This is a genomic window from Stenotrophomonas sp. YJH_SMC_105-26 (genome assembly GCF_059368915.1).
This window is the reverse complement of the sequence record NZ_JCAFSD010000007.1, coordinates 111753-165736: the sequence shown is the minus strand read 5'-3', so window position 1 is coordinate 165736 and position 53984 is coordinate 111753. Positions and strand designations below refer to the sequence as shown.

General features: G+C 67.3%; 56 protein-coding genes (2 of these 56 cut by a window edge). 15 read left to right on the top strand and 41 right to left on the bottom strand.

Translation table 11 applies throughout. The features are described 5' to 3' along the window. The 3 genes from mgtA to AC5P7F_RS16475 form a co-directional block, all read right to left on the bottom strand. Positions 1 to 2463: the 5' portion of a magnesium-translocating P-type ATPase gene (mgtA, locus tag AC5P7F_RS16485; RefSeq protein WP_049439576.1), read on the bottom strand. It extends 297 nt beyond the left edge of the window; only the first 2463 of its 2760 coding nucleotides appear in the window; it begins with the start codon at positions 2461 to 2463; its stop codon lies beyond the left edge, outside the window. Positions 2464 to 2526: 63 nt separating this feature from the next. After that, positions 2527 to 2826 carry a hypothetical protein gene (locus tag AC5P7F_RS16480; protein ID WP_005413574.1) on the bottom strand — a complete coding sequence of 100 codons (300 nt, stop codon included), beginning with the start codon at positions 2824 to 2826 and terminating at the stop codon, positions 2527 to 2529. 293 nt (positions 2827 to 3119) lie between these two features. Further along, positions 3120 to 3419: an EF-hand domain-containing protein gene (locus AC5P7F_RS16475; protein WP_049408749.1), complete on the bottom strand. Its 300-nt coding sequence runs from the start codon at positions 3417 to 3419 to the stop codon at positions 3120 to 3122. 355 nt (positions 3420 to 3774) lie between these two features. Between AC5P7F_RS16475 and AC5P7F_RS16470 the strand changes: the two genes are divergently transcribed. From AC5P7F_RS16470 to AC5P7F_RS16455, 4 genes are all read left to right on the top strand, one after another. Further along, a complete protein-coding gene (locus AC5P7F_RS16470; protein ID WP_164077676.1) occupies positions 3775 to 4509 on the top strand; it encodes a CS1 fimbrial subunit B flags: Precursor in 735 nt (244 codons plus the stop codon). 125 nt (positions 4510 to 4634) lie between these two features. Further along, positions 4635 to 5135, top strand: a complete 501-nt coding sequence (locus AC5P7F_RS16465) for a CS1 type fimbrial major subunit (RefSeq protein WP_049408751.1) — start codon at positions 4635 to 4637, stop codon at positions 5133 to 5135. A 58-nt stretch (positions 5136 to 5193) separates the two neighbouring features. Further along, positions 5194 to 7713, top strand: a complete 2520-nt coding sequence (locus tag AC5P7F_RS16460; protein ID WP_164077677.1) for a TcfC E-set like domain-containing protein — start codon at positions 5194 to 5196, stop codon at positions 7711 to 7713. Further along, positions 7710 to 8912, top strand: coding sequence for a hypothetical protein (locus AC5P7F_RS16455; protein ID WP_164077678.1), 1203 nt, complete (start codon positions 7710 to 7712; stop codon positions 8910 to 8912). The genes AC5P7F_RS16460 and AC5P7F_RS16455 overlap by 4 nt, the downstream gene beginning before the upstream one ends. A 58-nt stretch (positions 8913 to 8970) precedes the next feature. Here the strand turns inward: AC5P7F_RS16455 and pip are convergent, their stop codons facing one another. Next, positions 8971 to 9918 (bottom strand): prolyl aminopeptidase, encoded by a 948-nt coding sequence (gene pip / locus AC5P7F_RS16450; protein WP_164077679.1) that lies wholly within the window; start codon positions 9916 to 9918, stop codon positions 8971 to 8973. Positions 9919 to 10032: 114 nt separating this feature from the next. On the opposite strand from pip, the gene AC5P7F_RS16445 reads away from it, so the two are divergent. Then, positions 10033 to 10698, top strand: a complete 666-nt coding sequence (locus AC5P7F_RS16445; RefSeq protein ID WP_053494999.1) for a TraX family protein — start codon at positions 10033 to 10035, stop codon at positions 10696 to 10698. Between the two features lie 463 nt (positions 10699 to 11161). Then, positions 11162 to 11518 carry a hypothetical protein gene (locus AC5P7F_RS16440; protein WP_164077680.1) on the top strand — a complete coding sequence of 119 codons (357 nt, stop codon included), beginning with the start codon at positions 11162 to 11164 and terminating at the stop codon, positions 11516 to 11518. Between the two features lie 131 nt (positions 11519 to 11649). On the opposite strand, the gene AC5P7F_RS16435 is transcribed toward AC5P7F_RS16440, so the two are convergent. Beyond that, on the bottom strand, positions 11650 to 13845 hold the full coding sequence (locus AC5P7F_RS16435) for a TonB-dependent siderophore receptor (RefSeq protein ID WP_164077681.1): 2196 nt from the start codon (positions 13843 to 13845) through the stop codon (positions 11650 to 11652). A 258-nt stretch (positions 13846 to 14103) separates the two neighbouring features. On the opposite strand from AC5P7F_RS16435, the gene AC5P7F_RS16430 reads away from it, so the two are divergent. Next, positions 14104 to 14688, top strand: coding sequence for a TetR/AcrR family transcriptional regulator (locus AC5P7F_RS16430; protein WP_014647283.1), 585 nt, complete (start codon positions 14104 to 14106; stop codon positions 14686 to 14688). A 104-nt stretch (positions 14689 to 14792) separates the two neighbouring features. After that, a complete protein-coding gene (locus tag AC5P7F_RS16425) occupies positions 14793 to 15881 on the top strand; it encodes a DNA glycosylase AlkZ-like family protein (protein WP_049406620.1) in 1089 nt (362 codons plus the stop codon). 591 nt (positions 15882 to 16472) lie between these two features. Here AC5P7F_RS16425 and AC5P7F_RS16420 read toward each other — a convergent pair. From AC5P7F_RS16420 to AC5P7F_RS16405, 4 genes are all read right to left on the bottom strand, one after another. After that, the gene (locus AC5P7F_RS16420; protein ID WP_164077682.1) at positions 16473 to 17399 is read right to left on the bottom strand and encodes an ABC transporter six-transmembrane domain-containing protein; all 927 of its coding nucleotides are present in this window, start codon (positions 17397 to 17399) and stop codon (positions 16473 to 16475) included. Positions 17400 to 17589: 190 nt separating this feature from the next. Further along, positions 17590 to 18666 (bottom strand): ATP-binding protein, encoded by a 1077-nt coding sequence (locus AC5P7F_RS16415; protein ID WP_049406889.1) that lies wholly within the window; start codon positions 18664 to 18666, stop codon positions 17590 to 17592. A gap of 3 nt (positions 18667 to 18669) precedes the next feature. Further along, positions 18670 to 19386 carry a response regulator gene (locus AC5P7F_RS16410; RefSeq protein ID WP_164077690.1) on the bottom strand — a complete coding sequence of 239 codons (717 nt, stop codon included), beginning with the start codon at positions 19384 to 19386 and terminating at the stop codon, positions 18670 to 18672. Between the two features lie 53 nt (positions 19387 to 19439). Continuing rightward, entirely contained in the window at positions 19440 to 20006 is a 567-nt protein-coding gene (locus tag AC5P7F_RS16405; protein ID WP_197602784.1) for a hypothetical protein, read from the bottom strand. Between the two features lie 237 nt (positions 20007 to 20243). Here AC5P7F_RS16405 and AC5P7F_RS16400 point away from each other — a divergent pair, with 237 nt between their 5' ends. Beyond that, entirely contained in the window at positions 20244 to 21425 is a 1182-nt protein-coding gene (locus AC5P7F_RS16400; protein ID WP_164077683.1) for an efflux RND transporter periplasmic adaptor subunit, read from the top strand. A 2-nt stretch (positions 21426 to 21427) separates the two neighbouring features. After that, a complete protein-coding gene (locus tag AC5P7F_RS16395; protein WP_481462569.1) occupies positions 21428 to 23371 on the top strand; it encodes a MacB family efflux pump subunit in 1944 nt (647 codons plus the stop codon). 116 nt (positions 23372 to 23487) lie between these two features. On the opposite strand, the gene AC5P7F_RS16390 is transcribed toward AC5P7F_RS16395, so the two are convergent. The 3 genes from AC5P7F_RS16390 to AC5P7F_RS16380 form a co-directional block, all read right to left on the bottom strand. Further along, positions 23488 to 24081, bottom strand: coding sequence for a mechanosensitive ion channel domain-containing protein (locus AC5P7F_RS16390; RefSeq protein WP_142234787.1), 594 nt, complete (start codon positions 24079 to 24081; stop codon positions 23488 to 23490). 6 nt (positions 24082 to 24087) lie between these two features. Continuing rightward, positions 24088 to 24954 carry a glucose 1-dehydrogenase gene (locus AC5P7F_RS16385; RefSeq protein WP_012480369.1) on the bottom strand — a complete coding sequence of 289 codons (867 nt, stop codon included), beginning with the start codon at positions 24952 to 24954 and terminating at the stop codon, positions 24088 to 24090. 101 nt (positions 24955 to 25055) lie between these two features. Further along, positions 25056 to 25439, bottom strand: a complete 384-nt coding sequence (locus tag AC5P7F_RS16380) for a sensory rhodopsin transducer (RefSeq protein WP_014647273.1) — start codon at positions 25437 to 25439, stop codon at positions 25056 to 25058. Positions 25440 to 25498: 59 nt separating this feature from the next. Between AC5P7F_RS16380 and AC5P7F_RS16375 the strand changes: the two genes are divergently transcribed. Next, complete coding sequence (locus AC5P7F_RS16375) at positions 25499 to 26485, top strand: TIGR03885 family FMN-dependent LLM class oxidoreductase (RefSeq protein ID WP_164077685.1); 987 nt, start codon at positions 25499 to 25501, stop codon at positions 26483 to 26485. Here the strand turns inward: AC5P7F_RS16375 and AC5P7F_RS16370 are convergent. Next, positions 26455 to 28041, bottom strand: coding sequence for an alpha-amylase family glycosyl hydrolase (locus tag AC5P7F_RS16370; RefSeq protein ID WP_164077686.1), 1587 nt, complete (start codon positions 28039 to 28041; stop codon positions 26455 to 26457). The two genes, AC5P7F_RS16375 and AC5P7F_RS16370, sit on opposite strands and share 31 nt — an antisense overlap. Before the next feature lie 159 nt (positions 28042 to 28200). Here AC5P7F_RS16370 and xth point away from each other — a divergent pair, with 159 nt between their 5' ends. Then, complete coding sequence (gene xth, locus AC5P7F_RS16365; RefSeq protein WP_014647270.1) at positions 28201 to 28995, top strand: exodeoxyribonuclease III; 795 nt, start codon at positions 28201 to 28203, stop codon at positions 28993 to 28995. Here xth and AC5P7F_RS16360 read toward each other — a convergent pair whose 3' ends face one another. The 9 genes from AC5P7F_RS16360 to AC5P7F_RS16320 all read right to left on the bottom strand — a co-directional run bounded on the left by AC5P7F_RS16360 (position 28996) and on the right by AC5P7F_RS16320 (position 36702). Continuing rightward, positions 28996 to 30714, bottom strand: coding sequence for a sensor domain-containing diguanylate cyclase (locus AC5P7F_RS16360; protein ID WP_014647269.1), 1719 nt, complete (start codon positions 30712 to 30714; stop codon positions 28996 to 28998). It abuts the gene before it with no gap. 120 nt (positions 30715 to 30834) lie between these two features. After that, a complete protein-coding gene (locus tag AC5P7F_RS16355; protein WP_164077687.1) occupies positions 30835 to 31029 on the bottom strand; it encodes a hypothetical protein in 195 nt (64 codons plus the stop codon). Then, on the bottom strand, positions 31029 to 31664 hold the full coding sequence (locus AC5P7F_RS16350; RefSeq protein ID WP_495204177.1) for a DNA-3-methyladenine glycosylase: 636 nt from the start codon (positions 31662 to 31664) through the stop codon (positions 31029 to 31031). Before AC5P7F_RS16350 ends, AC5P7F_RS16355 begins: the two co-directional genes overlap by 1 nt. Before the next feature lie 72 nt (positions 31665 to 31736). Continuing rightward, the gene (locus AC5P7F_RS16345; RefSeq protein ID WP_100450112.1) at positions 31737 to 32696 is read right to left on the bottom strand and encodes a cation diffusion facilitator family transporter; all 960 of its coding nucleotides are present in this window, start codon (positions 32694 to 32696) and stop codon (positions 31737 to 31739) included. Positions 32697 to 32765: 69 nt separating this feature from the next. Next, positions 32766 to 33350: an AprI/Inh family metalloprotease inhibitor gene (locus AC5P7F_RS16340; protein ID WP_134808907.1), complete on the bottom strand. Its 585-nt coding sequence runs from the start codon at positions 33348 to 33350 to the stop codon at positions 32766 to 32768. Between the two features lie 189 nt (positions 33351 to 33539). Beyond that, positions 33540 to 33797: a hypothetical protein gene (locus AC5P7F_RS16335; RefSeq protein ID WP_014647264.1), complete on the bottom strand. Its 258-nt coding sequence runs from the start codon at positions 33795 to 33797 to the stop codon at positions 33540 to 33542. Further along, the gene (locus tag AC5P7F_RS16330; RefSeq protein ID WP_032956535.1) at positions 33794 to 35146 is read right to left on the bottom strand and encodes a membrane protein; all 1353 of its coding nucleotides are present in this window, start codon (positions 35144 to 35146) and stop codon (positions 33794 to 33796) included. Before AC5P7F_RS16330 ends, AC5P7F_RS16335 begins: the two co-directional genes overlap by 4 nt. A gap of 20 nt (positions 35147 to 35166) precedes the next feature. Beyond that, a complete protein-coding gene (locus AC5P7F_RS16325) occupies positions 35167 to 36306 on the bottom strand; it encodes an SPFH domain-containing protein (RefSeq protein WP_014647262.1) in 1140 nt (379 codons plus the stop codon). Positions 36307 to 36438: 132 nt separating this feature from the next. Beyond that, positions 36439 to 36702: a CD225/dispanin family protein gene (locus AC5P7F_RS16320; RefSeq protein WP_032956532.1), complete on the bottom strand. Its 264-nt coding sequence runs from the start codon at positions 36700 to 36702 to the stop codon at positions 36439 to 36441. Between the two features lie 660 nt (positions 36703 to 37362). On the opposite strand from AC5P7F_RS16320, the gene AC5P7F_RS16315 reads away from it, so the two are divergent. Continuing rightward, positions 37363 to 38850 carry a helix-turn-helix domain-containing protein gene (locus AC5P7F_RS16315; RefSeq protein WP_197641377.1) on the top strand — a complete coding sequence of 496 codons (1488 nt, stop codon included), beginning with the start codon at positions 37363 to 37365 and terminating at the stop codon, positions 38848 to 38850. Between the two features lie 59 nt (positions 38851 to 38909). Here the strand turns inward: AC5P7F_RS16315 and AC5P7F_RS16310 are convergent, their stop codons facing one another. The 15 genes from AC5P7F_RS16310 to AC5P7F_RS16240 form a co-directional block, all read right to left on the bottom strand. After that, positions 38910 to 39356 (bottom strand): hypothetical protein, encoded by a 447-nt coding sequence (locus AC5P7F_RS16310; RefSeq protein WP_239510523.1) that lies wholly within the window; start codon positions 39354 to 39356, stop codon positions 38910 to 38912. Continuing rightward, on the bottom strand, positions 39353 to 40432 hold the full coding sequence (locus AC5P7F_RS16305; protein WP_164077689.1) for a hypothetical protein: 1080 nt from the start codon (positions 40430 to 40432) through the stop codon (positions 39353 to 39355). Before AC5P7F_RS16305 ends, AC5P7F_RS16310 begins: the two co-directional genes overlap by 4 nt. Before the next feature lie 20 nt (positions 40433 to 40452). Further along, positions 40453 to 40800 (bottom strand): hypothetical protein, encoded by a 348-nt coding sequence (locus AC5P7F_RS16300; RefSeq protein WP_046430815.1) that lies wholly within the window; start codon positions 40798 to 40800, stop codon positions 40453 to 40455. Positions 40801 to 40847: 47 nt separating this feature from the next. Beyond that, positions 40848 to 41438: a RebB family R body protein gene (locus AC5P7F_RS16295; protein ID WP_049420461.1), complete on the bottom strand. Its 591-nt coding sequence runs from the start codon at positions 41436 to 41438 to the stop codon at positions 40848 to 40850. Next, complete coding sequence (locus tag AC5P7F_RS16290) at positions 41435 to 41671, bottom strand: RebB family R body protein (RefSeq protein WP_495204176.1); 237 nt, start codon at positions 41669 to 41671, stop codon at positions 41435 to 41437. Before AC5P7F_RS16290 ends, AC5P7F_RS16295 begins: the two co-directional genes overlap by 4 nt. 70 nt (positions 41672 to 41741) lie before the next feature. Next, positions 41742 to 42014 (bottom strand): RebB family R body protein, encoded by a 273-nt coding sequence (locus tag AC5P7F_RS16285; RefSeq protein ID WP_005416651.1) that lies wholly within the window; start codon positions 42012 to 42014, stop codon positions 41742 to 41744. A gap of 60 nt (positions 42015 to 42074) precedes the next feature. After that, on the bottom strand, positions 42075 to 42341 hold the full coding sequence (locus tag AC5P7F_RS16280) for a RebB family R body protein (RefSeq protein WP_006446865.1): 267 nt from the start codon (positions 42339 to 42341) through the stop codon (positions 42075 to 42077). Between the two features lie 26 nt (positions 42342 to 42367). Further along, complete coding sequence (locus tag AC5P7F_RS16275; protein ID WP_005416649.1) at positions 42368 to 42637, bottom strand: RebB family R body protein; 270 nt, start codon at positions 42635 to 42637, stop codon at positions 42368 to 42370. A gap of 43 nt (positions 42638 to 42680) precedes the next feature. Continuing rightward, the gene (locus AC5P7F_RS16270) at positions 42681 to 42971 is read right to left on the bottom strand and encodes a RebB family R body protein (protein ID WP_005416648.1); all 291 of its coding nucleotides are present in this window, start codon (positions 42969 to 42971) and stop codon (positions 42681 to 42683) included. A gap of 301 nt (positions 42972 to 43272) precedes the next feature. After that, a complete protein-coding gene (locus AC5P7F_RS16265; RefSeq protein WP_164076923.1) occupies positions 43273 to 44565 on the bottom strand; it encodes a transporter in 1293 nt (430 codons plus the stop codon). Positions 44566 to 44614: 49 nt separating this feature from the next. Continuing rightward, on the bottom strand, positions 44615 to 45364 hold the full coding sequence (locus AC5P7F_RS16260) for a hypothetical protein (protein WP_164076922.1): 750 nt from the start codon (positions 45362 to 45364) through the stop codon (positions 44615 to 44617). Between the two features lie 13 nt (positions 45365 to 45377). Beyond that, positions 45378 to 46082 (bottom strand): C39 family peptidase, encoded by a 705-nt coding sequence (locus tag AC5P7F_RS16255; protein WP_046430798.1) that lies wholly within the window; start codon positions 46080 to 46082, stop codon positions 45378 to 45380. A 99-nt stretch (positions 46083 to 46181) separates the two neighbouring features. Beyond that, positions 46182 to 47498: a FapB/FapC family functional amyloid domain-containing protein gene (locus AC5P7F_RS16250; protein WP_046430796.1), complete on the bottom strand. Its 1317-nt coding sequence runs from the start codon at positions 47496 to 47498 to the stop codon at positions 46182 to 46184. A 43-nt stretch (positions 47499 to 47541) separates the two neighbouring features. After that, entirely contained in the window at positions 47542 to 48111 is a 570-nt protein-coding gene (locus tag AC5P7F_RS16245; protein ID WP_049439918.1) for a FapB/FapC family functional amyloid domain-containing protein, read from the bottom strand. Positions 48112 to 48155: 44 nt separating this feature from the next. Continuing rightward, a complete protein-coding gene (locus AC5P7F_RS16240; RefSeq protein ID WP_164076921.1) occupies positions 48156 to 48686 on the bottom strand; it encodes a FapA family amyloid fibril periplasmic chaperone in 531 nt (176 codons plus the stop codon). 397 nt (positions 48687 to 49083) lie between these two features. On the opposite strand from AC5P7F_RS16240, the gene AC5P7F_RS16235 reads away from it, so the two are divergent. After that, the gene (locus AC5P7F_RS16235) at positions 49084 to 50439 is read left to right on the top strand and encodes a sigma-54 interaction domain-containing protein (RefSeq protein ID WP_075076949.1); all 1356 of its coding nucleotides are present in this window, start codon (positions 49084 to 49086) and stop codon (positions 50437 to 50439) included. Here the strand turns inward: AC5P7F_RS16235 and AC5P7F_RS16230 are convergent, their stop codons facing one another. From AC5P7F_RS16230 to AC5P7F_RS16215, 4 genes are all read right to left on the bottom strand, one after another. Continuing rightward, positions 50440 to 50748, bottom strand: a complete 309-nt coding sequence (locus AC5P7F_RS16230; RefSeq protein ID WP_014647247.1) for a DUF6958 family protein — start codon at positions 50746 to 50748, stop codon at positions 50440 to 50442. Next, positions 50741 to 51277 (bottom strand): GFA family protein, encoded by a 537-nt coding sequence (locus tag AC5P7F_RS16225; RefSeq protein WP_440572891.1) that lies wholly within the window; start codon positions 51275 to 51277, stop codon positions 50741 to 50743. Before AC5P7F_RS16225 ends, AC5P7F_RS16230 begins: the two co-directional genes overlap by 8 nt. A gap of 68 nt (positions 51278 to 51345) precedes the next feature. Further along, positions 51346 to 52227 (bottom strand): TolB-like translocation protein, encoded by an 882-nt coding sequence (locus AC5P7F_RS16220; RefSeq protein WP_164076919.1) that lies wholly within the window; start codon positions 52225 to 52227, stop codon positions 51346 to 51348. After that, on the bottom strand, positions 52224 to 53264 hold the full coding sequence (locus AC5P7F_RS16215) for a hypothetical protein (protein ID WP_481462549.1): 1041 nt from the start codon (positions 53262 to 53264) through the stop codon (positions 52224 to 52226). Before AC5P7F_RS16215 ends, AC5P7F_RS16220 begins: the two co-directional genes overlap by 4 nt. Before the next feature lie 91 nt (positions 53265 to 53355). Here AC5P7F_RS16215 and AC5P7F_RS16210 point away from each other — a divergent pair, with 91 nt between their 5' ends. Beyond that, positions 53356 to 53984: the 5' portion of a LysR substrate-binding domain-containing protein gene (locus AC5P7F_RS16210; protein ID WP_014647243.1), read on the top strand. Its footprint extends 298 nt past the window's final position; 629 of the gene's 927 nt are visible here — the first part of the coding sequence; it begins with the start codon at positions 53356 to 53358; the stop codon falls past the right edge of the window.

The window sequence follows — 53984 nt, the reverse complement described above, 5'->3', positions numbered from 1 at the left end:
GCCCTGGTCGGCCGGCGTGCGTGCATCGAACACGTACCACATCAGCGCGAAACAGCTCAGGTCGAAGAGCGAGCTGATCGGCCCGAAGAACACCATGAAGCGGCCGATGTCCGCCGGGTTCCACTTCAGCGGCTTACGTACCAGTTCCTCATCCACGTTGTCGAACGGAATGGCGATCTGCGAGATGTCATACAGCAGGTTCTGCACCAGCAGCTGCAGCGGCAGCATCGGCAGGAACGGCAGGAAGGCCGAGGCCACCAGCACCGAGAACACATTGCCGAAGTTGGAGCTGGCGGTCATGCGGATGTACTTCAGCATGTTGTTGAACGTGCGCCGGCCCTGGATGACGCCTTCCTCCAGCACCATCAGGTTCTTTTCCAGCAGGATGATGTCGGCCGCCTCCTTGGCGATGTCCACCGCGCTGTCCACGCTGATGCCGATATCGGCTGCGCGCAGCGCTGGCGCATCGTTGATGCCGTCACCGAGGAAGCCGACCACCTTGCCCTGCGCCCGCAGCTCGCGTACCAGCCGCTCCTTGTGCAGCGGCGTCAGCCGGGCAAACACGCGATGGTGGTGCAGCGCCCGCGACAGCGCGCCGTCGTCCATGCGCTCGATCTGCGGGCCGGTCAGGATGGTGTCCGCGTCCAGCCCCACCTGTGCGCAGACACGGGCGGTCACCAGTTCGTTGTCGCCAGTGAAGACCTTGACCTCGACACCGTGTGCGGCCAGCGCCTGCAGCGCCTGCGCAGCCGACTCCTTCGGCGGGTCCAGGAAGGCCACGTAGCCGACCAGCGTCAAACCGCACTCGTCCGCTTGCGAGTAGGCGCTCTGACTGGCCGCGGTCTCCTTCATCGCCACCGCCACCACGCGCAGGCCCTGTTCGTTCAGTTCCTCGGTGGTCTGCCGCACCCGCGCCAGGCGGCGCTCGTCCAGTGGCATGTCCTGGCCGTTCTCGCGCACGGTGCTGCACACCGCCAGCATCTCTTCCACCGCGCCCTTGCAGATCAGCTCATGGTGGTCCTCGCGCTCGGATACCACCACCGACATGCGGCGGCGCTCGAAGTCGAACGGGATCTCATCCACCTTGTGGTAGTCCTGCGACAGCCGCAGCGAACTCTGCAGCTCCACGTGCTCCAGCACCGCGCGGTCCAGCAGGTTGATCAGCCCGGTCTGGAAGTGGCTGTTGAGGTAAGCGAACTTCAGCACGTCTTCCGAATCGTGACCGAACACATCGGTGTGGCGCTCCAGCGCGATCCTGTCCTGGGTGAGCGTGCCGGTCTTGTCGGTGCACAGCACTTCCATCGCGCCGAAGTTCTGGATCGCATCCAGGCGCTTGACGATCACCTTGCGCCGCGACAGCAGCACCGCACCCTTGGCCAGGGTGGAGGTGACGATCATCGGCAGCATCTCCGGCGTCAAGCCCACCGCCACCGACAGCGCGAACAGGAACGCCTCGGTCCAGTCACCCTTGGTCCAGCCGTTGATCAGCAGCACGAACGGCACCATCACCAGCGCGAAGCGGATCAGCAGCCAGCTGACACTGTTGACGCCGGCCTGGAACGCGGTGGGCGCACGGTCGGTGGCGGTGCTGCGCTGGGCCAGCGTGCCGAAGTAGGTGCGGTTGCCGGTGGCCAGCACCACGGCGGTGGCGGTGCCTGACACCACGTTGGTGCCCATGAACAGCAGGTTGTGCTGCTCCAGCAGGCCAGCCAGGCCGTCGCCGGGGTGCGCGAACTTTTCCACCGGCAGCGACTCGCCGGTCATTGCGGCCTGCGCCACGAACAGGTCCTTGGCGGTCAGTACGCGGCAATCGGCCGGAATCATGTCGCCGGCCGACAGCACGATGTGGTCACCGGGCACCAGCTCACGGATCGGCAGGTCCAGCAGGCGAGCCGGACGACGGCTGTGCAGGTGCGCGCCGAAGTACTGGTCGGCCACATCGGCGGCCTCGGTGCCCGGATTGCGGCGCAGCACGCGCGCGGTGTTGCCGACCAGCGCCTTCAGCCGCTCGGCGGCACGGTTGGAGCGGCCTTCCTGCACGAAGCGGATCAGCGTGGACAGCAGCACCATCGCACCAATCACGATCGTGGCCTTGATGTCCTCGGTCAGCCAGGACACCGCCGCCAGTACGGTCAGCAGCAGGTTGAACGGATTGCGGTAGCACTGCCACAGGTGCCGCCACCACGGCAGCGGCTTTTCGTGATCCACCTCGTTGGGGCCGAGCGTGGCCAGCCGCTCCTCGGCTTCATGCGGGCTCAGGCCATCGGCATGCGACTCCAGCGTTGCAAGCAGCTCGGCTTCTTCCTGCTGGGCAAGGGTGACCAGACCGGTGGTAAGCGCGAACGGCGCCGCTTCGGCGCTGCCCGGGCCAAAGCCGGCTTCGGGCATCGCACGACGGCGGAACAGGTTGCCTGCGCGACGGCTGCGCAGGAAGGCGTTGAACCAGGCGTTGAGCAGGCTCATGGGACGCTCCTCGAATGTCAGAGCCGGCCGCAGCCGGAACACGAACGGAATGGGTGAGACAGATCAGGCGTGGCGCATCGCCAGCACCGCCGGCGACCACGGCTGCATGTGCAGGCGCTGGCTGCCGCCGATGCATAGCGGCTTCATCGCATCGCGCAGCGGGTAGGGCAGATGGCGCAGCACGGTGATCCGCTCGCTGATCGGCAGCAGCGACAGCGCGTCGGCCACCACGCGCGGCGAACCGAGCGACAGCGAACGGGCGAACATGACCGGGCCGTGCTGCAGCAGCTGGCTGCGCAGGGCGGCAACATCGCGCTCGCCAATCAGGCGGCGCAGGGTGATGTAGAGGATCTTGTAGGACATGGGGGTGATCTCCAGGCAGGCGGCACCTGGCGGTCCCCCGTCACTCAGGCAGGCAGGGACCGGCGGGCAGGCGCCAGGAACAGGCAACAAGCGGGCATCCGGGGCGCGGTGCGCCCGGCAGGGTCGGGGTCCATCTGCGTCTCCATGAGGGGAGGGGGCCGGCCAGGGTTGCCCTGGCCAGTGGCGCTATTGTCCGCCCCTGAATGGGGTAGTCCTAGAGGCCCGTGGGTTAGCCCGGCTATACCTTGGTATAGCCGGGCGTATGCGGTGCCGATCGAGGGTTCAGTGGTGGGTCAATGCGCGCCGCTGGTCTGCTTGCAGACGTCGTACTCGCCACGGGTCAACGTCTTGTCACGGTCGGTATCGCAGGCATGCAGGCGCTCGGCCCAGTCGGGTGCCACGGCATCCACTTCGGCCAGCGTGACGATGCCGTCCTTGTCCTTGTCCAGCGACTCATACGGCGGTATCAGCTTCACTTCGGTGACGTCCTCGGCGGCGGTGGCCTTGCTCGCCTCCTGGGTTCTGGAACAGGCGCCCAGCAGCAGGCCGATGGTGATGAGGAGGACAGCAGAAACGCAGCGAATACCGGTCATGACAGGCTCCAGAAGTGGGGGCGCGGGCCATGGGTCTGGATGGCCACGGCCGGATATTCGGCCCGGGTCCGTAAGCGAACTGCGAAGAACCGGCGGGGTCGCCATGCAGCGGTGGGCGCCCGTTCACCCGCTCTGCCCATGCGTGCGCCAGCCGCCGATGCTGTTCCAGGGCGTGCCGTCGCGATGTGCAACGGGCCAGACCGCCGCGGCCGAGTGCGCGGACAGGATTTCCGGGTTGACCTGGGCGGAGCCACTTTGCGAGGTCGGAAATATCTGACCTTTTTGCAAGTTGTTGCATGGCCTGATTGTAAAGATGCCGTGAAACTAATCGCTCGCCTCTCCCCGCGGGTTCGTCATGCAACGCGCACTCCTTCTCCTCCTGCTGGCCCTGTTCGCCAGCAGTGCCCAAGCCACGACACCACAGATCAATGTGGGCCTCCTGTTCGATCATCTTGCGCCAGCGCACAGCAACCTGCTCAAGCGCATACGCAATACCGGTGGTGTGACCGCATACGTGCGCGTTGAGGTCACCGAGATGCACTTCGATGCAGACGGCAAGGTTGTCGAAACGCCAGTGGACACCGTGGCGCTGGTACGCAATGCACCTGGCGCGCACGGGGTGATCGCCAGCCCCAGCCGCCTGATCATTGCCGCCAATGGCCAACAGGCGACGCGCCTGGTCTATCGCGGTGACCGCGATGAGGAGCGCTACTACCGACTGCGCTTCATTCCGGTGGTGCCGAGCGCCGAGGAGTTTTCGCTCAGTGATGCGCAGGTGCAGGAGATCACCGGGCTGACTTCGGCAGTTCGCGTGTTCACCGGCTACGGCACCATCCTGTTCGTGGCACCGCGGAACACGCGCTATGACACCCGTGTGCAGGACGGTCACGTGCACAACGGTGGCAACGCCACGGTGGTGCTGGACAACCTGCGGTACTGCGAGCGAAGCAGTCCGGATGCCTGCACGCCCGGCATCATCGTCCATGTCCGGCCCGGGCGAACCTATGCGCTGCAGGCCGACGACAGCCGGTTCGCCCGCTACGACCTGAGGGAGGGCGACGACCGCCGCAGCATCGACCCGCGCCGCTGATCGTCCGCCCATCTCCCCTTTCTGCAACGTCCCCACCGGGTTCGCCAGGCGCCCGGCGGGGAGGCTGTGTCTTCGTCCTGGCGTCGTATCCCATCGTATCCATCCACCGATCCCGGAGCATTTCCATGTCCCTGAAGAAGTACGCCCTGGCTGCAGCCGCTGCAGCCCTCATCGCACCGGCTGTCAGCCTGGCAGCCACCGAATCCAAGTCGATCACCGTCAACGTGACCGCCGACGTCCCGAACACCGCTGGCCTGCAGGTGTCCACGCCTGACGGCTGGGAAGGCCTGCCGCAGAACCTGCCGTGGGACACCGCGCGCGAAACGCTGGGCGAACTGACCGGGCGCGTCATCAACATCAAGTCGCCGGCTGCCATCACCGCCTACCTGACGTCGCCGGCACAGATGGCGTCGGCCGCAGACGTCGTGGACCTGGTGGTGAAGCTGGACAACGTGGAGGTTCCGGCAACCGCCGCCGCCAAGATCACCGTTGCCAACGCGGCCCAGGCCGCCGCGGGCAAGTCGCTGGCCTTCGCCATTGCGCCGACTGCGCCGACGGGCGGCTACAAGCAGGGCAGCTACGGCGGCCAGTTCCACATGATCTTCGAAAGCGACATCACCCCCTGAGTCCTTTCAGGCGCCCCGTCGCATCCAATGATGCGGCGGGGACGCCGGAACAGCGCCCATGCTCTCGTCCTCCAACCACCGTCGATTCCGACTGGCCCGGCTCGCGACCGCGATCGGTGCCGTGGTCCTTGCCACCTCAGCGCATGCGGCCGGCCTCGCGCCGGGCGAGCTGCCCAGCCTGCTGCAGCAGCGCGAACGCATGCCGGCCGAATTCCGCGAGCACCTGTTTGGCAACCCGCTCACCGTGCGCGTGGAGCTGGACGGCCAGTATCTGGGTGACGCCGAGGTTCTGCTGCACGAAGACAACCGGGTGCAGGTGATCGGCTTTGGTGACAGCCACGAAAGCCGGCTGGCACAGACCGAGCGTGCCCGTTGGGGCGAGCAGCTCGCTGAACCGATGGCGCTGGGCGTATGCAGGCAGCAGTGCCGGGGCATGGCAGCGCTGCACTACAGTCTGTCCAACTCGCTGCTGAGCGTGCTGACGCCTGCCGGCGCGCAGAAGGAGGGGCGCCACATCGCCTTGCCGGACGCGGGCAGCCGGGGGTTGATCGTGCGCAACAGTCTTGCCGTGCACGGCGGCCAGGAACAGCAGGCCACCGTACGCTACAGCGCCGAACTGCGCGGCAGTGCCGGCCACTGGAGCACGGTTGGCAGCTACCAGTACTACGCCCAGCCCGGCAGCAGCGAGCACTACCTCAGTGCCCTGTATGCCCAGCGCGAACTGGGCGATCACTTCGTTCGCGCCGGCTACTTCCTGCCCACCTTCGAGGGCATTGTGCGCCAGCCCCGAGCACCGGGTACGCAGAACGATACGGCGCTGGGCCTGATGTTCGGATCCTCGGACGTACTGCTGGCCGATACGCGAAGCCCCAGCGTCTATCCCGTCTATGTCACCGCCAGCGGCGAAGGCGTGGTGGAGATCTACCGCGACGGGAACCTGCTGTCCACGCAGGCCGTCAAGCCCGGCATCCAGGAAATCGATACGCGCCGACTACCCGGCGGCATCTACGATGTGGAACTGCGGGTGGTCCAGGACGGCCGCGAAGCGTCCCGCGAAAGCGCCTCCATCCACAAGCCCAGCCGCTGGCAGGATCCCAGCCGGCGGTGGCGCTACAGCGCGTTCGCAGGGCAGCAGCGCGGGTTGCTGGCCAGCGCCGGAAGCGCCCGCGAGGGCGGCGCCGCGGCCGGTGCCGTGGTCAATTACCTGTTGCACTCCCGTGCGGTGGCCGGGGCCACCGTGCAGCGGATCGGCGCGCGGCATTCGGCGGGTGTGTCGATGGACTGGCAGGCCAGTGACCGCTTCAGCACGTACACCAATGTCTACACCTCCAGCGACGCCGGGCGCGGCGTGGACCTGCAGGGCCTGTACCGCTATCGTGCCGGCTCGGTGGTGGCCAACCATGCGCGCGGTTGGGTGGAACAGCGCGAGCGCGTCGTGGCGGATGCCGGCAGCGCACCACGCTGGGAGACCCGCGGCGGCTGGCAGGACACAACGGCCGTCTCGATCACGCATCGTTTCGGGCACCGTGATACCGCCAGCGTGCGCGTGGCCCGCAGTTCGGGCTTCACGCGCGGGACCGGCATCGATGTCTCTTACGGGCGCCGGGAGACGGTGTTCGGCAAGCACGATGTCAACTGGCGCGTTTCCGCCTATGACCGCCCTGGCGCCCGCTACACAGGCTACCGGCGGCAACGCGGCATCGACCTGACGGTCAGTGTCTCGCTGGGCAGCGATCGACGCAGCTACAGCGGCAGCCTGGGCAGCCGCACCGGCGATGCCGGTCGCCGCGATACCTATGTGACCGCCTCCTCCACACAGCGCGTGGACGGCGCCGTACTGCAGAGCGTGAATGGCACGGTCACCGCCGAACGGGGCGGGCTGGGCGCAGGCGCGGGTGCCTCGCTGCAGAGCGCGTTTGTGGAGGGTGACATGCAGGTCTACCGCGGCGCGGCGTCGGGCCGCATCAGCGGCACCGCCAACCTCGACAGCACCGTGGTCATTGGCGGTGGGCGCGCCGCCGTGCTGGGGCAGGGGCGCGGCAGAAGCGCCGACACCGGGCTGATTGTCGATGTCCGCAGCGATTATCCCGATCTTGCCCTGCGTGCGGACGACAGCCACGGCGGCGGCGTTGCGCTGCGCCCGGGCCGCAACTTCGTTCCGGTGGCCGCGTATCGCGCAGGCCACGTGCAGTTCGACTTCCAGGGGCGGCATGCGCCGTCGGCAACGCTGCAGCCCTCGGTCGTCAGCTATCACCTCAACAAGGGGGGCGTGATGCATGCCACGCTGGACGTGCTGCGCACCTTCACCGTCATGGGCCAGGTACTGGATGCAGACGGCAACGGTGTGCGCGGCGTGCAGGTGATCAACCACGCCGGCCGCGGCGTCAGCCAGGAGGATGGCTTCTTTACCCTGGAACTGAGCGCCCGTGCCCCGGTGGTGGAGTTGCGTTACCCCAACATGGTCAGCTGCACGCTGACGATGGAGGAGGGGCGCTACCCCAGGGAAGGGGATGTGTTGATGGTGGGGGCGACGGGATGCCCGCCGTCGATCGCGAGAACCGAGGAACATGCGAAATGAGAATCCGCTCGCTGATGGCGGCGCTGCGAGGCGCGGCGCTGGTCGCGCTTGGGATGGGGTCAGCAACGCAGGCGCCTGCGGCAGAAGTGCTGGTCACGGCAGAGTTTGCCCCGTCAGCCCTGGACCCGGGCCGGATGGTCTTCCGTAATACAACGCCGCGCGGCACCTACTGCTCGTGGCGCCCAGAGTTCTGCACTGACGATGGTGCCTACTCTGTCGATGTTCCGCTGCAGTGGAGCAAGACCTACGTGCACAATGGTGACGTTCGTCAGCGCTTCTATCTTGGATTGCCCGCTGCTCGGTCGGTCATGCTACGGAACACCACCACGGGTTCTGAAGCTGAAGTACGAATCGCGATAGCCACCGTCAGCGGTCATATGACGCCTGGGGGTGGAACCAATCCCGTATACACACGATCAGTACGCGGAGGCTGTCGCTACGTTTATACGGCTGGCGTCGGATCATTTGTCAGGTTCGGATGGATCGTCAGCAATCCAGAGACGCCGGTGCCGTGCAACTCGCAAGGAGATGCAGCACTTCCACACCCGGCCGATTATGCGATGTCTTGGTTCGGCTTGGGTCTTCTCATAACTGCACCTTCGCCCCTGTCCCTGAGCGATGGTATCTATGAAGGTGCGTTGACCTACACTGCAGGAGGCGCGGGCAGCGACATCGACTTTGGCGATGATGTCACCACCGAGCCGATCACGTTGAAGTTCCGCTTCACGGTATCCCACCAGTTCCAGGTACGTTTCCCCAGCGACAATCCGCAGGTGCACCTGGCGCCGGAGGACGGTTGGGCGCAGTGGACCGATCAGGGCCGTGCCCCGGCACGCCTCTTTCAGGAGCTGCCATTCCATCTGACCAGCTCGATGGACTTCAGCATGAAGCTGCGCTGTGAGCACGACGCAGGCACTCGCTGCGGCATTCGCAACCACGCGCTTGGGGAGGTTGTACCGGTGGATGTGGACGTCACCCTGCCCGGCATGCGCAATCTGCGCGATGGGCGCCCGGCGCAGGATACACCGCTGTCGCCCGACGACGCACAGGCGCCGCGCTTCACACCGGATGGCTATCTGATGCAGCGGCGGTCGACCTTGCGGTTCACCGCAGGACGGGACGCCGTAACAGAGATGCTGAAGGCGCCAGGCTTGCATTGGGAAGGCAACATGACCGTGGTGTTTGACGCCAACCCGTAGTCGCACGCAGGAGTGTGTTGCGGGGGTGCCGGCCAGCGGCCGGCACTACCCCAGGCGTTCAGAACCGGTCGGCAAAGGCATCCGTCGCCCGCACCAGCGCATCGACCGTGGCCGGCTCGTTGGCGCTGTGGCCGGAGGTCACCATCTCCAGGCGCGCTTCCGGCCAGGCCTTCGCCAGGTCCCACGCGCTGCGCGGCGGGCAGATGATGTCGTAGCGCCCCTGCACGATCACGCCGGGCAGGTGGCGGATGCGATCGATGTTGCGCAGCAGCTGGTCCGGCTCCAGGAAGATGCCGTTGCGGAAGTAGTGCGCTTCGATGCGGGCCTTCGCCAGGGTATCCAGCGGATCATCGGTGGATTCGGCATCCACGTCGTGCTGCAGGGTGGCCGCATTGTCTTCCCAGCCCAACCAGGCCTGCGCGGCTTCGATACGGGTTGCTTGATCCGGGCCATCCATGCGCGCCCAGTAGGCCGCGATCATGTCGTCACGCTCGGCTGCCGGGATATAAGCCTCGTAGCGGTCCCAGCGCTCCGGGAAGATCCAGCGCGCACCGCCATCGGCCTCGGCGAACCAGCGGTTCTCGATCTCACGACCGAGGAACACGCCACGCACGATCAGGCCGGTGGCGCGTTCCGGATGCGCCTGCGCGTAGGCCAGCGACAGCGTGGAGCCCCACGAGCCGCCATAGACCAGCCAGCGCTCGATGCCCAGGTGCTCACGCACCTTTTCGATGTCCGCCACCAGGTCCTGCGTGGTGTTGTCGCGCAGCTCGCCGAACGGCGTGGAACGGCCGCTGCCGCGCTGGTCGATCAGCACGATGCGGTAGCGCGCCGGGTCGAAGAAGCGCCGATGGGTCGGCGAGATACCGGCGCCCGGGCCACCGTGCAGGTACACCACCGGAATGCCCTCCGGCGTGCCGCACTCTTCGATATGCAGCGCGTGCAGATCGCTCACCGGCAGGGTGAATTCGCGGTAGGGCTCGATGGCCGGGTACAGGGTGCGCATGGCAGGTATCTCACAAGCAGGGGCGGCCAGCATAGCGCCGCCATCTACGGCTTGCAGTGGCGGGCTCCTGCGCGGCGCTGGAAATGCGCTGGCCGATGCGCATAAGCTTCCGCGATGCAAGCGACCACGACCGCGACGTCCACGTTCAACCTCAGCCTTGGCAGCGGCGCGCGCGAGCTGTTGAAGTGGATCGCGCTGCTGGCCATGACCGGCGACCACATGGCCAAGGTGGTCTTCGGGGGCTACGTGCCGGTGGTCAGCGAACTGGGGCGTATCGCCTTCCCGCTGTTCGCGCTGGTGATGGCCTGCAACCTGGCCCAGCCGGGCGCCGACCTGCGCAAATCGATCCGCCGGCTGGCGCTATGGGGGCTGATCGCGCAGCCGTTGCACGCCTTCGCGTTCGGTTCCTGGCTGCCGCTCAACATCCTGCTCACCTTCACCTTGGCGGCGGTGGCCGTGCATGCGCTTGCGAACAATCGGCCTGTGCTGCTGTTGCTGGCTGCGGGTGTGCTGCCGATGTTCGTGGACTACCAGTGGGCCGGCGTTGGCGCCGTGTTGCTGGCCTGGATCGCGTTCCGGCATCGGGCGTGGTGGCCGCTGCTGGTCGCGCTTGCGGCGGCGTGCTGGGCCAACCACAACGGCTGGGCACTGCTGGCCGTTCCGGTGGTCGTGCTGGCCACGCGGGTGCCGTGGCAACTGCCGCGCTGGCGCTGGATGTTCTATGGGTACTACGTGGGACATCTGGCGGTGCTGGCGTTGATTGCCCATCTGCTTGTGTAATGTCGGAACTGGTGTGTCGCGCGTCTTGAAAGCCGGATGCGGTCAAGGAACGCGTGGTGCCGATGCGGGTGGAGAACGCCGCCGTTGGCATGGCGCAAGTTGTTGAATCTTCGGCTCGATTGTCGATATGCGACAATGCTGCCACTGCGTGAACGTTGCTGTCTTGGCACTTGGGTTGTTGGCGCCTGCCACCCCGTTGTGCACATGATGGGGTGCCACCGAAAAAGGGTGGCCGGGGCCTGGAAACCCCGTTGAGTAAGTGCTGTTTACGCTTGCCAGCCGGCGTCGCCTTGCGCGGCGTCGGCTGGCATTCCGTTCGCGTTCCATGGCGGGCGGTGCGTGGAGGTGGGCGCAAGCCCACCGCCCGGGTATAGCACTGACTCACGGGATTTCCAGCCACGCACCGTCCGCCGCCTTGATTGTTAAGGGTGGTGGTCCCGCATGCCTTGCACGGAGACCTGCCATGAACGCATCGGAGTTCCCCCATCAGCACGCCCCGGCCAATGCCGATGAAGGCCACGACATCCCGCCCGATCCCAACAACCTGACGGCCCTGCTGCATCGCATCGGGTTGGGCGCGGCTGCCGACGGCCAGCCCTGGCCCGAGCGCCATCAGCTGCCGGGCCGGTGCCTGGCGTTGGCCGACGCCGACGGTGCACTGGCCGGGCTGCGTATCGTGCAGGAGATCCTGCTGGCGGCCGAACGCGCCCGCCAGAATGGCGCCCCGGAACAGTACGTGGGCGATCGCGTAATGGAAGGGCTGAAGCTGGCGGCATTGGCGTTGACCAGCCACGCCATCTATCGCCTGCATCCGGAATGACACGTAGATCCACGCCATGCGTGGATGCCGTTCGCGGATTGCCCGACGTCCTGTAGAGCCGAGCCTATGCTCGGCTCAGCGGACGAAACGGAGCCGAGCATGGCTCGGCTCTACAGGGGTTCCACGCCAGCTTAGAAATCCATCGTTGCCGACACCAGCACCGTCCTCGGTGCACCCAGCGCCAGACTCGACAACAACGGCATGCCCCAATACGACTTGTTGGTCACGTTGTTCACGCTGGCCCGCAGCGCAAGCGATCGACGCGCCACGGTGGTGCTGTAGCGCGCCCCCACGTCGAACAACGTACGCCCCGGCACCGACAGGCGGTTGTCCGCACTGATGTACTGCTTCGACATCGCCGTGGCATTGCCGGTCAGGGTCAGGCCCTGCAAGGTCGGCACATCCCATTCCACGCCCAGCTTGGCCTGCCGCTGCGCCACGGCGGTGGCGATGCGTCCTTCATTCACGCCACCGGCCGTGCGGGCCAGCTTCGGCTGCACATAGGCCGCTCCACCGAGCAGGCGCATGCCGTCCATTGGTGCGCCGAAGAAGCCCCATTCCACGCCCCGGTTACGTTGCTCGCCGCCAAACGAGAAGATATTCGTGACCGGGTCGGTGTAGCTGTTCGGTCGCTTGATCTCGTACACGCTGAAGGTGTGCGCGAAGCTGCCCAGGTCCAGCTTCAGGCCCAGCTCCTTCTGCCTGGTGCGGAACGGTGCGAACACATCGCCGGCATTGGCGGCGGTTATCGGCGCGGTGGCGCCCTGGCTGAGGCCTTCGATGTAGTTGGTGTAGAGGGAGATCGTGTCGGTGGCTTTCACCAGCAGGGCCGCTGCCGGCGTGGTGGCGCTCTCGTCGTAGCGCGAGGTGCGTGCACCCGTGGACACGTTGAAGGTCTCGCTGACCACCTGCTGGCGGCGCACGCCCAGCGTCAGCTGCACGCGGTCATCGGCGAAGGCGAGGGTGTCGGCGAAGCCGAGGCTGTCCAGCTTCAGCTCGGTATGCGAGATGTGCGGCGCGATGAACGGCGCCGCCGGGCCCCACACTGGGTTGTACACATTGGTGGTCCAGTCCCAGCCGGGTACGCTGCGCCGGCCGTAGTCGTTCTGGGTGTGCTGGTAGTGGGTCACGTTGGCGGCCCACTGGTGGCCGACGTTCCCGGTCTGGAACGAACCGCGCAGGCCGGCATCTGCGGACTGCTTCTTGATGTCGAAGGCGAGCTGGCCGATCACCGTGGTGAAGTCGCCGGCTGGATTGAGGATCTGCGCGCTGATCGAACCGTTGTAGCGGTAGTCGGTCCTGCTGGTGCCGTACGCGAGGTAGGCCATCAGGCTATCGTTGACATCCAGTTCTCCGCGCACCATCGCGCCCTTGTCCTGGCTGTCCACGTAGGCCCAATCCGGGTTGATCAGCGTATCGCCGCGTGGCGGGCGCGGAATGGCCACGCCCGGTGCCAGGCCGACGCCACGTGCCGGGCCGTCAACGCGGTCGTCGGCGCTGTACAGATCGGCCGACAGCCGCATACATTCGCCGCGCCAGTCCAGTGCCAGCGAACCGAGCTGTACCTTCTTGCGCTGCTTGCCGACGGCGCCGTCACCATCACGGTAGGCACCGTTGAAGCGGATGCCGAACTGCCTGTCGGCGCCGAGGCGACGGCCCATATCCACGTGGGTGCCGAACTGCGCATCGGAGGCGAAGTTGGCACTGACCCGCAGCAGCGGTTGCTCGCTTGCGCGCTTGGGCACCAGGTTGACGCTGCCACCGACCGAGCCGCCCGGCGGCATGCCGTTGAGCAGCGCAGACGGTCCCTTCAGCACCTCGATGCGCTCGAACATTTCCGGCGAGGTGCGGTAGTAGGGCGCCATGCCGCTGAGGCCATTGAAGGTGGTGTCGCTGGTGTTGGAGGCAAAGCCGCGGATCGCGTAGTTCTCACTCCAGGCACCGGTGACGCCGTTGCTGAACACCGTGGGGTCGGTGGCGGCAATGACGTCGGTCAGGTCCTTGGCCTGGCGATCGCGGATGAAGGACTCGGTGTAGCTGACCGTATTGAACGGCGTGTCCATGAAATCCTTGTCGCCGAGCAGGCCGACGCGGCTGCCGGCAGCCACTTGCCCGCCCGCATAGTCTGCAGTGACCCGGCGTTGTTCCTGCACCTGCACCGACGGAAGGGTGGACGGCGCGGCGTCGGCCAGCGCGGCGAACGAGGCCAGCAGCCCCAGCGCGAGGGCGGACACCCGGTAGCGCCGGACCATGCCCGGCGAATACATCAGGCCGGAGGATGCGGCGGCAGCGCGATGCTGTGCAGAAGTGAAGTTGAAAACGGTCATGCCAGAGTCCTGTGAATCGCAGGCGCGAGCGCGCCTGGCGCGCTGCCGACGGCAAGCACGGGGAAAGGGCGCAGCGCAGGGTTGTTGGCTGGGTGGGGACCTGGCGGGAGGTGAGCCATGGGCTCGGTTACGGGTGCGCGGCGGACGCGTTCCGAATTAGTTGAGTAAAGTAAACTAAATCAATCGAAGCGGACAAGAGGGTCCCTTTGCTGGCACCCTCAGCAGGGTATGGACGCGCACCGTAAGAGCAGGCACCGTATGAGCACGCACCCCGATCCAACGGCGCCGACCCGTGGCCGCCCGCCCACCATCACCCCGGAGCGTCTGGCCGACATCGGCATCCGCCTGGGCCTGCCCAACCTGACCATGGCCAACGTGGCCGCCGAACTGGCGGTGACCCAGGCAGCGCTGTACAAGCGCGTGGCCAACCTGGAGGCGTTGAAGCGCCTGGTGGCGGAGGCGGTGTTCCAGCGCTGGCAGATTCCGCGCGCGTCGGTCGACGCACCGGGTGGGCTGGAGGCCTATCTGATGGGGTTCGTGGAGTCGCTGTGCGAAGTGGTGAAGGCGCATCCCGGGCTACCGCCCTACCTGCTGCGGCGCACGGTGGCGACCGCGCCGATGCTGGAAAAGATCGCCTCGCACCAGGCGCACGTGGCCGAGGTGTTCGGCCTGCCGGTGGACAAGGCGCGCTGGCTGCTGGCCACGATCGCGTTCTACTGCATCGCCGGTGCCGACACCATCTACGCGATTGCGGATGACGAAGAAGGGCAGGTGATCACCGAGTTCAAGCAGGGCATGCGGGCCCTGGTGATCGGTTCGCTGGAGGTATCGCGGCTTCGGTAGATGCACGCCATGCGTGGATGATCGCGGCCGTTCACCATGACGCCAGCCAGGCGTGGCCTGGCTCTACTGGACGGATCGCGTAGTGTCGAGAATACAATGCGGCCATGCCTGCCACGCCCACTCTTGATGACCTTCGCCGCTACGCGGTGGCGCGCACCCTGTTCAAGCCGACCACGCTGCTGACCGCGATCCGGCGGTTGGGCTTCGTGCAGGCCGACCCGATCCGCGCACCCGCTCGCGCGCAGGACCTGACCCTGCGCCACCGGGTGAAGGACTACCGCGCGGGCGATCTTGAGCGCCGCTACACGCGTCTGCCGGTGGAAGAGGATTGCCTGGTGAACTACGGCTTCCTGCCGCGCGAGCATCTGGCGCTGATGCACCCACGGGTTTCCAAGCGCGAGTGGGATGCCGAGACCCATCGCCGTGCGGCCGACGTGCTGGCCTTTGTGCGCGAGCGTGGCAGCGTGCACCCGCGCGAGGTCGACCAGGCCTTTGCGCATGGGCGGGTGACCAACTACTGGGGCGGCACCAGCAACGCCAGCACGCATCTGCTGGATGGCATGCACTACCGCGGCCTGCTGCGGGTGCAACGGCGCGACAGCGGTACGCGCATCTATGCGGTGGCCGATCATGCCGAGCCCGACTCCAGCGAACAGGCGCAGATCGAACGTGCCGCCGCCCTGATCGACCTGGTGGTGCGCAAGTACGCGCCGCTGCCCTCGGCCAGCCTGACCTATCTGGTGCGCCTGCTGGGCTATGGCGCGCCGCACCTGGCCGAGCAGACCCGCAAGGCATTGGCGCTGGCCAAGCAGCAGTTGGCCAGCTGCACGCTGGAGGGCACCACCTGGTACTGGCCGGCGGACGAGAATCCGCGCTCGCGCCGCCATGCACCGGATGAGCAGGTGCGTCTGCTGGCGCCGTTCGACCCGGTGGTGTGGGACCGCCGCCGCTTCGAGCTGTTGTGGGATTGGGTGTACAAGTTCGAGGCCTACACGCCTGCACCGAAACGCCAGTACGGCTACTACGCACTGCCGGTGTTGTGGCATGAGCAGGTGGTGGGCTGGGCCAACTTGAGTGTGCGCGAGGGTGAGTTGGTGTCGAGCGTGGGCTATGCCGGCAAGTCGCTGGCCCGCGACAAGGTATTTCGTGGCGCGCTGGACGACGAGCTGCAGCGCATGGCGGAGTTCCTGTAGCGCCAAGCGGCGCATGGGTATCTATCGATCCCGGTAGCCGCCAACCTTGGTTGGCGCTGGCTTCCGTCGGTGCCCACCAAGGTGGGCAGCTACCAGAGCAACTCCGCTCAGGCCTGGTAGCGGCCAACCTGGGTTGGCGCTGGCTTCCGTCGGTGCCCACCAAGGTGGGCAGCTACCAGAGCAACACCGCTCAGGCCCGGTAGCCGCCCACCTTGGTTGGCGCGGGCTTCCATCGGTGCCCACCAAGGTGGGCAGCTACCAGAGCAGCACCGCTCAGGTTTGGTAGCCGCCAACCGTGGTTGGCGCTGGCTTCCATCGGTGCCCACCAAGGTGGGCAACTACCAGAGCAACGCTGCTCAGGCCCGGCAGCCGCCAACCTTGGTTGGCGCTCTTCCATCGGTGCCCACCAAGGTGGGCGACTACCAGAGCAACACCGCTCAGGCCCGGTAGCCGCCAACCTTGGTTGGCGCTGGCTCCCGTCGGTGCGCGCCAAGGTGGGCAGCTACCAGAGCAACACTGCTCAGGCCCGGTAGCCGCCAATCTTGGTTGGCGCTGCTCTCGTCGGTGCCCACCAAGGTGGGCAGCGACCGGTCAAGCGGCGCCCTTGTGCTCCGCATCGTCCATGCCGGGGCTGACGCGGCGGCCGATATCCTTCAGCCGCGCAAGCTGATCCACCATTGACGGCGCATCGTCCAGGCTGCCGACGAAGGTCCACAGGTAGGTCATCACCGCGTAGACGTGGCCCGGTGTAACGCCTTCACTGGTGGCAAGGCGACCGATGGTCAGCGCGAACAATGCCGCGGCAGCCAGGCCGATCACCACATAGGCGCCGGCCTCGCGGTCGGACAGCAGGATGCGCAGGCGCGACAGCGTGGTGTAGTGGCGGCGCAGCACCGAGGGGCTGACCCGGTCGACCAGCCGGATTTCGTGTTCCAGGCGGTTGTTCAGTCGGCCGTGCAACTGCTCGTTGCGGCGTGCGAACGAGGGCAGCACCAGCAGGGCGCCGAGCAGGGTGGCCAGGCCAGCGGCACCGACCATCGGCTCGATCGCCAGCAGCATGGCCACTGCACCGAACATCGATGCCAGCGCGGTGGCGATGATCGGCACGTGCTTTTCAAAGAAGTCGACGAACTCGCGGGCCAGCACCACGCGTGCCGCCGAAGTGGACGTCGCCTGGCCCAACCGGCGCTGCGCCTGCACCACGCTCACTGCCAGATCGGCATAGATGCGGGTGAAGGTGCGCGTATCCACCGCCCGACGGGCGGCACCCACCAGCCAGAACAGCAGTACCACGCCGGCATAGGAGATGGCATGGCCGATGTTGCCGCTGATGATCGCGTCTACCGCGAAGCCGGCGAACAACGGATGGGCCAGCAGCAGGGTGTTCTCCAGCGCCACCAGCGAGAACGTGCCGGTCAGCTGCCAGGGGTAGGTGCGCAGGATGGCCTTGAGCGTTGCGGCCGCATTCTGCTGGCCGATGCTGCCGGCGGCGGCCGCCGGATCGTGGGGGAGTTCCATGGGATGCCTGGGGGGTTCGGGGACAGGGCAGGGGACGGATGCCTGCCATCTGCCGGGTCGCGCCCAGTATCTGCAGCCCTTTGGAGCGGGCATGGAGGGATGATGGAGATTGCGTGGAGAAATCGGCGGCGTTCAGCCACGCGCGTGGTGCCCACCAAGGTGGGCCGCTACCAGGGCAGCGTCTACCGCCTCAACGGCGCACGTGCACCGGCCAGCGGATCTCGAACGAACTGCCGCCACGCTCGGTAGCTCGGCACTGCGCCGTTCCGTGATGTGCCACGGCAATCGCACGCACGACCGCCAGGCCGAGACCTGAGCCCCCACTCTGCCGTGAGCGCGACACATCGGTGCGCTGGAAGGCTTCGAAAATGCTGTCGCGCAGGTCGTCCGGCACGCCGGGGCCACCATCTTCCACGGCCACCGCGCAGTGCCCCTCAGCGAGGGTGACGCGCACCCGCAGCGGGCAGGGGATGGCATGGCGACGGGCGTTCTCCAGCAATGCCAGCACCGCCTGGCGGATGCGGGCCGGATCGCAGTCCGCCAGCGACGGCCGCGCGTCCAGGCTCACCGAGAAGCCACTTTCGGTCAGCGCCTCGGACATCGCCTCCACCACCGCCGCCACCTGCACGCTGACGTCGCTGCGTTGCAGGCGCAGATCCAGGTGGCCACTCTCGGCCAGGCTGACCACGCGCAGGTCCTCGATGATGCGGGTCAGTCCCTCCAGCTGGGTGAGCATGCTGTTGAACTGCTCGGGGCCCGGCTCGAATACACCTTCGGCGATGCCTTGCAGGCGGCCACGCAGGATGGTCATCGGCGTGCGCAGTTCGTGTGCGATGGCCGCGTTCCAGAACACGCGGTTCTCGGACATCCGGCTGAGCCGCTCGGCCATGGAATTGAAGTCGTTGACCAGCGTGGCGGCCTCGGCCATCGAGGTGTCGCCGCCGCGCGCGCGCGCCTCCAGGTCACCGCTGGCCACGCGACGCAGGCTTGCGGCCACCGAATTCAACGGGGTGATGATGCGCCGGGTCAGGCGAGACGCGATCAGGGTGGCCAACGCCACCACCACGGTGGCGGTCAGGCCGATCCACAGCCACTCCAGCCCGGAGGGCATCATGGACTTCGGCTCGTCATACCAGCGCGGATAGAACACCTCCAGCAGGTAGTAGAACAGGTAGAAGCCGCTGATCGACAGCACCGTCGAACACAGCGAGGCCACGGTGATCGACAGGCTGATCTGGCGGCCGATGCTCTTGCCTTTCGCAGTCATCATTCAGTCCAGGAAGCGGTAGCCGACGCCACGGATGGTGGCGGGAATGCCGATCACGCCGACATCCTCGATCTTGCGCCGCAGCTTGCTGACATGGCTGTCGACGGTGCGCTCCTGCGCATCGCCCTCGGGCAGGCAGGCGTGCAGCAGGTCTACCCGCGCATGCACCTGGCGCGGCGCGCGCGCCATGTGCACCAACAGCCGGAATTCGGTGAGGGTGAAGTTCAGTGCGTGCACCTGTTCGCCGTTGCGGACCGTCACTTCGTGGCTGCGCAGGTCGATCTCGAACGGGCCCTGGCGGATCAGCCCGGTGGGTTCTTCGGCCACGCTGCGGGCACTGCGGCGCAGCACGGCCTGGATGCGTGCAACGATCTCAGCGGGATTGAATGGTTTGGCCACGTAGTCGTCAGCGCCCACGCGCAGGCCGGTCAGCTTGTCCACGTCCTGGTCGAGCGCGGTGAGCATGATCACCGGCGTGTTGCCGCGACGCCGCAGTTCGCTCAGCACCTGCCAGCCATCCAGCTTGGGCATCTGCACATCCAGCAGCACCAGGTCCGGGCGCAGCTGGCGGTGGCTGGCAAGCGCCGCCTCGCCGTCGGCGGCGCGTGCGCTGCGCAGGCCCGAACGGGCCAGGTAGGCACCGAGGATGTCGGCGATCTCGCTCTCATCTTCGGCAATCAGCACCAAGGGGGGCTGTCGGTTACGGGGTTCGTATTTCATGGCGTATGGCGGGTTCGAGGCCAGGGCGGGCAGGGGCCGGATCAGGGGCAGGGTCATCGTCGGCGTTCCCTGGCCTGCGCCTCTTCGTTGGCCGCCCAGGCCAGCGTGGCCAGCACCAGCGTGCGCTGCAGGCTGGGGTCCACCGAACCCGCGCCGCGCAGCTGCTGCAGCGTCAGGGTAGACACCGCGGCAGGCAGCGCGTTCCAGCGCGAGGCCATGGGGGTGGCGTTCACCCGGGCCTGCAGCCGCGAGGCCATGCCCACGATGGCGCGCAGGCGCACTGCCAGCAGGGCGGCGACCACGGCGGTGGCGGGCGCAAGCAGCAGATGCAGGTTGACGTTGGCGGCCGGAGGTGTTGCCGACCAGAATGCCAGGCCGATCAAGGCCAGCGATGCGAGCGACCCGGGGCGGCGGGTGCGTCCGGGCCCATCACTGCGGAACCCCAGCAGGGCGGCGGCCCCGAAGCCGGCCAGCAACGGCAGTCGCGGATACGGTGCGACCCACATCCATGTGCTGGTCGATGCCAGCACCAGTGCGATCAACCACGGCGAAGGCGCACACCACGCCAGGTAGGCACGGCGCACATCGAGGGGTGGCAGGTCCGGGTAGGAAAGGGGCACGGCAGGCTGGCAGTCGGCGAGGCCGACGAGGCTAGCGACCGTTGATGGAGACTCGGTCGAGATTGTGTCGAGATTGCGTGGAGCCGCGCCATGGATTCAGCCGCCGACGCGGTGCCTGAACGGCGGTCGCGTCTCCATTCAATCTCCACAGCCGCTCCAAGAAGCATCCACCTGGGGCTTCCAGACTGCGGCCCTGGCGGTCGCACCGGGCGACTGCACGCACCCCCGGAAGCTTCGATGAACAACCGCAGGACCTGGATCATTGCCGCAACGCTGGCCGTTCTTGCCGGCGGCGGTTGCTGGTGGGCGTTTGCCGATGGCGAGGATGCCGCGTTGATCACCGCACCGGCAAGGGTCGCCGGTCTGGAAAAGACCGTGCAGGCGGTCGGCCGGGTCAATCCGAAAGAACTGGTGGCCGTGGGCGCGCAGGTCTCCGGGCAGGTCACGCGCCTGCATGTGGTGCTGGGCCAGCACGTGCAGGCCGGCGACCTGATTGCCGAAGTGGATTCACAACCGCAGCGCATTGCCCTGCGCAGTGCCGAAGCCGCCGCCAACGCGCTGCGTGCGCAACATGCGGCCAGCCAGGCGCGCTACCGCCAGGCCCTTCGCACGTACGATCGCCAATCGCAGCTGGTGGCGTCGCGGCTGGTCTCGCAGGAAGGCTTCGAAGCGGCACGTGTGGCGCGCGATGCGGCGCGCGCGGATGCCGCTGCGTTGCAGGCGCAGATCGACCAGGCGGTGACCCAGGTGGAAACCGCCCGCATCAACCTGGGCTACACCCGTATCGTGTCGCCGTCCGAGGGCTACATCGTGGCCATCGTCACCAAGGCGGGACAGACGCTGAACTCGATGCAGACCACGCCGACCATCGTGATGCTGGCACAGATGGACACGATGACGGTGCGTGCCGAGATCGCCGAGGCTGACGTGGAACTGATCGCACCCGGCCAACCGTTGTGGTTCTCGACGCTGGGACCGAGCGGGCGCCGCTATGAATCGCACCTGCAGCAGCTTGAGCCAGCGCCGTCGTCGATTGCCGACGCGTCCAGCGGCAACAGCGGCGGATCGGCGCAGACGCCGAAAGCGGTGTACTACGCGGGGCTGTTCGACGTGGCCAATCCGGGCTTGATGCTGAAGCCTTCAATGACGGTGAAAGTGACGATCCAGCTGGCACGCGTGGCCAATGCACTGCAGGTGCCGCTGACCGCCCTGGGCGAGTCCGACGACAAGAACGGCAACGGCGCAACCGTGCGGGTAGTCGATGCGAAAGGCCGCGTCCACGAGCGCGCTGTGACTACCGGCCTGCGCACCGCCACCGCCGTGCAGATCCTCTCTGGCCTGGAAGCGGGCGAGAACGTGGTGGTCGGCCAGGCGCCCAGCGGTGGCGATGCCGAACCCACCAGCCTGCTGGGGATGTGAGCATGGCCGACGCACTGCTGGAATTGAAGGGCGTATCGCGCGCCTATCGCTCGGCCGCCGGCGAGGTGGTGGTGCTGAAGGAGGTCTCGTTGCGCATCGATGCCGGCGAGTTCATCGCCATCATCGGCCCCTCGGGTTCGGGCAAGTCCACGCTGATGAACATCCTGGGCTGCCTGGATCGGCCGACCGAAGGCAGCTACCGCGTGGAGGGGGCTGCGACCGAGCAGATGTCGCCTGACCAGCTGGCGCGCCTGCGCCGCGAGCACTTCGGCTTCATCTTCCAGCGCTACAACCTGATGGAGAACCTCAGTGCCACCGAGAACGTGGCCTTGCCCGCCGTCTATGCCGGGGTGGAGGCCGATGCGCGCACCACGCGTGCCCGCCTGCTGCTGGAAACGCTCGGCCTGGGCGAGCGGACCGCGAACCGGCCCAGCCAGTTGTCCGGCGGCCAGCAGCAGCGCGTCTCCATCGCACGCTCGCTGATGAACGGCGGCGCGATCGTGCTGGCCGATGAGCCGACCGGCGCGCTGGATCATGCCAGTGGCAGGCAGGTGATGGCGGAGCTCAAGCGCCTGCATGCGCAGGGCCATACCGTGATCCTGGTCACCCACGATGCGGCGATTGCTGCCCACGCGTCACGGGTGATCGAGATCGCCGATGGGCGTGTGGTGGCGGATTGCCAGGAGCGCGGCCCTTCGGTGCGGCGGCGTGCGGACGAACCGGGGCGCACACCCACGGCGGCTACCGAGCGGCGCGCCCGCATCGATGCCGTGCGCGAGGCGACGCGCATGGCAGTGCGCTCGATGCTGGCCCATCGCCTGCGCACCCTGCTGACCATGCTCGGCATCATCATCGGCGTGGCCGCAGTGGTGACCGTGGTTGCGCTGGGCAAAGGCGCGCAGGCGCAGGTCGAGGCGCAGATAAACGCGCTGGGCGCCAGCACGCTGGAGATCTTCCCGGGCGCCGATTTCGGTGACCCGCGCTCGGCGGAGATCGAAACGCTGGTGGTAGGCGATGCCGATCACCTGGCCGCCCTGAGTTACGTGGACAGTGTCAGCCCCAACCTCAGCGGTTCGGTAGCAGCACTGCAGGGCGGCCGACGAGCCAATACGCAGGTGCTGGGCGCCGGTGCCGATCTGCCGCGCGTGCGCGGGCTGCGCCTGAGGGCCGGCCGGTTTTTCACCGATGCCGAGGTGGAGGCGCATCGGGCAGTGGGCGTGGTCGACCAGAAGGCAGCGAAGGCACTGTTCGCTGGCAACCCTATCGGCAGCACGGTGCTGCTGGGCGGCATGCCGGTCGAGGTGATCGGCGTGGTGGGTGCCAATGCATTCGCCGGTGGGGCCACGCCAACCGTCTACGTTCCCTATACGTCGGCTGCCTCCCGGCTGCTGGGCAGCCAGCGCCTGGAGAGCATCACCGTGCGCGTACGCGACAACGTACCCACCAATGCCGCCGAGGCCTCGCTGGGCGCCGAGCTGGAGCGCCTGCATGGTCGTCGCGATTTCTTCATCTACAACTCGGACCAGATCCGCAAGGCGGTGATGAAATCCAGCCAGACCATGGCGGCGCTGGTTTCGGCGATTGCGGCGGTGGCGCTGGTGGTCGGTGGCGTGGGCGTGATGAACATCATGCTGGTGTCGGTGAAGGAGCGCGTGCGCGAAATCGGTGTGCGGCTGGCAGTGGGGGCCCGGCAGGGCGACATCCTGCGCCAGTTCCTGATCGAGGCCGTGCTGATCTGCCTGTCCGGTGGCGTGCTGGGCGTACTGCTGGCCTTCGCCGTAGGGGCGCTGTCCAGCCTGCTGTCGCTGGGGGTGCCGTTCCTGTTCACGCCAGGGCCGGTGCTCGCCGCGCTGGCATGTTCGTCGGCAATCGGGCTGGGTTTCGGCTACTTCCCGGCCCGCAATGCCGCGCAGCTGGACCCGATCCAGGCATTGGCGGCGGAGTAGGGTCGCCCGCTGTGGCACCTGTTGAGCCGAGCCCACGCTCGGCTGCGCTCCGTTCGGCCGCGACGCACCCTGCGCTGCGCGCAGCGAGCCGAGCATGGGCTCGGCTCTACAGCTGCTCAGCGTACCTTGCCCTTTGTCGGCAGGCTGCCCGGCAGCTGCGAATAGCCGCTGTCACCCCAGTGCCGGGTGATGCGCTGGAAGAACAACGAGTTCGGCACGCGCAGCAGGCAACCGCGCGCGCCTTCGCCACGGTCACTCAGCGTGGTGTAGATCAGGTTGATGTCCACCACCTGGCCGCACAGGCCCGGCTTGTCCACGCTTTCCAGCACTTCGATCGTGTCGTTGATGCGGAACGGGCGCGTAGCCACGATCAGGAACGAACAGAACAGGTTGGACAACACGCTCCATGCGGCGAAGAACGCCACCGCACCGACCGCCATGAACCCGGTCAGCGCGGTCCACAGCACCGATCGCGAAACGCCAAGTCGCTCCAGTATCAGCAGCGCAGCCGCCAGATACAGCAGCAAAGCACCGCCGCGGCGCAGGCCCACATGAAGCTCTGGAGCCAGCCTGCCGCGCTGCCGGGCCTGCACGAGCAGCCACGCCAGTGCACGCACCATCAGCCAGGCCACCCCGAGAATGACCAGCACCTCGGCCACCGGTACCACCACCAGCAGCCAATCCGCGATCCAGGCAGGCAGTCCGGCCATGGGCGGTCACAACGTTGCCGCGCCGCCGGAGATGGTCAGCAAGGCACCGGAGGTATAACTGGCGCTGTCCGAAGCCAGCATCACGTAGGCCGAGGCCAGTTCCGCGGGCTGCCCGGGTCGGCCGAACGGCGTCTGCGAGCCGAATTGCTCGACCTCTTCGGCGGCCATGCCTGCCGGAATGAACGGCGTCCAGATCGGGCCGGGCAGCACGGCGTTGACGCGTATCTGATGCTCGGCCAGCAGGCCCGCCAGCCCCAGCGTCAGGTTGGCGACGGCGCCCTTGGTCGCAGAGTACGGAAGGATGTTCGGGGTCGGTCGCTTGGAATTGACCGATGCGGTGTTGATGATCGCGCCGCCACCGCGGAGGTGTGGCACGCACAACCGCGTCAGATTGAACACGGCATGGACATTGGTATCGAACGTCCGCTTCCAGTCATCCAGGGTGATGTCGTCGAAGTGCTCGTAGTAGCGCTGGTAGGCCGCGTTGTTGACCAGGATGTCGAGACCGTCCAGCTCGCTGGCCACGCGGTCTACCAGCGAGCGCGCCTGCGCTGGGTCGCTGATGTCACAGGGCACCAGCACGGCCTTGCGCCCGGCCTGTTCGATCTGCTGCTGCACATGGCGGGCGTCGTCCTGCTCGCCATCAAGAAAGGCGATGGCGACGTCGGCGCCCTCGCGCGCGAAAGCGATGGCCACCGCTGCGCCGATGCCGCTGTCACCGCCGGTGATCAGTGCCTTCTTGCCCTGCAGCAGGCCATGGCCGCGGTAGCTGTCCTCGCCGTGGTCCGGCCGCGGCTGCATCTGCGCGGTCTTGCCGGGGAAGGATTGCTGCTGCGCCGGGAAGGGCGGACGTGGGTAGTCGGGCAGGGCCATCGTCACTCTCCGAAAGGGAACCTGGCGGCAGTCTCGCTCGGAGCGGGTAAACGGCCGGAGGGCGCGGTGTCGTGGCAGCGTGGACGACTGCGCACGGTGCTTCACAAGGGATGGGCGATCGTGGTCATGATGCTGTTGGCCGGCTGCCGCGAATCCAGCCGCGTGTGCTGCACGATGATCGGCTGGTCGGATTCGATGAGGGTGGCGAAGCCGGTGCCGCGTGGTACCGGCGCCGGATCCTGCAGGTCGTTGAAGCGCAGGTGGCAGGTGCGTCGTGCTGGCACGGTGATCCGGTAGGGACCGACAGGATCGCGGTCCTCGAAGTAGAGGGTCAGCGTGACATGCGCGTCCTCGTTGCCCGCATTGAGGACGCAGCAGGTTTCGTGACTCTGCATCTCCGGCGACGGGCCGTTGCTCCAGGCTGGAATGTAGCCTTCGGCGATAGCCCAGCGTCGATGCCCGATGCAGGAAGTGTTCGTTTCCATGACGCCGTTTTAGCTGGAGGGGTGTTGCCATCGTGTCCAGTCCCCGCACGGAATCCGTGATGACCATCGGCTACCACGCATCGCATGAGCAGTTCCCGCCCGCCACCTTGCTGGGCCTGGCGCTGCGCGCCGAACAGACGGGATTCGAGGCTTTGATGTGCTCGGACCATTTCCACCCGTGGACGACCGCGCAAGGGCAGTCCGGCCACAGCTGGGTATGGGCCGGCGCGCTGGCGGTGCAGAGCGCATTGACCCTGGGCATGGTGACCTGCCCGATGCTGCGCCAGCACCCGGCATTGGTGGCACAGGCAGCGGCGACGCTGGAGCAGTTGGCGCCGGGCCGGATCTGGCTGGCGCTGGGTACCGGCGAGGCCCTGAACGAGCGCATCACCGGCCAGCCGTGGCCAGCCAAGCGCGAGCGGCAGAAGGCATTACGCGATGCGGCCGAGGTGATGCGGCGGCTGTGGGGCGGCGAGCAGGTCGACCACGACGGTGGCTTCCGGGTGCGCCAGGCACGGCTCTACAGTCGCCCGGCGCTTCCCCTGCCGCTGCTGGGGGCGGCCGTCACCGAGGAAACCGCACGCTGGATGGGGGGCTGGGCCGATGGCCTGATCACCATCAGCCAGCCACTGGCGCAGTTGCGGCGTGTGGTGGCGGCGTTCGAGGACGGCGGCGGCAGGGGCAAGCCGATGTACCTGCAGGCCAAGCTCTCCTACGCGCGCGCCGAACAGGCGGCGCTGGAAGGCGCGATGGAGCAGTGGAGCGCCAACGTGCTGCCGCCGGAACTGGCCGAAGGCCTGGACCAGCCCGAACAGTTCGAAGCACAGGCCCGATCGGTCAGCGCCGAGGTGGTGCGCGAGCACGTGCATGTCTCGGCAGACCTGGGCCAGCATCGGGCCTGGCTGCAGGAGCTGCAGTCCCTGGGGTTCGATCGCATCTACCTGCACAACGTGAACCGCGAGCAGGAACGCTTCATCGACGACTTCGCCGAACACGTACTGCCTGCGCTGCGCACTCAGGCACCCTCGGCAGCCAGCCACGTATAGCCATGGCCCTGCAGGTAGCAGCGACGACCCTGCAGTTTGGCGCCGTGGACCACCAGCGTGTGCAGCGGGCCGTGCAGGGGTACGTCCACCTCAACCGGGTTGTCGCCGAAGTTGATCAGTGCCAGTGCCTGATGGGGTGCCTCACCGAAGCGGAGCATCAGCAGCGCGGGTGAGGGTGGGTCGAGCGTGTGTGGCCCCTGCTGCAGCACGGGATGGGCATTGCGTTGCTGCAGCAGCTCGCGCACCCGCAGCAGCAGTGAGCCCGGCGTCGCGCGTTGCGCCTCGACATTCACCGTGCGGTAACCGTAGGGGCCGTCCGCCGGTGGCGCGCGCCAGGCATGCCGCGATTGGTCGGTGAACCCAGCCCCTGGGCTACCGTGCCAGTGCATCGGCATGCGCACGGCATTGCGTTCGGGCAGCTCCAGGCAATCACCGAGGCCGATCTCTTCGCCATAGCGGATCACCGGCACCTGGCCCAGCGACAGCAGCGCCGCCCAGGCCATTGCCTGCCATGCGATGTCGCCGTCCAGCATCGGTGCCAGCCGGCGGCGGACGCCACGGCCATAGATGCGCATGCCACGCTCAGGAGCGAAGCGTTCCATCACCGCTTCGCGCTCATCCGGCTCCAGCTGCTCCAGGTCCAGTTCATCATTGTTGCGCAGCCAGGCAATGCGTGTGTCAGGCGGCGCGTGCGGGCCGTATTCGGCCATGACCCGGGCCACTTCGCTGGCATCGCCGCGTGCCAGTGCCAGGAAGAAGTGATTGTTGAGGTGGAAATCCAGCAGGTGCGAAAGCCGCCGCCCGTGGCACAGGAAGTCACCGTAGCGGGACGCGCGGACATCCGCTTCGCCGATCAGTGGCAGCCCTGGTTGCTGCGCGTCTGCCGTGGCGCGCATCGCCTCCAGCAGCCACAGCCCGTCGTCGCGCGGGTCCGCGTGGCGGGCGCGCTCGACCATGTACGGGACCGCGTCGACGCGGAAGCCGGCCACGCCGCGCTGCAGCCAGAACGTCATTACCTGCAGCAGTTCCTCGCGTACCGGCGCATGGGCCAGGTCGAGGTCCGGCTCGTGCCGGTAGAACATGTGCCGGTTGAACGCGCCGGCCTCGGCATCCCATGTCCAGACAGAGGCCTCGATCGGCGGGAACATCGGCTGCAGGCCGTCGTCAGGCATGTGGTCGCTCCACAGGTACCAGCGGCGCCAGGCCGGGTCACCCTGCTGCGCGGCGACGAACCACGGGTGCGCGCTGGCGGTGTGCTGCATCACCAGTTCGACGATGATGCCGATGCCACGTGCGTCGGCGGCATCGACCAGGCGCTGGAACGCGGCCTGGTCGCCCAGGCGCGGATCGATACGGTAGTGATCGGTGACATCGTAGCCACCATCGCGGCCGGCGTTGCAGTAGAACGGCAGCAGCCAGACATGGCTGATGCCAAGCCACTGCAGGTAGTCCAGCTTTTCCGTGATGCCATCCAGCGTGCCCCAGCCGCGGCCGTCGCTGTCGCGGAACAGGTAGGGGTCGATCTGGTAGATGGCGCGCAGCGGACGCACCGCCATGGGCTTCTCCGGCACTGTTCACGGATGACCAGCCTGCTGTCGCGCGTGGCAGCGGTTCGTGAAACGAATGGCACCGCATCATGACGTGGCATCCACGGCCCGTGCATGCCCGGGCGCGCAGAGTGAATGCTCATTCCCGGCACCGAGGAGGCTTCCTGCATGGCCCGACGCAAGACGCTTCGTATTGCCACGTTCAACGTCAACGGCATCGGCACGCGCCTGCCACAGCTGCTGGACTGGCTGCACAGGGAATCGCCGGACGTGGTTGCCCTGCAGGAACTGAAGGCGACCGACGCCGCGTTTCCGGCTGCGTCATTGGAGGAGGCTGGGTACGGTGCGCTCTGGCAAGGTGAGGCGCGCTGGAACGGCGTGGCGTTGCTGGCTCGCGGGACCACGCCGGTCGAGAGCCGCCGCCGATTGCCCGGCGAGCCCAGCGACACGCAGAGCCGCTACCTGGAGGCGGCGGTGCACGGGGTCATCGTGGGTGCCCTCTACCTGCCCAACGGCAACCCGCAGCCCGGGCCCAGGTTCGACTACAAGCTGCGCTGGATGGAGCGCCTGATCCGGCATGCGCGCAGCCTGGTCGAACTGCCGCACCCGGCGCTGCTGCTGGGTGATTTCAACGTGATTCCCACCGAAGCCGACGTCTACGACCCCAAGGCCTGGCGCCGCGACGCGCTGTTCCAGCCCGAGGTTCGCGATGCCTTCGAGCGGCTGCTCGCGCAGGGCTGGACCGATGCGCTGCGGAAGGTGCACGGCGACGCCACGATCTACACCTTCTGGGACTATTTCCGCCAACATGCCGAGCGCGACCGTGGGCTGCGCATCGATCATCTGCTGTTGAATCCCGTACTGGCGGAGCGACTGAAGGACGCTGGCGTCGACCGTTGGGTGCGTCTGCAGGAGAAGGCCAGCGACCACGCGCCGACGTGGGTGACGGTGCGGGCGGCGTGATCAACGCGCGGCAGGGCCTTCGCGCCGCTCGCGGCGCACGCGCGCGCGGGTCCGGTAGAGGCGGCTGTCGGCCTTCTGGATGGTGTCGGCCACGGGCTCACCGGCTGTGTTGATGGCTGCACCCATCGAGAAAGCGCTGGGCGACAGCGCAGCGTGGTCCTGGTACCAGTGCTCCAGTTCGCTCAACCGGCCATCCGCGGGCGCGACCAGTACCACCATGAATTCGTCGCCGCCCAGCCGCACCACCGTCTCCTCCTTGCCCAGCGGCGAGCGCAGGAAGGTGGCGAACTCGACCAGGACGGCATCGCCGCGGCGGTGGCCCTGGGTGTCGTTGATGTGCTTGAAGTGGTCCAGATCGAACATCACGCAGGCCCAGCGCTCATCAATCAGTTCATCCAGGCGGTGCAGGTAACGCCGGTTGTAGCACTGCGTGAGCGGATCCTTGAAGGACATTTCGCGCAGCTGCTGCTCCTGCATCCTCAGCGCGGTGACGTCCTGTGCATGCCCCAGCACGTAGGGCGGGCTGGCCTCGCTGTCGAGCACGTTGTGGTACGCCCAGTAGTGGCGCGTACCGTCGGCGGCAATCAGCTCGATCACGCCAGCGTCGGTGTGGTTCGCCTGGATCCGAGCGAGGTAGGCCTTGAAGCCCTCGCGTTTTTCCGGTGGCATCAGGTCGCACAGGCTGCGCCCGACCATCTGGCTTTCCTCGAAGCCCAGCGACTGCACTGCCGCGGGATTCACCGAGGTCAATGTCCCGTCCAGCGTGTGGGTGCAGATCAGGCCCAGGCTGTAGTGGAACAGTCGCCGGTAGCGGGTCTCGCTCGCTTCCAGCGCGTCGAGCGCGGCTCGCTCGTCCGTGATGTCCTGGATCGCCCCGACCAGGCGTGGATGGCCGTCGACCTGTTGCCGGCTGCCGACCACCCGGGTCCAGATCGCGCGCCCGTCGGCGGTGGTCATTGGCAGCTGCACCTCCCAGGACGTGCCTTCGTCGATGCAACGCTGCACTGCCGCGCGGATGATGTTGCGGCTGTCTTCGCGATAGAACGACAGCGCGGTGTCGAGCGTCGGTTCAAAGTTGCTGCGCACGCCGTGCAGCTGCTTGGTCTCGCGGGTCCAGCGCACTTCGTTGGTGACCAGGTCCATCTCCCAGCCGCCCACCCGGGCGGCGCGGTTGGTCCGCTCCAGGAAGTCTTCGCTGCGTTTCAGCTCGCGATGCAGCGCTTTCGCCTGGCCAACCTGCGCCATCAGGGTACTGCGCTGTTCCAGCACCTGGGTGGTGACCCGCGCCAGATGCACCATCAGTTCGCGCTGGGAGGGGGACAGCACGCCGGGCATCGGGTCGAGCAGGCACAGCGTGCCAATGCGTGCACCATGGGCCGAGCCCAGCGGGATGCCGGCGTAATGCCGGATGCGCGGCCCGGCGGTCACCAGGGGATTGGTCGAGAAGCGAGGATCCTGGCGCGCGTCGGGTATCTCGAACAGCTCGTCGTGGCGGATCGCATGCGTGCAGAAGGAGATCTCGCGGGCCGTTCCGGTGACGCCCTCCAGCCCGATATTGGCCTTGAACCACTGCCGGTCTTCGGCCACCACGGTGATCAGCCCCATGGTCATGCCGGTCGCGGCGCGGGCGGCGGCGACGATGGCATCGAACACCGGCTCAGGGGGCGTATCCAGCAGGTGCAGTCGTTCGATTTCGAGCAGACGTTCGGCTTCGTCCATGGCGCTTTTCAGGGCTGGGTGGCGAGGGCGGTTGCGGCGGCTGGCTGGCGCTACGCTAGTGCGCACGGCGTTATGTATCGCCATGGCGGAGTGATGCCGATGTGAGGTGGCCGCGCCCGCTCAGTGTTGCTGGAGCGATGCCTGCAGGGCGGTGGCCAGTGCGGCATCGCCGGATACCAGGTCCTGCCAGCGTAGCGTGATGCCCTTGCGTCGCCCCTTTTCGACCAGCTTGAAGCCTTCGGGGTCCACGGTGAGGGTATGGGGCCGGCCATCGATGTCCAGTTCGCGTCGCAGAGGTTTGTCGAGCGGGGTCATCATCGTTTCCTCGCAGGGGCGGGAGTACGCCGTGGCTGAATCGATACGTGACGATTGTCACGGATGTGCCAGCGCCAAGGGAAATCGACCGCGCGGGTGATGCCGATGCGTGGACCAATTGCCGGGTCGGACGGAGGCGGGGTCCCATCGCTTGCGATCACGATGCCATGGCTGCCAGTCACCAGGTCGGCGCCGTCGAAACTGCGGTCCAGCCCGGATGCCTGCGAGAGCTTGCCGGGGCCGCTGGCCAGATCGTGATCCCGGCGCGCGGCGGGGCGCAGCTCGTGCATGCGCTCAAGGCCCGCCAGCGGCTCGATGGCCCGCAGCAGCACCGCCACGCCTTCACCGACCTCTCCGCAGACCACGTTGCTGCCCCAGTGCATGCCGTAGGTGAAATAGACATACAGGTGGCCGGCCTCACCGAACATGCTGGCCGTGCGCGGCGTCTGCCCGCGATAGGAGTGCGCCGCCGGATCGACGCTGCCTGCGTACGCTTCGACTTCAACGATGCGACCCGTTCGGCCATCGTCACGGACCAGAAGTTTGTTGAGCAGCTCGGGCGCAACCTCGACGGGCGGGCGCCGGTAGAAGCTGCGCGGGAGGATCTGGAGAGAGGCGGGCAACCAATCCGGCACGGTAGAGGCAGGCTCGGGCAGATGTTGGTGGCACTGTGGCATTGGACTGGTGAAACGGGCGCAGACGCAGCGTCATTCCGGCGCGGACGGTGCCGCCAGCGTGGCGCGCCGGGCGGCGTAGACCTCGGGCGTCTGCGGCTTGATGAACAGTGCCACCAGCTCCGGATACTCGCGCTTTACCGCCGTTTCGATGCGGGTGATGCAGGCTTCAATCTGTGGGGTCTGCCGATCGTCCTCGAACTCGGCGCTGAGCATGGCCACGACCTGTTCCGGTCCCATCTGCATGGTGGTCACGCCGTTCGCGCGACGCAGGTCCGGATCGGTTTCGGCCACCGCCATGATCCGCTCGGCCACCGCAGGGTGGGCAGGCTCTCCAACCAGCAGGCCCTTGGTTTCACGGGCCAGGAGGAAGGCGGTTGCGGCCAGCACGCCGGCGATGCACAGCGACGCCACACCATCAAGCACCGGCATATCCAGCACCTGCGCGGCCACCAGGCCGATCAACGCGAAGCCCAGCCCAAGCAACGCAGCGCTGTCTTCCAGCAGTACGGTGAAGGTGGACGGATCCTTGCTGCGGCGGAAGGCTTCGAAGTAGCCAAGTCTGCCTTTGGTACGCCGGAACTCGCGCAGCGCCACCCACCAGGAGGCCCCCTCGAACAGGATGGATATGCCCAGCACGCTGTAGCTCAACGCGTGGTTGGTGGCCGGCTCCGGCCGGCGGATGTGCTGGATGCCCTCGTACGCCGAGACGCCGGCGCCAGCGGCGAACACCAGCAGGGCGACGATGAAGCTCCAGAAGTACAGCTCGCGGCCATAGCCGAATGGATGTACCGGGTCTGGCGCCTTGCCGGCACGGCGCAGCCCGTACAGCAGCAGGAGTTCATTCAATGTGTCGACCAGCGAATGCACGCCCTCGCTGAGCATGGCCGAGCTGCCGGAGATGCCGGCAGCGATGAACTTTGCGATGGCAATGGCCAGGTTGCCCGCGAGGGCGGCATAGATGACCAGACGGGAACCGGTGGGAGCGGACATTTCGGCGGCGGGGCGGGGCGGACGCCTGATCTTCCCGATCAGCGCGTGCCCATTGCGTGCACGGCGCGATCAGTGCCCCTTGGGATTGAGGTACAAACGCGCCCCATCCGATTCACGGTAGCCCGTCCAGCGCCCACCGCCTGACGCGCGGAAGCGCCCGAACACGGTGTTGCTGGTGTCGGTGAGCAGCAGCTGGTTGCCCGACAGTACCCAACGGTTGGCCGAGAAGAAGCCATCCGGGCAGCCGGCGGGCACGTAGGCACTGTAGCCGCCGAACCACTCGATGTTCTTCAGCTCGATGGAGCAGGTGTTGCCGTTCTCCTGGCCCAGCGTCCAGCTGCCGAACAGATCGCTGTCGCGCACATCGCGGCCGCCACGGTGGCGGTCGCGGCCCCAGTCGTCGTTGTCGTCGTGGAAACCGAAGCCCACGTCGATCTCTTTGCTTTCGCTGCGTGACCCGGACTGCGAGCTGCCGCTGGTGGTGGTCTGGGTGGTCACCGCGCCACTGCTCTGGGTCCGGGTACTGCTGGATTGCGTGGTCTGGTCGGTGTGGGTGGTCTGTTCGCCGAAGCCGAACGAGGCATCCTGGGCCAGGGCGGGCAGGGCCAGGCAGCACAACGCGGACAGGCAGGTACGGGCGAGCACGGCAGCCATTGCAGCATCCTCGGAAGGGTGGACCGCGCGAGTATCGAACCGGTGGGGCGGGAGGCGGTGTGAGGGTGTGCGCTGGGGCAGCCCAGCGAAGGGTAGTGCCGGCCGCTGGCCGGCTCCCTCTTGGCGCCCGGGAACCGAAGGAATGCCGGCCAGCGGCCGGCACTACCCGCAGCCAGGCAGGGCCTGGCGCTAAGGGTCGGGCTTTACCCGCACCACCCGTTTCCGGTACTCATACACATTGTCACCGCGGATACGCTTTTCCTCGGTACCGGTAACCCGGCCTACCTGCTGGTCCGAGCCGGTGACCGGCTTGGCCTCGATGGCGGTCTCGTGCTCGAAGGAGTGCGATTTGTCGGTGTTGCGGTAATAGCGGTACAGCGCCCAGTACAGCGCGGTTGCGCCGGCCGGACCTGCCGCCAACAGCCAGAGGCCACTGTCGTCGCTCATGTCGATGCCACCAGGAAGGCAATTGCGAGGGCTTCAATGACGGTGCCGGTGGCCAGTGCCGCCAGCAGCATCTTCCATTGCTGCACGGGCACACTGCCCATGGTTTCGCCGGTTCGGCCGTTCACCGCGATGTAGTGCAGCATGCCGCCGTTCTTGCCGGGCTGGTGGTACGAATACAACCACACCGGCAGGTACATCGACACCCAGCGGGTGCCGTGCACTTCCAGCTGTTCCTGCTCCCAGCGCACGCCACGATTGTAGCGCTTCACCGAACCTTCCACCTGTGCGCGGGCGATCGACAGCAGCTGGTCTTCCAGCCGCGGCCGCAGCTTTTCCACATCCAGGTTGCGCTTTTCGGAGGTGAAGCCGGCCAGGTACGAGGCGTTCCATTTCACGGCGTTCTTGGTGTCGAACGGCAGGATGGTGTTGATGATGTTGTTCGTATTGGCGCGGGTATCGAGATTCCCGCGCTCGGCCGAGGATTCCAGTGGCAGGTCATCGACCGTGAAGTCGACCTGGCGCTCGACCTGGTAGACGTCTGCGTCGTACAGGGTGCGCTTGTTCTTCTCGCTGCCCACGGTGTACTGCCGGGTCTGGATCTCACCCTTGCCGGCCACGGCCGCGCTGACATTGCTGTCGACGATCATGTAGGGCAGGAACACGCCCACCACGTTTTCCGGGGTGAACTGGTCCTTGAATGCCTTCAGCGCGAACATGCGGCGCTTGTCGACGAACTGGCGGATGCGCGCGACCGCATCGTCCTTCCTGATATGGAAGGGCAGCACTGCATCGGGCACCGCGCCATTGGCGATCTGCTCGTTGACGCCGAACACATGGCGGCACCAGTGGCAGCGCGCCGTCATCGTACTCTCGGTATTGACCGTGACTTCAGCGCCGCACCCGGTGCATTTGAACGTCATCAGTGCCGAGGTGTCGGCGTCGATGTCACGTGCGCCAGAGGCAATGACCGTACCGCGCAGCTGGTCGATGGCCTCGCCCAGGCCGAACTCTTCCTCGACGCGTGCGCCATGCCATTCGTGACGGCAGTACAGGCAGACCAGGATGTCGGTGCCGGCCTTGGGCCGGATGTCGGTGGCACCGCACTTCGGGCAGCGGTTGAGGCCGTCCTTCAGCTCGCTGGCCGACGTATCGATGGCCACCGGGTCGGGCGCTTCCACTTCATCACGGATGGCCTGTGGCAGTTTCGAGGTGTCCAGCGGGAAGCTGCCGGGCAGGGGAGGGACGTCCTGCGGCGAACCGGGCCCATCCAACGACGCCGCCGGCAAGGGCGGCGGCGTCGCGGGCGCGGATCCGGGCAGCGGCGGCGGGCCGTTTCGGGGATCGGACATGTTCGTTGTGCGTCCTGCTGTTACAGGCCCAGTGCCTTGGCCTTCAGGGCGTCATAGTCGCCCTGGGTGATCAGGCCCAGATCCAGCATTTCCTTGGCCTTCTTCAGCTTGGCCACCGGGTCGTCGGCAGCCGGGGCGACCGGCTGCTGCATGCCGCCGACACCGAACATGCCCGAGGCCATGCCGACACCGACCAGGCCAGCCGCTCCGCCGTTCTCGCCGGCCGACTGGATGCCCTGGGCGACGCTGGCCTGCAGGTTGGAATTGCCGCGCGAACCCGACAGGGCATCTGCGCGCTGCACGGTCTTCAGCAGTTCGCGGGTGTTGGCGTCGTACTCGATCGAGACGATGGCGGTCTTGACGATGGCCAGACCGCGGTCGGACTTCCACTGGTAGCCCTGCTCGACGGCGGCAGACAGGCTCTGTGCAAAGCCCAGCGAATCCTGCTGCAGCTTGGTGATGCGGTTGCCCTTGCCCGGGTCGTTCGTGTACAGGCTGAAGGCCGGGGCCAGCGAACCGACCACTTCATTGAACAGTTGGCTGGCGGCGGCGTTGTCCAGGTCGGTGAAGTCGAACACCTGGCCAGGTTGCAGGTAGCTGGCCGGCACGAAGTTCTTCACGAACAGGATCGGGTCGACGATCTTCAGCGTGTAGGAGCCGCGCGTGACCGCACCCACCTGGGTGTTGAGGAAGCCGTCGTCCCAGTAGATTTCCGACTGGGTACCGAAGCGGTTGTCCGGCAGTTCCTTCAGCGACACGAAATACGCCGCCTGCTGCGAACCCGGCTGGCCGCCGAACTTGAAGCGCTCCCAGCTCTGCTTGATGAACGTGCTGACCAGGCCGTCGCCGGCGAAGATCGACTGCGAGTTCAGATCATCCGAACGCCACTCGTAGCCACCCGGTTCGGCGACGAACGCGGTGATCGCGCCGTCCTGGAACAGCAGCAGGCCGTAGCCCTCCGGCACGATGATCTTCGAGCCGTTGGTGATGATGTTGGACGAGCCGCTGGTATTGGAGCCGCGGCCGGCATTGGTGCCGCGCGGTACCGCCGCGAACAGGGCCGCCGTCGAGGGCAGGCCCGTGGGCACGGTGTAGAAGTCCTTCCACTGGTCGGCCAGCACACCACCCACCGCACCCTTCACCGCCTGTACCAGACCCATGTCCAACTCCCTGTGATTCGAGGGCAGGCACCATGCCTGCCGAGCTGGACTGACTATAGAGGAGCGGGATGGGCCGCCGCCACCGCCGCGCGCGCCTGCCATTCATCATGGCGCGACGGCGACGGCAGGCTTTCAGGCCATGCCGCGCGCGATCAGGGCATAGCCGATCATCAGTGCCAGGCACAGTGGCAGGGTGACGAAGGAGGCGATCATCCAGCGCAGCGCCTTGCGCGAAGCCTCGGTGGCCGCGCCGATCTGGCCGCTGGCGACCAATGACGTGCTGCGGTTGGCGTAGACGGTGGCGACGATGCCGAACGGCCAGAAGCCGGCGATGATGCTCAGGATGGCCCACATCAGGTAGTTCCTGGGGGGCACGGGTGGCGGGGTGCGGTCCATGCGGTCGATCTCCTTGATCGTGCTGCGGTCGGGAGCGCGAGTGTGCCGACAGGCCAGGTGCAGCGGAAGGCATGCCACCCGTGCGTGGTGCGCAATCTTCTGCTGGTCGATGGGTCATTGATCGGGGGCGGCGCCGCGGCAGGCAGGCGCGGTGGCCTGCGGGCCTGGGCGAGCAGGCGGTGCAGCCGTCACGGCGGCGCAATACGTGCCCGTCCCTGGTTCGCTCAGACGCGTTGATCATCAGGGTGGATGGAATCCCGGCGCCTTGCCTTCACCTGCTTTCCGGTGCGCCGCGCACGGAAACGCGGGCGACAAATATCCGGCGCGGATATTCACGTCATTATCATGCTTATTTTCTGGAAACTCGTTTCCCATAATCCAGGGACGCGATGGCCGGAACACAGGGAGCGCCGCGTCACAGGCAGTGCCGCCCTGTGGCGCACGACCCCGGCCTGGACGACGTCCGCCTTGCCGACCTCCAGCAGCGATGGCAGTTCCCGGCACTGCGGGAGCGGGCAGCGTGCACGGCACCAGCGGTGCGACCAGCGGGTACGGCATGCGGCGTGGACGTCGCAGCATCCCGCGATGATGCCGGAGGGCCTGCATCGCGAGATCGCCCGTTGCAGATGCATCGGGTCGCCATTCCAAAGGGGAGTTTCGATGCACAGGCAAGTCAGTGAGATGCTGCAGCGCGCTTATCGGCCCTATCCGTCATTGCCCGAACTGCTGGGCGCGTTCGTGAAGGAGCTGTCCCAGCACAAGGTGATGCGGGGTGGCCAAGTGCGGTTGCGTGGTGCGGTGGCAGGGGCAGCTGCGGGGTTGCCAGCTGCGTCCGGGCAAGAGGTTTCCTTGCAGCGGGTTCCCATCCGCTATGGCGGCGAGGTGCTGGGTGAGCTGCACCTGGAAGGCGAGAAGGGCCGGCTGGATGGTAGTGCCCTGGCGCTGGGGGAGCAGTTTGCCCAGCGTTGCGCGCATCTGATCAAGCGCTACGAAGCCAAGGCCTGGGCCGAACAGGCATTGAGCCGGCCGCTGTTGCTGGTCGGCGCCGGCGAGGCGCTGAAGCAGATGGATGAATTCGTGGAGCGCGCGGCGGCCAGCCCGTTGCCGGTCCTGCTGCGCGGCGAGTTTGGTACCGAGAAGATGGAGCTGGCCGCCGCCCTGCACAGTGGCGGCCCTTCCCGGCAGGGCCCGTTTGTCGAAGTGAACTGTGTTCACCCGCTGGGCGAAGCCAGCGACTGGTTCGCGCGCGCACAGGGCGGGACGCTGTACTTCCACGAAGTCGACGAACTGCCGGTGCCGCTGCAGGGGCAGCTGTCACATCGCATGCGTGGGCTGCCTGCCGCTCAAGCTGGCGCGCTGGCGGCCGGCCCGATACGGGTGATCGCGTCGACCAGCGCGGACCTGGAACAACGGGTGAGAGAGAAGCAGTTCTCGCGCGCCCTGCTGGCCGGGCTGGAGTTCCTGACCGTGGATATTCCGCCGCTGCGCGAACGGGTGGAGGACATCGGCGCGCTGGCGGCGCGTTCGCTGGAGCTGCATGGATTCAATCCCCGCGTGCTGGGCGACGATGTGCTGGAAGCCCTGTGCGCGCACGACTGGCCCGGCAATCTGCTGGAAATGGAGCGGGTGGTGGTCCGGCTGGCGGTGATGACCGGTGGCCGATGCATCCGTCGTGAGGATCTCGCACGCCACGCGCCGGATCTGGCTGCAGGCCACGTTGCCAGCGATGCCGGGCGCGCCCCGCAACGGCTGCCCGCGGTTGAGCAGACCGTCGGTCCTGCGCCCGCGCAGCCGGATACGCCGCGGGCAGCGCATGAAGGCCTGCACGACGGCCTGAAACGCGCCCTGGCCTACCTGAAGGACCATGCCGCAGAGCCGCTCACGCTGGGCGACCTTGCCCGTCAGGCCCATGTGAGCCAGTCACACCTGGGATTCCTGTTCCGCAGCGAGCTGGGCACGACGTTCAAGCTGCTGCTGCAGCAACTGCGCATCGAGCACGCCAAGCAGCTGCTGCGGGATGGGCAGCGCCTGCGCATTACCGATGTCGCACTGCAGGTCGGCTTCGGTGACCTGAGCCACTTCGAAAAGAGCTTCCGGCGCGCGGTAGGGGTCAGCCCGCGCAGCTACCGGCGAAGCCCGCACCAGTAAAAGCACTGCCCCGGTGCAGGCGCGAGCCTGCCCGGGGCGTTGGGATGGCAGATGCGGCGTCAGCGCGCGTTGGCTTCGGCAGCGCGCTGCACGGCCTGTTCGGCGGCTTCGTCCGCGCGTCGCGCGGCCTCGGCGGCGGCCTCGGCCGCGCGTTGCGAAACCTTCATCGCGGCGCGGATGCCTTCTTCACTGGCAGCCATTGCGGCGTCCGCCAGTTCCTGGGCGATCTCCATCGGGGTTCTGCCCGCCGGATGGGCGGGAGTGGGCTTGCCGGGAAGCGGGGTCGGGAAGGTCATCGTCGGTGCTCCTGCTGGGGATGAGGGGGGAACACCGTCACTGCGCTCCCCCAGGATGTGGCGCAATGCCGCCTGGGCATCGGCCAGGATCTTCTGCGCCTGTTGCCGGGCCGCCAGGCGTCCGGCAGCAACGGCCGCGCCGGCTGCCGAAGCAAAGGCCTCTGTTGCTGCCTGCACGCCATCGCCATCTGGCGCCGGAGCCGGGTTCACACTGCATCCTTCTGATAATCCACCCGCGCTTCATCGCCCAGGTGGCGGCGGGTTCGGCGGTAATCCTGCAGGGTGATCACATTGTCCTCCACCTGTATCAGCGCCTTCGCTCTGGAACCATCGATCGCGAACTGCACGCTGGCACCGTCCTGGCCCAGCCGGCCACGGGAAACCGGATGTTCGTTGAGGAATTCCTGCGCATCGCGCAGCTGCCACCGCGCGGCCTCGCGCAACCGGCTGTCATCCTGCAGCAGTTCGGGTTCGTCGTCGAAGCAGGCCGCCATCTGCTGGGCGGCCAGCGAGATGCGGGCATAGCCGATCTGCCGGTGCGCGGCCAGGCTTGCGTCGATCGCCTCGCGCACCTGCTCTGGCGACGGCAACTGTGGCAGCTGCGGCCCGTCCAGGAAGCCGAACAGGATCGGCAGCACCTGCTGCAACGCACGGGTGGCACGCGTCAGCCGATGTTCGCGGCTGCCACCTCCTGTGCTCACCCGCTGGTAGAAGCGGAAGTAGTCGGCAAACTCGATGGGCCTGCGCGCGTGCAGCAGCGCGAAGCCGGCAGCGTCGGCCAGGTCGTCGCGCCCTGCGGCGGACATGCCCACCTCACCGGCCAGCTGGTGGAGCGCCACCGATTCGCGAAAGTCCAGCTGCTGCAGCAGGGGTGCGTCGGCCGCGCCGATCGAAGCCAGGAACGCGCGCGAGGCGCCGAGCTCGGCGTTGGTCAGCAGCCGATGTTTTTCCAGCACTCGCTGTGCCTCGTTGTGCGACAGGCGTGTCTCGTCATCAAACTCCATGTTGCGCAGGGCGCCGAGGTCGCTGGCACCAAGGCTGAGCAGCTTGACCGGGCCGACCTGCAATCCGAGGCGGGGCAACCATGTCATGCGCGAACCGTGCAGGCCCTGTTGCACCCCATCGAGCATCGTGCCCTCGTCGGAGAAGGCGTAGCGGTGCTCATGCGATTCCATGGCCCACTTCAACCAGTGCTCGCCGCCGTCGATGAACTGAAGGACATGCCTGCAGGATTGACTGATCAGGTTGGCCTGGGGGATGGAACGACCGGCAATGAAAATGCTCATGCGTGGATCTCCTGGCGGCCTCACTGGGCCGGAAATTCCTTGAGGACGGTCGCAGCGGCATTGCCGACGCGGTTGAAGTCGGCGGTGGCCCCCTGCATCATGTTCTGCGCCTGCGTGAGCACCCTTGCATACTTTTCGTCCCCCGTCGCTAGGTACTGGGCCATGGCCACGCCGGCCGCGGTGGTCGCGATGGTTGAGACATTGCGCAGGGCGTCGGCGGCATCCTGTACGGCGATCGCCGCAGACTGGGCCACCGACTGGTAGGCCTTGCCGGCACCACTGGTCGTCACGACGGTCGCTGACATGGTGGCCGTCTGCACCTGGTTGATCACATCGATGATCTGGGCGTTGACGTTGCTCGGGTCCATACGGGCTCCTTGATGGGCGGGTGGGGCCGCAGGCGGCCTGCAGTCTGTCAGGCCCCGGCGTCAGCGTCGTCTGCCGGGGAAGGGGAAGGGGAAGAGGAGTCTGGCGCGGGATCCTGGGCGGGACCTGCGTCCGGATCCGGACCGGACGCGGGGTCGGGCGCAGGACCGGGCGCGGGCGCTGCCGCATTGCCTGCAAGCGTTTGGAGTGCATGCAGGCTGCTGGTAGCGGCCGCAGCGTCGGCAGTGGCACCGTGGGTCTGTGCCTGCAGGACGCTGATGGCGGTCTTTCCTTCTGCGGTGGCCGCGGCGATCACCGCCGCAGGCGAAGGGGGCGCCGGCACCGGGCCGGGCAGGGGGATGACCTGCGGTGGTGGCGGCGGAGGGGGTTCCGGAGCGGGTGGCGGCACCGGCCAGGGAGCGTTGATCATCTTCGCGCAGGTGGCGGTGACCGCTGCGTTGCTGACCATGCCTGCACCCTGCTGGCGCGCGACGGCGTTGTGCATGGCGGTGCCCAGCGTCTCCAGCATCACCATGTCCAGCATGCTGAAGGACTGCGCCGGACCCTGGGCCACCAGCAACGTCGAGGCGGCGCTGACGCTGTCGACGATCTGGCTGTTGACGGTGTTCTCACTGCTCATGACGGAACGGCTCCCTTCTGGATGATCAGGGCCAGGACCTGGGCCAGGCTTGCGCCGGCGGTCACTTGGCCGCGTTGCTGGTTGGCCACCGCGTTCTGCATTGCCAGGCCGAGGCTGTCGGCCATCGCCAGGTAGGTGGCGGACATCGCGAACGAGGGGGCAAGGGTGATCGCCACACCGGATCCGGCGCTGGTGGTTGCCAGCAGGTAGCCGGTGGCGGGCGATGCGGCCATCGATCAGGGGCCCGACGTGACGCCGCCCTGGGCGGGGGCGCGGTGGTTGGCGTCACGCCGGGCCGACACGTCAGCGCAGGCCCAGGATTTCGCGGGTGGCCACGCCGTTGGAGGCGGTGTCGATCGCATACAGCGTGGACACTCCCTGGGTGGTCGACGCCTGCATGGTCACGTAGGACTGCTGCTGGTTGTTGGTGGCGTTGTGCGCGGCGTTGGACAGCGCCTGGCTGGTGGCCACGAACAGGTTGCCCATTGCGATGGCCGGCGCATCGCCAAGCACCTTGGTGTTGACCTGCGAGACCGAATCGGTGATCTGGCTGTTGACGGCGGTGGGAAATGCCATGGTGGAAGCTCCTAGGGTGGACAGCACTACAGGAACGGAGATTGCCGGCACTCAATGGAATCAGCCGAGAATCTTCCGGGTGGCGGCGCCGGTGGCGCCGGTATCGACGGCGTAGAGCAGCGCGACGCCCATCGTGGTCGCGGCCTGCGCCGTGACATACATCTGCTGCTGGGCGAGCGTCGCGTTGTGGGCGGCATTGGCCAGCGCCTGCGCGGTGGCCTGGTACAGCGTGCCCATTGCCGTGGCAGGCGCCACGCCCAGCACCTGCAGGTTGGCCTGGCTGACCGAGTCGGTGATCTGGTCGTTGACGGCCGTGGGAAATGCCATGGCTCAGCTCCTTGCCTGCCGGCGCATCACGCGCCGAGGATCTGCTTGGTGGCCACGCCGGTGGTGGCGGTGTCGATCGAGTACAGCGTGGCCACGCCCATGGTGGTGGCCGCCTGCGCCGTCACATAGGACTGCTGCTGCGCATTGGTGGCGTTGTGGGCGGCGTTGGCCAGCGCCTGCGCAGTGGCCTGGTACAGATTGCCCATGGCCACGGCGGGCGCGTCGCCCAGCACCTTGGTGTTGGCCTGGGTGACCGAATCGGTGATCTGGTCGTTTACAGCGGTCGGGAATGCCATGTCGATCTCCTTGAGGTTGGCGGGTCAGCGATGGAACGACAGGTCAGGAGCCCAGGCCGCGGACGCGGGTGCTGAGGATTTCCTTGCTCGCTACCGCCGTGGTGGCGGTATCGATCGAGTACAGAGTGGCCACGCCCATGGTGGTGGCCGACTGCGCGGTGACGTAGGACTGCTGCTGCGCGTTGGTGGCGTTGTGGGCGGCATTGGCCAGCGCCTGTGCGGTGGCCTGGTACAGATTGCCCACTGCCACGGCGGGCGCGTCGCCCAGCACCTTGGTGTTGGCCTGGGTGACCGAGTCGGTGATCTGATCGTTTACCGCGGTTGGAAATGCCATGTCCTGCTCCTGCGAAAGGGTGGAAGTGCGTGGTATCCAGTGTCACGGTGCGTTGCCTGCAGCGGCCTGGGCTTCACCGTGGGGCCAGAGTAGGAAATGGCGTCGCCGCCGGATTGGCGGAATCGACGGAGAATGCGGCGGGATCACCGTGAAGGTGCGGCGTGAATACGGCGGAACTGATGATCATCGCCGTCGTCGCCAGCGCTGGCGCGTTGCCCTGGAGCACACACAGGGCCTGCGCGTGGGCAGCGCGATCCGGCGGCGAGGGGCTGTGGGCCACGGCGTCGCCGGATCGGGCGGGTCAGAGCATGTAAGGGATCTTGAACGCCAGCGTGAAGTCCGGTGCATCCGGGGTCAGCCCGATGCCCAGCAGGGTCACCAGCGTGGTGTGCTGGTTGAGCGCATACGTCACACCCAGATTCAGTGACGCCGCGTTGGCGTCGCTGCCAATCACTTTCATCCACTTTCCGCCCTGGAAACGGGTGGAAGCGCGGGCGCTGATGCGGTCGCTGAAGGACAGGCTGAGACTGGTGCGCTCGTTGAACGCAAAGGCCACGCCGGCGCCGAAGTAGACCGAGCCGCCGAGCTTCACGTCACCTGGGTTGACCGTGTCGGGGTTGCTGTCGATGTCACTGAAACCACGCGGGAACGAATGCACGTAGCCGAGGTTGGCGAACAGGATCGCCGGATCGGCTGTCTTGACCATCGACACCCCGACGTTGGCCTGCCACACGCCATTGCCGGTTGGTTGTTCCTTGGGCACGGCGAAGCGGATGTAGTCATCGTCATCGCGCTCGATCACTTTCCAGTCCAGGCCGTAAGGTGCACGCCCGGTGGGCGCGGTCACTCCGGCGGTGAGTACGGCTTCCGGGCGCCAGCCGCGCTCGCCGAACAAGCGGTAATTCGCACTCAGGCCGATATCGCCCAGGCCGTTGCCATTGGTTTCTTCCTGCGCGATCGCGGCCGCCGCACCGCCGGCACCGCCCTTCTGGTAGACGGTGCGCCGCGCCAGGTATGGCACGTCCAGGTTGAGCGTCACGTTCGGGCTGACGCCCCAGCGCGCGGCCAGATTGTAGGTGAGCGAATCGGACTCGACGTTCTCGATGGCGATGTTGCCGAGGAAGATCGCATCCAGCGCCAGGAAGCCATTGAGGGTGAGCTGCTTGCGGTCGTAGCGGGCGTAGGTGAGGCTGTTCTCGACGGTGAAGCGGCGCGAGAACAGCGCCGACTGCTGCTGTTTCACATCATCCACGCTGCGCCGCGATTCCTGCTTTGCCTGCTGCGCCTCGGCGGCACTGCTGGCATAGCCTTCGCTGCCCGGTGACGTCTGCAGGGTCGAGCCATGCTCGACGGGCGCAGTCGTAGACGGGGCCATCGGGCCAACCTTCCCACTCAGGCGCGCCTGCATCGCCTGCACCTGCATGTCCAGTTCGCGCAGCCGCCGCACTTCCTGCGCGTAGTTGGATTTGAGCTGCTCCAGCTGGTTGGCCAGCGCCTGCACGTCGGCGCCATCATCCGCCGCGGGTGGCGCGGCGAAGGCGGTGCCCGCCAGCGCCGCCAGCGCCAACGGGGTGATCCTCATCAGGGTGTGCATGTTCGTGTCCTGCGTTGTGGAGCGCTTCCCCCAACGCCGTGCCGTGGTACTACCGGCCCGGCCCCATGCCGCGGTTCATCGCAATCGCCTGGGCCACGTTCTGGCTCAACGGCAGGTTGCCGCCCGCGGTATCCCGCACCAGCTCCAGCCGCAGCTGGTTGCTGGCGATCTGGCCGTCACCGGCCAGGGCGATGCCCTGGCCGACGCTGCCGTTGCGTATCCATTGCTGGACCAGGCCCTGGCCATCTACCTGCAACAGCAGGCGTGCCTGGTTGCCGTCGAGCACCGCAGAGGCCGAGACGCCTGCGGCGTGTGCACTGATCGAATGGGCACCGTCATCCGGCAGGGCCGGCACCGCGCCATTGCGTACCACCAGCGTGGTCGCATTGCGGGCGACGTTGCCATCGCCGGCCACCTGCACGCTTTGCACCACGCCGCTGGCGTTGGCCTGGCCGCTGCTGTCGATGTGGCGACCCTGCGTGTCCGGCAGCGGCGCATCTGCGGCGGTGACGTGCACGCTGGGCTGGAAGCTCAGTTTCGGGCTGCCCCCGCCGCGGAAGTCCATGCCCAGGGTCAACGCACCCTGCAACACGCTTCCGTTGCTGGCCTGCCACTGCGAGACCATCGTCACCCCGAACCAGGCGACAGTATTGCCGCCCACGGTGTAACGGCCCCGCATCAGGTTCAGTTCGGGATCCGGGATTTCCTTCAGGCCGCGCCCGGGCGCCGCGTCCGCCGCCTGCAGGGGCAGGGCGGGGCAGGCCAGCAGCAGGACCATCAACAGGCGGTGACGGAACATGGCGGAACCTCCTTCAGAACAGGTCGGCGTGGCTGAAGCCGAAGTCGACCAGTTCGGCATCGGTGATCGGCCCCTGTCGCGCGTAGAGCGCGCGGGCACTGGGCCGTTCGCTGGGTTGCAGCAGAACCGTGTTGCGATCGAAATCGCTGCCGATCACCACGAAGACGGCACGCGATGGCCACGCAGCGAGGAATTCAGGCAGCGCCAGGCTGCGGTTGCCGAGGATGGGATCAGCCACCTCGACCACACCGTCGCGCACCTGCTTGAGCACCACGAAGTGGCGGAAGCCGCGCACGTCCATCAGCACAAGACCGGGAACGCGAAGCGTGCGCAGGCGTGTTTCATCGATACGATAGCCGCGCCCGCGCATGCCCAGCGATTCCACGTAGCGCTTGATGTCGAGCAGCGAGAAACCACGCTCGGCCACCAGTGCTGGATCGGACACCCCCATCATTCCTTCGATCACCGTCGCTTCGTCGGTCTGCAGGTGATAGGCATGGCGCAGGATGGTTGCCAGTGCGGCCGCCCCGCAGCTGTAATCGGTGTGCTGGCGCACCACGTTGCGGTAGCGCCGTTCCTGCATGCTTTCCACCTTCTGCTGCAGCAGTGCGCCATTGGGTAGCACGCTGGCGAAGCCGACGTCGCCCGCCCGCGCCGATGCACCGCCCAGCAACAGCAGGCAGGCCAGCAGGCATATCGAGAGACGGTGGCCGATCATCACGTTCTCCAGCAGCAGGAGGGAGCCCCTGCCCCAAGGGGGAGGAGGAACAGGGGCTCCCGGGAACCCGGCCATTGGCGGACGGCCGGGGTGGTGCACTTACTCGCCGTTGCCGCCACCACCGCCGGTGCTGGGCTGGGCTACGGCCAGGGCCAGGCTGTTGGCCTGCAGGTTGCCGGTGCCCGCCGCCACGTTCACGCCGATGTTGCCGGAGGCGCCGGAGAAGGCACTGCCGGACAAGGCCGACGTGTTGGTGGCGTTGACGTTCACCCAGCGCGTGGTGCTGACCGTGCCGCTCAGGCTGGCGTACAGATCGGCCACGCCCAGTTCGACGAACTGGCTGGTGCCGCTTTCACGCGTATCGAAGCCCAGGCCGCCCACCCCCGGCCGGTTGGGGTTCATCGTGGCGTTCTGGATCTCGTTGTCCAGGTCGATGTGGCCGGTACTGTTGCCACCCGGGTGCGGCAGTGCGCCGTTCCACGTATCCAGGTAATAGTTGGCCATCTGGTAGGCATTGCCGGTGCCGCGGTAGGTGCCGGCGCCATAGCCCCACGTCAGGCCGCTGACGCCGCCATGCAGGCCGACCTGCACGGTATCGGTGTAGGACTGCACGAAGCCGGCATTGCTGACCGTGTTGCCGGTGGAGACCTGGTTGGAGCTGATGCTCGACTGCGCCACCGCCGTGGTTGCGACCGAGGCCGCGAGCGCGTTCTTCTGCTCGTTGTTGTTGCCCGAGGCGATGTTGACGCCGATGTTGCCTGACGCACCGCCGAAGGCATTGCCACCGAGACCTGCGGCATTGGTGACGCCGGAGTTCATGGTCGCGTTGCCGAAGCCGGCCTGGTTGACGAACACCTCGGCGTCGGCCATGCCGAAGCTGAAGGACGCATCGGCAGCGGACAATGACGCGGCATTGTCCTGGGCGTTGTTGTCCCCCGATACCACGTTGAAGCCGAGGTTGCCGGAGGCGCCGGCACCCACGCTGTCACCGATGGACGCACTGTTGGTGACCAGGCTGTTGCTGGTGGCGTTGTTGCTGATCGACTGGCGGTTGTCGATCACCGCAATGGCCGCCGAGTCGAGGTCGATGTCGCCGGTGATGGTGGGGTCGCCGGAGAAATTGACGTCGGTGCTGAGGCGCAGGTCCTTCTCCAGGTTCACGTCGACGCCGTGGTTGTTCTTTTCCTTGCGCTCGTCGGCCTGGATGGTGCTGTGCTTCTGAACATTGACGTTGACGGTGCGGTTGCGTACGTCGTTGTCGGTGTGGTTGTGGGTGTCGTTGCGGGTTTCGCTGACGGTGTGGTTGTGGTTGATGTTCGCGTTGGCGTTCTGGTTGTCCCAGCCATTGGCCGCAGCGGCGGTCGAGGCAGTGGCAATCGCCATGGCGAGCATGGTCCGTTTGACGGTCGCTTTCATGGTGCCCTCTCTCTCATCGGGTGGTGCATCGGTTGGGTGGTTGTCACGGGCGGTCCTGCACGACCAGGCCCAGCACATTGGCCGTGTCGTTGCCGCTGCCCGCGATCTGATTGAGTTGCAGGACCCCGTCGAATCCCCGCAGCGCGGTGCTGGTGACACCGGCGCTGCGGGTGCCGGTCGCGACGCCGCGACCGGCGTCGTCCCGCCCCCCTGCCAACGCGGAACCTTCGGCGGCCAAGGCCGTATCGTCGGATTCGCGTATGCCCTGTCTGGCCAGCGTCGCGCTGACGACGTTGAGCGTCGTGTTGGCGATGCCGCTGGCCTGGTTGATGGATGCGATGCCGCTGGCACCGGCCAGCGCGTTGCCGTCGATGACGGCGGTGGCGTGCGCCGGTGCGCTCAGCACGCGGTTGCCGGCCCGCAGTTGCCGGTTGCCGATCAACACGTCGGCGCGTTCGCCGGTGGCGATGCCATGCAGGTTGGCCTGCAGGTTGAGGTCACCGGCCGCCTGGTTCAACGCGATGGCGCCGTTTGCACCCGCCAGGGCGTGACCGTCGATGCGGGCCACGTCGAGGTAGGCGAGCATGCCGCTGTAGTCGTCGGCCTGCGCCATCAACGGCGTGGCAAACAGGACCAGCAGCAGCCAACGTGCCCGCTTCACTTGCCACCTGCCGGGGCCGGGCCCTGCAACGGGAACTGGGCGAGCGCGCCGCGCACGGTATCGCCGATGCCGCGGGGGCTGTTCCCGACCGCGCCCAGTGGGCCACCCAGTGCGCCACCGAGGCTGCTGCCGAGCATGCCGTCACTGCTGCGTCCCAGCGTGCCGCCCAGGGCCTGCTGGGCGACCCGTTCGACGGTGGTGCCCGTGGGGGGCGCGGTCGCAGCCGTGTGCCCCGCCCCCATGCCGGCATAGTCCTCATCGCTCAGCTCGTCCATCGCGTTTGCCGGGGTACCCGCACCGAGCGCCGTCGCAATCTCGCGCTGCGGTTTCGGGTCGGCGATCAGCGCCATGCCCGGGGGCGCCATGCGATAAGCCGGCCGCGCGGCCACATCCCGCAACAGGACGATTTCGCCCGGTTGTGCCTTCACGCCCTGGCGGGCACCGGAGGCAGAGGCGCCCGCGGCGCCCGACAGCAGGGCCACGGCCAGCATTGCCAGCAGGCCGCGAATGGGGGTGATGCCGTCCATGCCGATCTCCCGTGATGGGTGCGGCGGAACCACGCATCAACCGTGCCAACCCTGAAAGGCTTGGCAGCCAGGGGGGTGGGCACTGGCGGGTGTGGAGCGTTGCTGCCGCGTCGTTACAGCAGCGTGGGAAAAATGTTGGGATTGCGCAGCGCCAAGCGCCGCAGGGCAAGGCGGGCGCCCGACTGTCGCACGGGTGTTACAGGTGCCGCCGCGGACTGTAACGATGCCGCTTCAGCCAGTGCTTTCTTGACGCGCCGCTCATTGCGCCGCCATTTAGCGCAGCGCTAGGATCCGCGCAACAAAGGCCGCCGCGGTGGCCGTAGAGGTCCCGGCGGAGGGGCGGCACGCCGGTGATTGCCTGACAGTCCGCCGACGGTGTCCGGATGCTGGGGGAAGCATGGCAGCGGTCCCGGAGGCTTCTGCGTCACGATGCGTGCTCTGGTTCGGCGAGCCGCTGGCGAACGAGCGCAGCGCGCTGGCGGCCGCAGGCTGGTACGTGCGTCGCATCCATCCCGACCCGGCGATGGCCATCGGCCTGCGCGGGCGCGACCGGCTGCTCGCCGTGCTGGATCTTCGCCATCTGGATGCGCCAGCCCAGCAATTGCTGGCGCCGTGGATCGAACAGCACGCGCATCTGACCTGGCTGGCGGTGCTGCCGCCTGGCGCAGGGCCCACGCCTGCCGCGTGGCTGCCCTTGTTGCAGCGTTGCATCTCGCGGTTCACGCTTCCTTTCGGCCTGCAGGACCTGGTGGCGGCGATGCGCCAGCAGTTCGACGCGGAGGATACGTCTGCTGACGAAGTGTGCGGCGGGCAGGGGCCGCGCGCATTGATCGGCGAGAGTCCTGCGCTGCATGCGGTGCGCACCGTACTGCACAAGTTCGCGCCGGTCGATCTGCCGGTGCTGGTCACCGGCGAGACCGGCACCGGCAAGGAGTTGGCGGCACATGCACTGCACGCGTTGTCCGGCCGTGCGGGCAAGCCGTTCATCGCGGTCAACTGCGGTGCCATCCCTGCGAACCTGGTGCAGTCGGAGCTGTTCGGCCACGAGCGTGGCTCGTTCACCGGTGCTGACAAGCGCCAGATCGGCGTATTCGAGGCCGCATCCGGCGGCACCGTGTTCCTTGACGAGGTGGGCGACCTGCCGGCCGAAGCGCAGACCAGCCTGTTGCGCGTGCTGCAGGAAGGTACGTTCGAGCGCGTGGGCAGCAGCCAGCCGCTGCGGGCGGACGTGCGGGTGCTCGCGGCCACCCACGTCGAACTGGAGCACGCGGTGGCGCAGGGGCGGTTCCGCAGCGATCTCTACTATCGCCTCAACGTGCTGCGCCTGCTGATGCCACCGCTGCGCGAGCGCGGCGCTGATGTGCAGCTGCTGGCGGAGCATTTCCTGCGCTGCTTCCGCCTGCGCCACAGCGTGCGTGCACGTGGCTTTGCACCCGCTGCGCTGCAGGCGATGCGGCGTTTCGAATGGCCCGGCAACGTGCGCGAACTGCTGAACCGGGTGCAGCGGGCGGCGATCATGGCCGAAGGCGAGCTGATCAGCGAGCGTGACCTCGAACTGGGAGGGCCCGTGCATGCGCCGCCGGGGGCGATGCTGCACGATGCCCGCGGCCAGGCCGAACGTGATGTGCTGCTGCAGACGCTGCGGCAGACCGGCTACAACGTCTCCGAGTGCGCGCGGCAGATGCAGATCTCGCGGGTGACCGTGTATCGGCTGTGCCGCAAGCATCGGCTGGAGCTGCCGGCGCAGCGCTGATCAGCCGGCCGGCACGTGCTTGAACAGGCGCAATGGCGTGCCTGGAAGACGCTCGATCACGCCCTTGGCCTCCAGGTCCAGCTGCACGGCTTTCAGCCACCAACCGGCCGTGGCGCCTTGCGGAAACAGCGATGCGGGCAGGTGCGGCAAGAGCGCCTGCTTCGCCTGCGCCACCGTCATCCCGGGAGGTTGCCTGGGCAAGGCACGCAGCAGGGCCGCGCGCATGGCCATGTACTTGGCGCGATCCACGCGCTGGATGTGCCCGGGCGTGGTGATGCTCTCGATCTCGATCCGCTCGGGCTCAGGCATGGCTGTCTCCCGTGATCTCGATGCGTGGGCTGCGGAAGCCCATGGAGATCCACGCCTTCAACAGCCGGGCATGGAACCGCAGCGAGTGGGTCTTCAGGTTGGGCACATCGCCGGGAAGGACAGACGCGTCGGGAAGATCGTTGACCATCGTCCGCATGTCCACGGCGGGGCGTATCGCGTCCGGCCACAACAGCCCATACAGGCTCAGCCAATGGCCACCGCTGAACTCCAGGAAGAGCGGCGTATTGCAGCAGCCCGCCACGACGCGGCGGCTGCCGGCCGTGCTGGACAACCGCCACGCGTGCAGCCGGGAATGCCCGGCATCGATGCGGACGCGATCCTTGCGCTGCATTACGAAATGCGTCTGGCCCTGAGGCCCCAGCACCTGCGGTGCGCCGGGCAGGGCCTGCATCCGGGCGCCGGCCCTGCGGCAGCTGTCGCAGCAGCATTCGACGCTGGCGATGGGGCTGCCGGTGGTGGTCAGGCGGACCTGGCCGCAGGCGCAGGCAAGGGACTGTTGGGAAGGCATCTGCATTTTCTCCTGGGGTACTCAACCTCTCGACGAACGGGCGCGTGGGAAATCGACACCCACTGCCTTCAGGGCGGCATCATCCGGTAGCGGACGCGGTACAGGTCCAGTCCCTCACCACCGGCGCGTCGCGCCGAGTAGGTCAGCGTGTCGCGGCGCGAGCCATCCAGCATCGCGCCGTAGCTGTCGCCGCTGGGCGCGTTCACGGGCGATGGCAAAGCATGGCCTGCGTCATAGCGGCCTCCACGTTCGTAGGCAATGAACTGGCGCACCGGTGCACTGCCGAAGTCCTGGGCGCGGGCAAATACCACCGTTCGGCCGTCGCCCAGGAAGGTGGAATCGAACTCCTGCGCTGCGGTATTGAGGTCTCCCGCCAGCGGCCGTGCCGGCTGCGCGACGCCGCCGATCATCGCCGCGCTGTAGAGGTCATGGCCGCCAGCACCGCCCGCACCATCGCTGGAGAACAACAGCGTACGACCGTCGGGCGAGAGCATCGGCGCGAACTCATCGGCCGCGCTGTTCACTGCGGGGCCAAGATTGACTGGCTCCCCGAATCGACCGTCGCTCCCCATGCTGACCCGATACAGATCGTCACCGCCCTGGCCGCCTGCGCGGTCCGAGCAGAAATACACGACGCGCCCATCTGCGGAAAATGCGGGATCGAAGTCGCGCCCCGGCGTGTTGAACGGCACTGGCGTGGCCGGCCGCCAGCGGTCACCTTCGCGGTGCGAGATCCAGATGTCGTAGCCCGCAGGCCCCCCCGGCCGGTTGCGGCTGAACCACAGGGCGGTATTGCCGTCCGGACTCAGGGTCAGCCGGATCTCGTCATGCTGTGTGGAGGCAATGCCGGGGGCGAAGCGCTCGGCGGGACCGATGATCCGCAGCACCACGGGCGGGGAGGGCACGGGCAATGCCGATGCCAGCAGCATCACGGCCAGCAGCGCCTTCATGCCTGTCGCTCGAAGTCGCTGACCCAGTTGGTTTCCCAACTGCGTCCACCATCGGCGGAGGCCGCCTGTTCCCAGCGCGCCGAACGCGGGGTGATGCGTGACCAGATCACCCGCGTCTGGATCGCCCGTCCCTCGTGCTGGTCCTCGCCGAAGAAGCGGCCGACACCGGCCTCGAATCCCCCACGCAGTGGCTCGCCGATCCGGGTCGGCGCGCGGCCATCCAGCCACCAGCTGAGCCAGTGCCGCTCGGCCGCATTCCAGGCGCGGATGCCCATGCCGCGCAGCGGTGCTCCACGCACGTCCATCAGGTTGTCGCCCACGTTGCCGAATCCGCCCAGTACCGGCCAGTTGTGCAGGGTGCCGTTGAACGCGTCCCACGCATCGCTGCCTGCCAGCCGAGCGCGCAGGCGGCGATGGCGCACGTTCCAATGGCCCACCAGGAAATCAAAATCGCCCGGTGCATCCGGCAGCTTCGGAAGCGGAGTGGGGATCGCAGCAGTGCGCCGGAACCAGTTGCGCCAGTTCACTTCCCAGTGGGCACCGGCATCGTCGGAGAACGCCTGCTCCCACCACGGCTCATCGCCGTGGATGTCATGCCAGCGGAACCAGACCTCGATGGGGTGTCCCTTGAAGTCATCGCGACCACGGAAGCTGCCGCCATCGCCTGCGAAGGCGCCGCGCACGGGCGCTTCGATATGGGCAGGGGTGCGCCCATCGATCCACCAGATCGACCAGGTGGAAGACACCGGATCGAAGGCACGCACGCCGAGGCCCCTGTAGGGGCCCGAAGGCAGTGCCATGACGTTGTCATCGATGGTGCCGAGCCCGCCCAGGGTGAGCCAGACCGCGCTGGCGCCGGTGAAGGCGTCCCAGCGGGTATCGCCCACAAGGCGCTCCTTCAGGCGTTGGTGCCGGACCTGCCAGTTGCCCTGCAACCATTTCCAGTCTGCGCTGGGGCTGGCCGGGGCCCACCCGGAGGGCAGGGCGGTGGACGCTGCCGTGGCGGCCAGGGTGGCCAGGAACTGCCGTCGATCCATGTGCGTGATCCCTTGCCGGAGGTGCCTCCATCGTTGCGCGTGCGAGGGGGATTGACCACGCGGAAATCGGGGCTCAGGCTAAGCCACACTTATGGTGACCCAACGCCAGCTGCCATCGCTTGTCGCCATCCGCGCCTTCGAGGCGGCGGCACGGCTGGGCAGCTTCGCCCGCGCCGCCGAGGAGCTCGACACCAGTGCGGCATCGGTGAGTTACCACGTGCGCCGGCTGGAGGCCCAGACCGGGACCTGCCTGTTCCTGCGCCACGCCCAGCATGTGGAATTGACCGCCGCCGGTGCGAGCGTCGCAGTGGAGGCCACCCGGGCCTTCGACGCGCTGCGCGCCAGTTTCATGCGCGCCGCTGACATGGATGCGGCACGACTGCGCCTGTCCGTTCTACCGACGCTGGGCACCAGCTGGTTGACGCCGCGCCTGGGCAGTTTCCGCGCGCGCCATCCAAGCATCGTGCTGGAACTGGACCTGTCGGCAGAGCCGCAGGACCTGGCCGCCGGGCGTTTCGATGCCGCCATCCGCAACGGGCATGGTGCGTGGCCCGGGCTGCAGGCCACGCCCCTGTTCCCCAGCATTTTCACTCCGCTGTGCGCGCCAGCGCTGCTGCCGGCGGCAGACGGGCTCGGTCGGCGGGCGTTGGAGGTTCCACTGCTCGGCAGGCCTGACTGGTGGGCGCTGTGGTTTTCCGCACATGGTGCTGTTCCGCCACC

What these genes read in the sequence shown, in the direction of transcription:
- AC5P7F_RS16325 (WP_014647262.1), bottom strand. Translation starts at nt 36,306, where the DNA reads ATGGGTCTGGTACAGGCGGTGAAGGGTGCGGTGGGTGGTGTGCTGGCC.
- AC5P7F_RS16445 (WP_053494999.1), top strand. Translation starts at nt 10,033, where the DNA reads ATGCAAGCGACCACGACCGCGACGTCCACGTTCAACCTCAGCCTTGGC.
- AC5P7F_RS16275 (WP_005416649.1), bottom strand. Translation starts at nt 42,637, where the DNA reads ATGGCATTCCCGACCGCTGTAAACGACCAGATCACCGATTCGGTCACC.
- AC5P7F_RS16270 (WP_005416648.1), bottom strand. Translation starts at nt 42,971, where the DNA reads ATGGCATTTCCAACCGCGGTAAACGATCAGATCACCGACTCGGTCACC.
- AC5P7F_RS16460 (WP_164077677.1), top strand. Translation starts at nt 5,194, where the DNA reads ATGCTCTCGTCCTCCAACCACCGTCGATTCCGACTGGCCCGGCTCGCG.
- AC5P7F_RS16395 (WP_481462569.1), top strand. Translation starts at nt 21,428, where the DNA reads ATGGCCGACGCACTGCTGGAATTGAAGGGCGTATCGCGCGCCTATCGC.
- AC5P7F_RS16245 (WP_049439918.1), bottom strand. Translation starts at nt 48,111, where the DNA reads ATGGCGCAGGCCGACGACTACAGCGGCATGCTCGCCTACCTCGACGTG.
- AC5P7F_RS16285 (WP_005416651.1), bottom strand. Translation starts at nt 42,014, where the DNA reads ATGGCATTTCCCACCGCCGTCAACAGCCAGATCACCGATTCGGTCTCG.
- AC5P7F_RS16315 (WP_197641377.1), top strand. Translation starts at nt 37,363, where the DNA reads ATGCACAGGCAAGTCAGTGAGATGCTGCAGCGCGCTTATCGGCCCTAT.
- AC5P7F_RS16410 (WP_164077690.1), bottom strand. Translation starts at nt 19,386, where the DNA reads ATGAAATACGAACCCCGTAACCGACAGCCCCCCTTGGTGCTGATTGCC.
- AC5P7F_RS16475 (WP_049408749.1), bottom strand. Translation starts at nt 3,419, where the DNA reads ATGACCGGTATTCGCTGCGTTTCTGCTGTCCTCCTCATCACCATCGGC.
- AC5P7F_RS16335 (WP_014647264.1), bottom strand. Translation starts at nt 33,797, where the DNA reads ATGAGCGACGACAGTGGCCTCTGGCTGTTGGCGGCAGGTCCGGCCGGC.
- AC5P7F_RS16440 (WP_164077680.1), top strand. Translation starts at nt 11,162, where the DNA reads ATGAACGCATCGGAGTTCCCCCATCAGCACGCCCCGGCCAATGCCGAT.
- AC5P7F_RS16225 (WP_440572891.1), bottom strand. Translation starts at nt 51,277, where the DNA reads ATGCCTTCCCAACAGTCCCTTGCCTGCGCCTGCGGCCAGGTCCGCCTG.
- AC5P7F_RS16280 (WP_006446865.1), bottom strand. Translation starts at nt 42,341, where the DNA reads ATGGCATTTCCCACGGCCGTCAACGACCAGATCACCGACTCGGTCAGC.
- AC5P7F_RS16360 (WP_014647269.1), bottom strand. Translation starts at nt 30,714, where the DNA reads ATGGACGAAGCCGAACGTCTGCTCGAAATCGAACGACTGCACCTGCTG.
- AC5P7F_RS16340 (WP_134808907.1), bottom strand. Translation starts at nt 33,350, where the DNA reads ATGGCTGCCGTGCTCGCCCGTACCTGCCTGTCCGCGTTGTGCTGCCTG.
- AC5P7F_RS16435 (WP_164077681.1), bottom strand. Translation starts at nt 13,845, where the DNA reads ATGACCGTTTTCAACTTCACTTCTGCACAGCATCGCGCTGCCGCCGCA.
- AC5P7F_RS16355 (WP_164077687.1), bottom strand. Translation starts at nt 31,029, where the DNA reads ATGACCCCGCTCGACAAACCTCTGCGACGCGAACTGGACATCGATGGC.
- AC5P7F_RS16305 (WP_164077689.1), bottom strand. Translation starts at nt 40,432, where the DNA reads ATGAGCATTTTCATTGCCGGTCGTTCCATCCCCCAGGCCAACCTGATC.
- AC5P7F_RS16235 (WP_075076949.1), top strand. Translation starts at nt 49,084, where the DNA reads ATGGCAGCGGTCCCGGAGGCTTCTGCGTCACGATGCGTGCTCTGGTTC.
- AC5P7F_RS16465 (WP_049408751.1), top strand. Translation starts at nt 4,635, where the DNA reads ATGTCCCTGAAGAAGTACGCCCTGGCTGCAGCCGCTGCAGCCCTCATC.
- AC5P7F_RS16320 (WP_032956532.1), bottom strand. Translation starts at nt 36,702, where the DNA reads ATGGACCGCACCCCGCCACCCGTGCCCCCCAGGAACTACCTGATGTGG.
- AC5P7F_RS16290 (WP_495204176.1), bottom strand. Translation starts at nt 41,671, where the DNA reads ATGGCCGCATCGCCCGCCACCGGCTACCTGCTGGCAACCACCAGCGCC.
- AC5P7F_RS16250 (WP_046430796.1), bottom strand. Translation starts at nt 47,498, where the DNA reads ATGAAAGCGACCGTCAAACGGACCATGCTCGCCATGGCGATTGCCACT.
- AC5P7F_RS16345 (WP_100450112.1), bottom strand. Translation starts at nt 32,696, where the DNA reads ATGTCCGCTCCCACCGGTTCCCGTCTGGTCATCTATGCCGCCCTCGCG.
- AC5P7F_RS16425 (WP_049406620.1), top strand. Translation starts at nt 14,793, where the DNA reads ATGCCTGCCACGCCCACTCTTGATGACCTTCGCCGCTACGCGGTGGCG.
- AC5P7F_RS16385 (WP_012480369.1), bottom strand. Translation starts at nt 24,954, where the DNA reads ATGGCCCTGCCCGACTACCCACGTCCGCCCTTCCCGGCGCAGCAGCAA.
- AC5P7F_RS16220 (WP_164076919.1), bottom strand. Translation starts at nt 52,227, where the DNA reads ATGAAGGCGCTGCTGGCCGTGATGCTGCTGGCATCGGCATTGCCCGTG.
- AC5P7F_RS16480 (WP_005413574.1), bottom strand. Translation starts at nt 2,826, where the DNA reads ATGTCCTACAAGATCCTCTACATCACCCTGCGCCGCCTGATTGGCGAG.
- AC5P7F_RS16295 (WP_049420461.1), bottom strand. Translation starts at nt 41,438, where the DNA reads ATGAGCAGTGAGAACACCGTCAACAGCCAGATCGTCGACAGCGTCAGC.
- AC5P7F_RS16215 (WP_481462549.1), bottom strand. Translation starts at nt 53,264, where the DNA reads ATGGATCGACGGCAGTTCCTGGCCACCCTGGCCGCCACGGCAGCGTCC.
- AC5P7F_RS16420 (WP_164077682.1), bottom strand. Translation starts at nt 17,399, where the DNA reads ATGGAACTCCCCCACGATCCGGCGGCCGCCGCCGGCAGCATCGGCCAG.
- AC5P7F_RS16260 (WP_164076922.1), bottom strand. Translation starts at nt 45,364, where the DNA reads ATGTTCCGTCACCGCCTGTTGATGGTCCTGCTGCTGGCCTGCCCCGCC.
- AC5P7F_RS16370 (WP_164077686.1), bottom strand. Translation starts at nt 28,041, where the DNA reads ATGGCGGTGCGTCCGCTGCGCGCCATCTACCAGATCGACCCCTACCTG.
- AC5P7F_RS16240 (WP_164076921.1), bottom strand. Translation starts at nt 48,686, where the DNA reads ATGGACGGCATCACCCCCATTCGCGGCCTGCTGGCAATGCTGGCCGTG.
- AC5P7F_RS16415 (WP_049406889.1), bottom strand. Translation starts at nt 18,666, where the DNA reads ATGACTGCGAAAGGCAAGAGCATCGGCCGCCAGATCAGCCTGTCGATC.
- AC5P7F_RS16255 (WP_046430798.1), bottom strand. Translation starts at nt 46,082, where the DNA reads ATGATCGGCCACCGTCTCTCGATATGCCTGCTGGCCTGCCTGCTGTTG.
- AC5P7F_RS16470 (WP_164077676.1), top strand. Translation starts at nt 3,775, where the DNA reads ATGCAACGCGCACTCCTTCTCCTCCTGCTGGCCCTGTTCGCCAGCAGT.
- AC5P7F_RS16455 (WP_164077678.1), top strand. Translation starts at nt 7,710, where the DNA reads ATGAGAATCCGCTCGCTGATGGCGGCGCTGCGAGGCGCGGCGCTGGTC.
- AC5P7F_RS16430 (WP_014647283.1), top strand. Translation starts at nt 14,104, where the DNA reads ATGAGCACGCACCCCGATCCAACGGCGCCGACCCGTGGCCGCCCGCCC.
- xth (WP_014647270.1), top strand. Translation starts at nt 28,201, where the DNA reads ATGGCCCGACGCAAGACGCTTCGTATTGCCACGTTCAACGTCAACGGC.
- pip (WP_164077679.1), bottom strand. Translation starts at nt 9,918, where the DNA reads ATGCGCACCCTGTACCCGGCCATCGAGCCCTACCGCGAATTCACCCTG.
- AC5P7F_RS16330 (WP_032956535.1), bottom strand. Translation starts at nt 35,146, where the DNA reads ATGTCCGATCCCCGAAACGGCCCGCCGCCGCTGCCCGGATCCGCGCCC.
- AC5P7F_RS16390 (WP_142234787.1), bottom strand. Translation starts at nt 24,081, where the DNA reads ATGGCCGGACTGCCTGCCTGGATCGCGGATTGGCTGCTGGTGGTGGTA.
- AC5P7F_RS16375 (WP_164077685.1), top strand. Translation starts at nt 25,499, where the DNA reads ATGACCATCGGCTACCACGCATCGCATGAGCAGTTCCCGCCCGCCACC.
- AC5P7F_RS16300 (WP_046430815.1), bottom strand. Translation starts at nt 40,800, where the DNA reads ATGGACCCGAGCAACGTCAACGCCCAGATCATCGATGTGATCAACCAG.
- AC5P7F_RS16230 (WP_014647247.1), bottom strand. Translation starts at nt 50,748, where the DNA reads ATGCCTGAGCCCGAGCGGATCGAGATCGAGAGCATCACCACGCCCGGG.
- AC5P7F_RS16265 (WP_164076923.1), bottom strand. Translation starts at nt 44,565, where the DNA reads ATGCACACCCTGATGAGGATCACCCCGTTGGCGCTGGCGGCGCTGGCG.
- AC5P7F_RS16400 (WP_164077683.1), top strand. Translation starts at nt 20,244, where the DNA reads ATGAACAACCGCAGGACCTGGATCATTGCCGCAACGCTGGCCGTTCTT.
- AC5P7F_RS16380 (WP_014647273.1), bottom strand. Translation starts at nt 25,439, where the DNA reads ATGGAAACGAACACTTCCTGCATCGGGCATCGACGCTGGGCTATCGCC.